The following is a 57,499-nucleotide window of genomic DNA, read 5'->3' as shown; positions in this document are numbered from 1 at the left end:
GCTTCCTGCTGAAGAACGCGGAGGCGGCGGAGCTGATCGAGGCGGTACGGACGGTCGCGCGCGGGGAGGGCCTGATCTCCCCGGCGGTGACCCGGCGGCTGATCGCCGAGTTCGCGGCGCCCCGGGCCGTTAAGGCACCCGCGCCGCCGGCACTGGCCACCCTGACCCGGCGGGAGCGGGAGGTTCTCGGCTGCCTGGGCAAGGGGTTGTCGAACGCGGAGATCGCGGCGCGCCTGGAGATGGCGGAGGCGACGGTGAAGACGCACGTCAGCAGGCTGCTGGGGAAGCTGGAGCTGCGCAGCCGGGTCCAAGCGGCGGTACTGGCCCAGGAGTTGGGCCTGTAGAGCCCGCCTTGAACCGCCCCCGCCCATAAGGTCTGGACCTCTTGACGGTTGGTCCAGACCTTTCTACTCTCACCGCAACACTGTGGTGAGCGTGCCATGACAAAGCGTGCTCACGGGCGGCGCAGGTCCCACCCCCATGTCGCCGTCGTCCCCGCGACGGCGACGGACCGGAGGAGCACCCTTGAGCACAGCACCCCCGCAACGCGTCCGACTGTTCAGAAGGGTGGCCGCGACGCTGGCCGCCTTCGCCCTGCCGGTCGCCGGCATGGTGGCCCTCGCCGGCCCCGCCGAGGCCGCCACCTCAGCGACGGCGACCTACGCCAAGGTCTCCGACTGGGGCACCGGCTTCGAGGGCAAGTGGACGGTGAAGAACACCGGCACCACCACCATCAGCAGCTGGGCCGTGGAGTGGGACTACCCGTCCGGCACCCAGGTCACCTCGGCCTGGGACGCCACCGTCACCAACTCGGGCAACCACTGGACCGGCAAGAACGTCGGCTGGAACGGCACCCTGTCCCCCGGCGCCACCATCAGCTTCGGCTTCAACGGCTCGGGCCCCGGCGCCCCCAGCGGCTGCAAGATCAACGGCGCCTCCTGCGACGGCGGAACCCAGCCCGGCGACAACCCGCCCTCCGCCCCCGGCACCCCCACCGCGAGCAACGTCACCGAGACCGCGCTGACCGTGAGCTGGTCCGCGGCCACCGATGACAAGGGCATCAAGAACTACGACGTCTACCGCGGCGGCGCCAAGATCGCCACGGTCACCGGCACCAGCTACGCGGACTCCGGCCTGACCAAGGGCACGACGTACGGCTACACCGTCACCGCCCGCGACACCGTCGACCAGACCGGCCCCTCCTCCGGCTCCCTCTCGGTGACCACCCCCGGCGGCACCACCCCGCCGGACCCGGGTGGCAAGGTCAAGCTCGGCTACTTCACCGACTGGGGCGTCTACCAGCGCAACTACCACGTGAAGAACCTGGTCACCTCCGGCTCCGCCGCGAAGATCACCCACATCAACTACGCCTTCGGCAACGTCCAGGGCGGCAAGTGCACCGTCGGTGACGCCTACGCGGACTACGACAAGGCCTACACCGCCGACCAGAGCGTCGACGGCGTCGCCGACACCTGGGACCAGCCGCTGCGCGGCAGCTTCAACCAGCTGCGCAAGCTGAAGAAGCAGTACCCGAACATCAAGGTCCTCTGGTCCTTCGGCGGCTGGACCTGGTCCGGCGGCTTCGGCCAGGCCGCCGCGAACCCGGCCGCCTTCGCCGACTCCTGCTACAGCCTGGTCGAGGACCCGCGCTGGGCGGACGTCTTCGACGGCATCGACATCGACTGGGAGTACCCGAACGCCTGCGGCCTGTCCTGCGACACCAGCGGGGCCGCCTCCCTGAAGAACGTGCTGTCCGCGCTGCGCGCCAAGTTCGGCAGCGGCAACCTGGTCACCGCCGCCATCTCCGCCGACGGCTCCAACGGCGGCAAGCTCGACGCGGCCGACTACGCGGGCGCGGCCCAGTACGTCGACTTCTACAACGTCATGACGTACGACTTCTTCGGTGCCTGGGCGGCGCAGGGCCCGACGGCCCCGCACTCCCCGCTCACCTCCTACGCCGGCATCCCGCAGGCCGGGTTCAACAGCGAGGCCGCCATCACCAAGCTCAAGGGCAAGGGCATCGCCGGTTCGAAGCTGAACCTCGGCATCGGCTTCTACGGCCGCGGCTGGACCGGCGTCACCCAGGCGGCCCCCGGCGGCACGGCCACCGGACCGGCGCCGGGTACGTACGAGCAGGGCATCGAGGACTACAAGGTGCTCAAGACCAGCTGCCCCAGCACCGGCACCATCGCCGGTACGGCCTACGCCAAGTGCGGCAGCAACTGGTGGAGCTACGACACCCCCGCCACGGTCGCCGGAAAGATGGCCTGGACGAAGCAGCAGGGCCTGCGCGGCGCCTTCTTCTGGGAGTTCAGCGGAGACACGAGCAACGGCGAGCTGGCCAACGCGATCCACACCGGCCTTCAGTAGGTCCGGCCGGTCCGGCCACGCACTGAACCCGGTGAACGACGAAGCCGGGGAGACGGGTCCGCCCCCGTCTCCCCGGCTTCTTCACGTCTGAGGGGCCGGCGCTCGCAGGCGTCAGGCCACATTCACTCTCTGCCCTGGAGGCGCCGCCTCCAGCCATGCCAGGAACCCGGTCAGCGCGTCCTCGCTCATCGCCAGCTCCAGGCGGGTCCCCCGGTGGAGACAGCCGAGCACGACGGAGTCGGACAGCAGCGCCAGCTCCTCCTCACCCTCGGGGGCGCGGCGGGCGATCACCTCGATGGAGGAGCGCTCCAGCAGCCGGCGCGGCCGGGGGGAGTACGAGAAAACGCGGAACCAGTCGATCTGGTCGCCGCTGTAGCGGGCGACCCCATACACCCAGCCCTTGCCGGAGACGTCGGGTTCCTCGGACACGCCCCAGCGCATGCTGCAGTCGAAGGTCCCGCCGGACCGCTGGATGAGCCTCCGGCGCAGGCCGAAGACAAAAAGCCCGATCACCACCAGGGCTACGACCAGGCCACTCACAAGCAGAGCGAGGAGCATCTTCACCGACCTCCTCGCTCATCGAATACGGCACACGAAAAACGACCTGCATCGCCTCAGCCGCGACCCGGTCTGGAAAATTCCAGAACGGACCGCGGCTGAGGACGCACACTATTCGGTACGGGGCTCAGTGCCCCGTTACCGCGCGCAGCCGGACATCGGCGCGACGCTCGGCGGCCGCATCGGCCTCCGACTTCGCGCGCTCCAGTGCCCGCTCCGCCCGCTGGACGTCAATCTCGTCCGCGAGCTCGGCGATCTCGGCCAGCAGGGACAGCTTGTTGTCCGCGAACGAGATGAATCCGCCGTGCACCGCTGCGACGACAGTGTTGCCCTCGCTGGTACGGATGGTCACCGGGCCCGATTCCAGCACACCGAGAAGCGGCTGGTGACCGGGCATGACGCCGATGTCGCCGGTCGTGGTGCGGGCGACAACAAGGGTGGCCTCGCCGGACCAGATATTGCGGTCCGCCGCGACCAGCTCGACGTGCAGCTCAGCAGCCAAGGTGGCTCCTCGGGTCACCACCCGGCGGGTCAGCCGGGTGTTGGGTCAAATTCTAATGGGCGTGGGGAGAGGGACGGGACGCACCCGCCCCTCTCCGTCAATCAGCTCTGCTCACGAGGAGCGGGGCTTCAGGAGACGCCCAGCTCCTTGGCGTTGGCCTTCAGGTCCTCGATGCCACCGCACAGGAAGAACGCCTGCTCGGGGAAGTGGTCGTAGTCACCGTCGCAGATCGCGTTGAACGCGGTGATCGACTCGTCGAGCGGAACGTCCGAACCGTCCACGCCGGTGAACTGCTTGGCGACGTGGGTGTTCTGCGACAGGAAGCGCTCGACGCGACGGGCACGGTGGACAACGAGCTTGTCCTCCTCGCCCAGCTCGTCGATACCGAGGATCGCGATGATGTCCTGGAGGTCCTTGTACTTCTGCAGGATCCCCTTGACGCGCATCGCGGTGGCGTAGTGGTCCGCCGCGATGTACCGCGGGTCGAGGATGCGGGACGTCGAGTCCAGCGGGTCCACGGCCGGGTAGATGCCCTTCTCGGAGATCGGACGGGAAAGAACCGTCGTCGCGTCGAGGTGGGCGAAGGTGGTGGCCGGCGCCGGGTCGGTCAGGTCGTCCGCGGGGACGTAGATCGCCTGCATCGAGGTGATCGAGTGACCGCGGGTCGACGTGATGCGCTCCTGCAGCAGACCCATCTCGTCAGCCAGGTTCGGCTGGTAACCCACTGCGGACGGCATACGGCCGAGCAGCGTGGAGACCTCGGAACCGGCCTGGGTGTAACGGAAGATGTTGTCGATGAAGAAGAGCACGTCCTGCTTCTGCACATCGCGGAAGTACTCCGCCATGGTCAGACCGGCGAGCGCGACACGAAGACGGGTGCCCGGGGGCTCGTCCATCTGGCCGAAGACAAGCGCCGTCTTGTCGATGACGCCCGAGTCGGCCATCTCCTCGATGAGGTCGTTGCCCTCACGGGTACGCTCACCGACGCCCGCGAAGACCGACACACCGTCGTGGTTGTTGGCGACGCGGTAGATCATTTCCTGGATCAGAACGGTCTTGCCGACACCGGCACCACCGAACAGACCGATCTTTCCACCCTTGACGTACGGGGTGAGAAGGTCGATGACCTTGACGCCGGTCTCGAACATCTCGGTCTTCGACTCGAGCTCGTCGAAGCGAGGCGCCTTGCGGTGGATCGGCCACCGCTCGGTGATCTCGGCGTTCGCCTCCGGGTAGTTCAGCACCTCACCGAGGGTGTTGAACACCTTGCCCTTGGTGAAGTCGCCGACGGGGACGGTGATGCCCTCGCCGGTGTTGGTCACCGCGGCCTGGCGGACCAGACCGTCGGTCGGCTGCATCGAGATGGTGCGGACGATGCCGTCACCCAGGTGCTGCGCGACCTCGAGGGTCAGGGTCTTGAGCTTGCCGTCCTCGGCCGGGTCGGCGACCTGGACCTTCAGCGCGTTGTAGATCTCGGGCATGGCGTCGACGGGGAACTCCACGTCGACGACCGGGCCGATGACCCGGGCGACGCGGCCCGTGGCGGCGGCCGTCTCAACAGTGGTCGTCATTACTTGTCACTCCCCGCGGTCGCGTCTGCCATGGCGCTGGCGCCACCGACGATCTCGCTGATTTCCTGGGTGATTTCGGCCTGGCGGGCCGCGTTGGCAAGCCGGGAGAGGCTCTTGATGAGATCCCCGGCGTTGTCGGTCGCCGACTTCATCGCGCGGCGGCGGGCGGCGTGCTCGGAAGCGGCCGACTGCAGCAGTGCGTTGTAGATACGGCTCTCGACGTAGCGCGGCAGCAGGGCGTCGAGGACGTCCTCCGCCGACGGCTCGAAGTCGAACAGCGGAAGGATCTCGCCCTTCGCGCCCGTCTCCTCCGCAGCCTGGTCGAGGCTGAGCGGCAGCATCCGGCCGTCCACCGCGTTCTGCGTCATCATCGACACGAATTCCGTGTAGACGATGTGCAACTCGTCGACACCGCCGCCGTTGCCCTCGGCCGTGTCCAGCTGGATGGCCTCGATCAGCGGCGCCGCGACGCGCTTGGCGTCGGCGTAGGCCGGGCTGTCGGTGAAGCCGGTCCACGACTCCGCGACCTTGCGCTCGCGGAAGCCGAAGTAGGCCACACCCTTACGGCCGACGATGTACGTGTCGACCTCCTTGCCCTCGCCGCGCAGCCGCTCGGTGAGCCGCTCCGCCTGCTTGATGGCGTTCGAGGAGTAGCCGCCGGCCAGACCGCGGTCGCTCGTGATGAGCAGGATCGCGGCGCGCACCGGCGCCTCGACCTCGGTGGTCAGGGCGTGCTTGGTGTTCGAGCCGGTCGCCACCGCGGTCACCGCACGGGTGAGCTCGGTCGCGTACGGCATCGATGCCGCCACCTTGCGCTGCGCCTTGACGATGCGCGAGGCGGCGATCATCTCCATCGCCTTGGTGATCTTCTTGGTCGCCGTGACGGCACGGATGCGACGCTTGTAGACCCGGAGCTGCGCTCCCATGAGTCAGGTCCCTTCCGTCGTCACTTGGAGACGTTGACGGCCGGCGCGTCCTCGCCCAGGAGCTTGCCGTCCGAGGTCTCGAACTGCCGCTTGAAGTTGGCGATGGCGTCAGCGATCGACGTCAGGGTGTCGTCCGACATCTTGCCGCCGTCGGAGATGGAGGTCAGGAGGTCCTTGCGCTCGCGGCGCAGGTGCTCCAGCAGCTCCGACTCGAAGCGACGGATGTCGTTGACCGGGACGTCGTCCATCTTGCCGGTGGTACCGGCCCAGACGGAGACGACCTGCTCCTCGACGGGCATCGGCTGGTACTGGCCCTGCTTCAGCAGCTCGACCAGGCGCTTACCGCGCTCCAGCGAGGCCTTCGACGCGGCGTCCAGGTCGGAACCGAAGGCGGCGAACGCCTCCAGCTCGCGGTACTGGGCCAGGTCCAGGCGCAGACGGCCGGAAACCTGCTTCATGGCCTTGTGCTGGGCGGAGCCACCGACGCGGGAGACCGAGATACCGACGTTCAGCGCCGGGCGCTGGCCCGCGTTGAACAGGTCGGACTCCAGGAAGCACTGGCCGTCGGTGATGGAGATGACGTTGGTCGGGATGAACGCCGACACGTCGTTCGCCTTGGTCTCGACGATCGGCAGACCGGTCATCGAACCGGCGCCCATGTCGTCGGAGAGCTTCGCGCAGCGCTCCAGCAGACGGGAGTGCAAGTAGAAGACGTCACCCGGGTAGGCCTCACGGCCCGGCGGGCGGCGCAGCAGCAGCGACACGGCGCGGTAGGCGTCGGCCTGCTTCGACAGGTCGTCGAAGATGATCAGGACGTGCTTGCCGGCGTACATCCAGTGCTGGCCGATGGCGGACCCGGTGTACGGCGCCAGGTACTTGAAGCCGGCCGGGTCGGACGCCGGGGCGGCGACGATCGTCGTGTACTCGAGCGCGCCGGCGTCTTCCAGGGCGCCGCGAACGGACGCGATGGTCGAGCCCTTCTGGCCGATGGCGACGTAGATGCAGCGAACCTGCTTGTTCACGTCGCCCGAGCGCCAGTTGTCGCGCTGGTTGATGATCGTGTCGACGGCCAGAGCGGTCTTACCCGTCTGACGGTCACCGATGATCAGCTGACGCTGGCCACGGCCGATCGGCACCATCGCGTCGATGGCCTTGTAGCCGGTCTGCATCGGCTCGTGGACCGACTTGCGGACCATGACGCCGGGGGCCTGCAGCTCAAGGGCGCGGCGGCCCTCGGTCGCAATCTCGCCGAGGCCGTCGATCGGGTTGCCGAGCGGGTCGACGACGCGGCCGAGGTAACCCTCGCCGACACCTACGGAGAGAACCTCACCGGTGCGCTGCACCGGCTGGCCCTCCTCGATACCGCTGAACTCGCCGAGGACGACCGCACCGATCTCGCGCTCCTCGAGGTTGAGGGCGAGACCGAGGGTGCCGTCCTCGAACTTCAGCAGCTCGTTCGCCATGGCGGAGGGCAGGCCCTCCACCTTCGCGATGCCGTCGCCGGCAACGCTGACCGTTCCGACCTCCTCGCGCGAGGCCGCGTCCGGCTGGTACGACTGGACAAAGTTCTCCAGTGCGTCCCGGATCTCCTCCGGCCGGATCGTGAGCTCCGCCATCTGGGTTCCCTGCTCTCCTTGTTGGGCCTGAAGCTTCTTAGGGGTCTGGGGGCGACCCCCAGGAATCTTCTGCAAGTTCTGCACGGCCCAACCGGGCCGCTAGGAATGCTTTGTTCTATTGGTGGCTGGTCAGCCGGCCATGCGGCGGGACGCCTCGGCGAGGCGGTCCGCGATGGTGCCGTCGATGACCTCGTCGCCGACCCGCACCGAGATCCCGCCGAGGACCGTGGGGTCCACGTCGAGGTTCAGGTGCATCTGGCGGCCGTACAGCTTGGCCAGCACCGCGCCGAGACGCTGTCGCTGCACGTCGCTGAGCGGAACCGCGGTGGTCACGGTGGCGACCATGCGGTTGCGGCGCTCGGCGGCGAGCGTGGAAAGGGACTGGAGTCCCGCTTCCAGGCTACGTCCACGCGGGTGCGTGACGAGACGCGTGATCAGGCGCTCGGTGACGGCGTTCACCTTGCCGCCGAGCAGGCTGCGCAGCAGCCCGCTCTTGGCGGAGGCGGTGGCCGCCCGGTCGGTCAGCGCGGCACGCAGCTCGGTGCTCGAGGAGACGATCCGGCCGAACCGGAACACCTCGTCCTCGACGCCGTCGAGCGCGCCGGCCTGCTGGGCCGCCGTGAGGTCGGCGTTGGCCGCCAGCTCCTCCAACGAGTCCACCAGGTCGCGGGACTGCGACCAGCGGGACCGGGCCATGCCGGACACCAGGTCGAGGGTTTCCCCGCCCACCTGGTTCGCCAGCAGTCGGCCGACCAGCTCGGCCTTGGCCTCGCCGGACTGCGCCGGGTCCGTGATGACCCGACGCAGCGAGACCTCACGGTCGAGCAGCGCGGTGACGGCTGCCAGCTCACCGGCGAGCTTCGCCGCGTCGACGGACGTGTTGTCCATCAGCGCGTCGAGGCGCTCACGCGCGGAGGCCAGCGCCTCGCGGCTCGATCCGTTCATCGGGCCGCCTCGGCCTTCTCCTCGAGCTCGCTGAGGAAACGGTCGATGGTGCGGCTCTGCCGGGCGTGGTCCTCAAGGGACTCGCCGACGAGCTTGCCGGCCAGGTCGGTGGCGAGCTTGCCCACGTCCTGGCGCAGCGCCTGAGAGGCGGCCTTGCGGTCGGCCTCGATCTGGGCGTGGCCGGCAGCGATGATCTCCTCACGCTGCCGCTGGCCCTCTGCGCGCAGTTCTTCCTTGAGCGCAGTGCCCTGCTCCAGCGCGTCCTGGCGCAGGCGAGCGGCCTCGTGCCGGGCTTCGGCGAGCTGGGCCTTGTACTGCTCCAGCACGCTCTGGGCCTCGATCTGAGCAGCCTGAGCCTTCTCGATACCGCCCTCGATCGCCGCGTGGCGCTCGTCCAGAACCTTGTTGATGTTCGGGAGGAGCTTCTTCGCGAGGAAACCGAAGACGATGACGAAGGCGATCAGACCGATGACGAGCTCGGGGATCGGCGGGATGAGGGGGTTTTCGGCCTCCTCAGCCGCGAGAACCAGGAGGTTCACATCAGTGCCTTTCGTCTAATCGGACTAGTGGTCGCGGCTCGTCTTAGTAGACGAACGGCATGACCAGACCGATGAGGGCGAGCGCCTCACAGAAGGCGAAGCCGAGGATCTGGTTGGCGCGGATCAGACCGGCAGCCTCGGGCTGACGGGCGAGAGCCTGCGTGCCGTTACCGAAGATGATGCCGACGCCGACGCCCGGGCCGATGGCCGCGAGACCGTAACCGACGGAGCTGAGGGAACCGGTGACGCCTTCGGCGGCAGCAAGGATCTGGGACATGCCAGTTCTTCCTTCTCTTTCACGGACCGGTGGGGGTTGGCCACCGGACGACAGGGGGTTTGGGGGTGGGCCGGGCTCAGTGGTGCTCGGCGAGCGCGCCCTGGATGAAGCTGCAGGCCAGGAGGACGAAGACGTACGCCTGGACAGCCTGGATGAAGAGCTCGAAGGCGGTCATCACGATCACCATGACGAACGAGACACCCGCGTAGGCGATGCCGATTCCGTTCAGCAGGTACCAGCTGGCGATGGTGAACAGCAGCAGCAGGGTGTGACCGGCGAACATGTTCGCGAAGAGTCGGACCGCGTGGGTGAACGGGCGCACCAGGACGTTCGAGAAGAACTCGATGACCATGACGAGCGGCAGGACCGCGCCGAGCGACTTGTCGTAGCCGGTGAGGTTCTTGAGACCGCCGACGAAGCCGTGGCGCTTGAACGTCACCGACATCCAGATGAAGTACACGATCGCCGCGAGAATCGCCGGGTACGCAATGATCGAAGTCACCGGGAACTGCGCCACGGGAACGATCGACCAGACGTTCAGGATCCAGACGAAGAAGAACAGCGAGACCATGAAGGGGACGTACTTCTCGCCCTCCTTCTTGCCCAGCGTCTCGTACACGATGCCGCGGCGCACGAAGTCATATCCGGACTCGGCGACCATCTGGAGCTTGCCCGGGACGACCTTCGGCTTGCCGAAGGCGGCCCAGAAGAAAGCAACGATGATCACGGAGCCCAGGAGGGCCAGCAGCATCGGCTTGTTGAAGTACGCACTGGTGGTGCCGGCTTCGCCCCACAGCGGCTCGAAGAGGAACGAGTGCAGGCCCGGGCCGGGGAAGCCACATCCATCAAAGATGTGACAGTCGGTCTCGAAAGCGAGGACCTGCGTCGGGTCAGCACTCACCGCGGGCTCCTTCAGCGTGGCGCATAGGTACGGCAACCTCGTTGTGTCGGCGCGGCGCGCAGCCGCGGTTCGGCACTGGACTGGTGTAACGGATGTGGGGGCGGCAGTCAGGCATCGAGCCTCGCGATGGAACAGGCGTCAGCTCAGATGCCCGCGCCCGCAGTGCCGCAGTTGGAACCGGACGATAGCAGGATCTCGAACGCGCCCTTATCCCGGCCCTACCCCTCACGACTTCGATCCCGGATTTTCGGGCTTTTCGCCCTTCGTCGAGTCGGGCTTCGTCGAGTCGGGTTCGACGTAGAGAATCTTGGCTTTCATGTGAGCACGCGTCTGCGCGCCGATCCACACCAAGGTGGTGGCGACGAGCGTGATCGCGAACGCTCGAGGGTGGAACAACGTCGTGTTCTTGAACACGGCGAGAAAAACGAAGAGCAGAAGGATCTGTGCCGCGTAGAGCATGAGCCCCATGGCCTGGAACAGGTGCGGCAGGGATTTCGCCGTGCGCTGCAGGACCACGAATCCGAGACCCATGAAGAGAATCACGACCACGGTCGCGACAACGGCTCCCACCGCCCCCTTGCCGCCGACCACGAACGCGCTGATGACGGCGGCGATTGCGCCGGCAGCAGCTGTGGGTACAGCAGCCTTCAGGAGGGATCGGACGTCATCTGACCGCATGGCGGTTTGCTCCGCGTGGTGGTGGGGGCACGGACTCGTACGGAACTCGTACGGGACGAGCGTAAGCCCGGTCCGAGTACGAACCTCGGGCCAATGGACCGTCGCACTACGGTCCTTCGGCTCTGTCGCCGGGTTTAGTGAACGGTATCACAAACTATTTGATGAGAGCTTTACCTGGCAGGTGTGCTGACTGTCACACATGAGAGGTAACCCGCCCGTGTGTGCACGACAGGCGGCCACCTTATGTGGTAAAGGGGGTTCATGTCCGACATGCGCCCAGCCCGTCAGCGGGCCGATTCGGCCTTACGTCGGTCGGGGAAGCGCGAACGGGGGCCTACGGCGGTCGCTCCGTTGACGCCGGACACACCCACCGCGACCGGACGGGCCGGCATCGGCTCGGTGCCCGTGGCATCCTGCGCGGCCGCCTCGGCGGCGGCCTCCGCGGCCCGCGCCGCGTGCCGGTAGCGCGGCGGAACGAGGCCTTCGGCCCAGCGCGGTGCGCGCGGGGTGAAGCGCGGCAGGAGCAGCAGGATCAGGCCCACCGCACTGAGCGCGGCGATCGCGAGCACGATCCACATCGAGGTGGAATGCACCGAATAGCCGACCGTCCCGAACGCGATCAGCCCCGACCAGAAGTACATGATCAGCACCGCGCGGCTGTGTGAATGACCGAGTTCCAGCAGCCGGTGGTGCAGGTGCCCGCGGTCCGCCGCGAACGGGGACTGGCCCTTCCAGGTGCGCCGGACGACGGCGAGGACCAGGTCCGCCACCGGGATCGCGGTGATCGTCAGCGGCAGCAGCAGCGGGATGAAGACCGGCAGCATCGCGTGCGTCGCGTTGCGCTCGCCACCCGCGAAGAGGGCCATCGCGTCCGGGTCCACCTGCCCGGTGATGGAGATGGTGGACGCGGCGAGCACCAGGCCGATGAGCATCGAGCCGGAGTCGCCCATGAAAATCCGGGCGGGATGCATGTTGTGCGGCAGGAAGCCGAGGCACATGCCCATCAGGATCGCGGCGAAGAGGGTCGCCGGCGCGGCCGACTCGATCCCGTAGCCGAACCAGATGCGGTACCCGTAGAGGAAGAACGCGCCGGCGGCGATGCAGACCATGCCGGCGGCCAGGCCGTCGAGGCCGTCCACGAAGTTCACCGCGTTGATGGTGATCACGACGAGGGCCACTGTGAGCAGGTTGCCCTGCCACTGGGTGAGCGCGACCGTCCCGATGAACGGGACCGGGATCCACAGGATGGTCAGGCCCTGGATGACCATCACACCGGCGGCGATCATCTGCGCGCCGAGCTTGATCAGGGCGTCGATCTCGAACTTGTCGTCGAGCACGCCGACCAGCCAGATCAGCGCCGCCCCGGAGAGCAGCGCCCGCGGTTCGTTCGACAGCTCGAAGACCCCGTTGAGGTTCTGCAGGTGGTCGGCGACCAGCAGTCCCGCGCACAGCCCGCCGAACATGGCGATGCCGCCGAGCCGCGGTGTCGGCTCGCGGTGCACGTCGCGGGCGCGGATCGCGGGCATCGCACCGGCCGCGATCGCGAACTTCCGCACGGGCCCGGTCAGCAGGTAGGTCACCGCGACCGTGACGCAAAGCGTCAGCAGGTATTCACGCACTGGCTGCCCCAGATGTATCGCCGGCCATCTCAGCCCCACACATTAGCTGCGTTGTCCCCGCTGCCGAGGACGCGAGGGGCCGTTATCCCGGTTGCACTACGTCCTGTTTGCCCCTATTACGCCCCGTACGGGGGATATTCGAGCGTCAGCTCCATCACCTCGGCACGGGTTTTCGCGGGTTCCCCGTGCAGTGCGGCCGTAAACAGCCCGGCGATGCGGACCATCTCCGCCTCCCCCATCCCCTGGGTGGTCACGGCGGCCGTACCGAGGCGGATCCCCCGCTGGTCTCCGTAGGGAAGGGCACAGGTGTCGAGGACGATCCCGGCGGCGGCGAGCCGGCCGCGGGCGGTGGGCCCGTCGAGGCCGAGGGGCGCCGGATCCGCGCTGATGAGGTGGGTGTCGGTGCCGCCGGTCGTCAGGATGAACCCGTGCGCCTCCAGCTCGTCGGCCAGCACCCGCGCATTGGCGACGACCCGGTGGGCGTACGTGGTGAACGCGGGCCGGGCGGCCTCCCCGAAGGCGACGGCCTTGGCGGCGATGGTGTGCATCTGGGCGCCGCCCTGAGTGAAGGGGAACACGGCCCGGTCGATGCGCTCGGCGAACTCGGAGCCGCACAGGATCATCCCGCCGCGGGGGCCGCGCAGCACCTTGTGCGTGGTCGCGCACACGATGTCGGCGTACGGGACGGGGCTGGGGGCCGCCCCGCCGGCGACCAGCCCGATCGGATGCGCGGCATCGGCGATCAGGTAGGCCCCGACTTCGTCCGCGATCTCCCGGAAGACCGAGTACTCGGGGTGGCGGGGGTAGCAGATCGAGCCGCAGACGATGGCCTTCGGCCGGTGCGCCCGGGCGAGGTCCTGCACCTGCTGGTAGTCGATCAGCCCCGTCTCGGCGTCGACGCCGTACCCCACGAAGTCGAACCAGCGCCCGGAGAAGTTGGCGGGCGACCCGTGGGTGAGGTGGCCGCCGTACGGAAGCCCCATCGCCAGCACGGTGTCCCCGGGCCGCAGCAGCGCGGCGTACGCGGCCAGCACGGCGGAGGACCCGGAATGCGGCTGCACATTGGCGTGCTCGACCCCGAACAGCGCGCGGGCCCGCTCGACGGCGATCTGCTCGGCCAGGTCGGCGTACTCGCAGCCGCCGTGGTGGCGGGCGCCGGGGTATCCCTCGGCGTACTTGTTGGCGAGCGCGGAGCCGAGCGCGGTGAGCACGGCGGGCGAGGTGAAGTTCTCGGCGGCGATCAGCTGCAAGGTGTCGGCCTGCCGGCGCGCCTCCCCCGCGAGCACGTCGGCCATCTGCGGATCCTGCCGCCGCAGCAGATCCGTCGGCTGGGTGATGACGCTCATGGCGCGACTCCAGGGTGTACCGGGTTATCGCCACTGTAGGCCTGCCGGCCCGCTCCCGCCCTACGAGACCCGCCGCGGGGGTCAGTGGGGGGTGACGCCCGTCAGGGCTGTGACCACGGGGTCCAGGGCCTGGTTGAGCCCCTCCTCGACGCGGCACTCGCGCCGCTCGGCCCAGGGGCCTCGGCGCCGCGCTTCGCACCGCTGCGCCGGCCTCCGGCCGGACGGACGCTCAGCGGGAGGCGGTGACGCCCGTCAGGGCCGTGACCACCGGGTCCAGGGCCTGGTTGATCTCGTCGCCGATCGAGCGGAAGAACGTGATCGGCGCCCCGTACGGGTCGTACACCTCGTCCGCGTCCGGCGAAGGGGCCAGGAGCCACCCACGAAGGGCCGCAGCGGCCCGCACCAGCGCGCGGGCCCGCTCCGCCATCCCGTCGTCCAGCGGCGGCAGCGTCGCCGGGTCTATGGCCCGCACCAGCCGCGTGAACTCCTTCAGTGTGAAGGTCCGCAGCCCCGCCGAATGCCCCATCGAGATGACCTGCGCCCGGTGGTCCCGCGTAGCGGTCAGCACCAGGTCCGCCCGTATGACGTGCTCGTCCAGCAGCTCCCGGCCGGTGAACCCGGACGCATCCGCCCCGAAGTCCGCCAGCACGGCCGCCGCGTTCGCCTCCATCGGCGCACCCTCGTGGCCCCACGTGCCGGCGCTCTCCACGATCAGGCCGCTCGCCGGGATGCCCCCCAGCCGGTGCGCCAGCGCATGCCGGGTCAGCCGCTCGGTGATGGGCGAGCGGCACACGTTGCCGGTGCTGACGTGGAGGATGCGGAAGGTCTGGCTCGCTATGCCACGCCCCTCAGGGCTCACGGGGCCACCTCGAGGTCGGGTACGACCTCCCGCAGCTGGTCCGCGGTCAGTGCGCCCTCGCGCAGCAGGACGGGAACCTTCCCGGTGACATCGACGATCGACGACGGCTGGATACCGGGCGTCGGCCCGCCGTCCAGGTACACGGACACCGAATCGCCCAGCATCTCGCGCGCCGCGTCGCAGTCCTCCGGCGCCGGGTGCCCGGTCAGGTTCGCCGAGGACACCGCCATCGGGCCGACCTCGGTCAGCAGCTCGATCGCGACGGGGTGCAGGGGCATCCGTACGGCCACGGTCCCGCGGGTCTCCCCCAGGTCCCACGCCAGCGACGGCTGGTGCTTGGCGACCAGCGTCAGCGCGCCCGGCCAGAAGGCGTCGACGAGCTCCCACGCCTGCTCGGAGAAGTCCGTGACCAGGCCGTGGAGGGTGTTCGGGGAGCCGATGAGCACAGGGGTGGGCATGTTGCGGCCGCGCCCCTTGGCGGCGAGCAGATCGCCGACCGCCTCCGCGCTGAAGGCGTCCGCGCCGATCCCGTACAGGGTGTCGGTGGGCAGCACGACGAGCTCGCCGCGGCGCACGGCGGATGCGGCTTCACGCAGACCCGTCTTGCGGTCCGTCGCGTCGTTGCAGTCGTATCGCCGGGCCATCAGCGGGACTCCTCGTGCAGCAGGGGGGTGACGGTGTGACTGGGGGAAGTCGCGCGGATCACGGCAGGGCCTTACGGGCCGTCGCGAAGCGCGGGCGGTTGTTCAGGTCGGGGTGGTCGGCGGCGTCGGCCCAGCCCCGCTCCTCGGCGAAGATCCACGGAACCTGGCCGCCCTGGGTGTCGGCGTGCTCGATGACGACGATGCCGCCGGGCCGCAGCAGCCGGTGCGCGGTGCGCTCGAGGCCGCGGATGGTGTCGAGGCCGTCCTCGCCGGAGAACAGCGCCATCTCGGGGTCGTGGTCGCGGGCCTCGGGTGCGACGTACTCCCACTCGGTGAGCGGGATGTACGGCGGGTTGGAGATCACCAGGTCGACCTGGCCGTCCAGCTCGGGCAGCGCGCTGAGCGCGTCGCCCTGGTGGACGGTGACGCGGGAGCCCTCGGCGTTCTTACGGGTCCACCGCAGGGCGTCCTCGGACAGCTCGACCGCGTGCACGCGCGAGCGCGGCACCTCCTGCGCCATGGCCAGCGCGATGGCACCGGAACCGGCGCACAGGTCCACGATCAGCGGTTCGACGACGTCCATCGCCCGGACGGCGTGTATGGCCCAGTCCACGACCGACTCGGTCTCGGGCCGGGGTACGAACACCCCGGGCCCGACCTGGAGCTCCAGGTAGCGGAAGAAGGCGCGGCCGGTGATGTGCTGGAGCGGCTCGCGCGCCTCGCGGCGGGCGACGGCCTCCCAGTAGCGGGCGTCGAAATCCGCGTCCTTGACGTGGTGCAGTTCCCCCCGCTTGACGCCGTGCACGAAGGCCGCGAGCTCCTCCGCGTCGAAGCGCGGTGAGGGCACGCCGGCGGCGGCCAGCCGCTGGGTGGCCTGGGCCACCTCGGCAAGCAGCAAGTTCACGCTGGTCCTCCGGGCTGCTGTCGTACGGGGGGGGTGAAGCGGGGGTCAGTGCGCGGCCGCGAGCTTCGCGGCGGAGTCGGTGTCGACGCAGGCCTGGATGACCGCGTCGAGGTCTCCGTCGAGCACCTGGTCCAAGTTGTACGCCTTGAACCCGGTCCGGTGGTCCGAGATCCGGTTTTCCGGGTAGTTGTACGTGCGGATCTTCTCGGACCGGTCCACGCTGCGCACCTGGCTGCGGCGCACGTCGGAGGCCTCCTGCTCGGCGGCTTCCTGGGCGGCGGCCAGCAGACGCGAGCGCAGGATGCGCATGGCCTGCTCCTTGTTCTGGAGCTGGCTCTTCTCGTTCTGGCAGGAGGCGACCACACCGGTCGGGAGGTGCGTGATGCGCACGGCCGAGTCGGTGGTGTTGACGGACTGGCCGCCGGGGCCCGACGAGCGGTACACGTCGATGCGCAGGTCGTTCATGTTGATCTCGACCTCGACCTCCTCGGCCTCCGGGGTGACGAGCACGCCGGCGGCGGAGGTGTGGATGCGGCCCTGGGACTCGGTGGCCGGAACGCGCTGGACGCGGTGCACGCCGCCCTCGTACTTCAGGCGGGCCCACACGCCCTTGCCGGGCTCGGTGGCGCCGTTGCCGCCCTTGGTGCGGACGGAGACCTGGACGTCCTTGTAGCCGCCGAGCTCGGACTCGGTGGCGTCGATGATCTCGGTCTTCCAGCCCACGCGCTCGGCGTAGCGCAGGTACATGCGCAGCAGGTCGCCCGCGAACAGGGCGGACTCGTCGCCGCCCGCGCCGGCCTTGACCTCGAGGAGCACGTCCTTGTCGTCGCTGGGGTCGCGGGGGACGAGCAGCAGGCGGAGCTTCTCGGTGAGCTCTTCGCGCTGTGCGCTCAGTTCCTTGACCTCGGCCACGAAGTCCGGGTCATCGGCCGCGAACTCCTTCGCCGTCTCGATGTCGTCGGCCGACTGCTTCCACGCACGGTACGTCGCGATGATCGGGGTCAGCTCCGCGTAGCGCTTGTTGAGCTTGCGCGCGTTGGCCTGATCGGAGTGGACCGACGGGTCGGCGAGCTTCTTCTCAAGGTCGGCGTGCTCGCCGACCAGTTCCTCGACCGCCTCGAACATCGGGGTCTCCTGTGGTGAAAGTAAGAAAGGGCTGCGGGACGACAAAGGCGCCGGTCCGGCTGCCCCCGTGTGGACAGGGTGCAGCCGGCGTCCGGCGCCGGGGGCTCGCTACTTCGAGCCGGCAGCCTTGCCGAAGCGGGCCTCGAAGCGGGCGACGCGGCCACCGGTGTCGAGGATCTTCTGCTTGCCCGTGTAGAACGGGTGGCACTCGGAGCAGACCTCGGCACGGATGGTGCCCTCGGTCAGGGTGCTACGGGTGGTGAACGACGCGCCACAGGTGCAGCTGACCTGGGTCTCGACGTACTGGGGGTGGATCTCGCTCTTCAAGGTGTCTCCTAGATTCGGGAGGGCGCCGGGTCGCAGGAGCCGAATTGCGCGCTGCGTGAACCGGGGCCGACAGACCAGTCTGCCAGGACCGGGCCGCCTGTCAAAATTCTGAGGACGCCTCCCTCAACGAGGTGGGTCCGGCATCTATTCCTAGCGCACGATCTCGCCGGCCTTGCCCTTGTCGCCCATCGAATTCGCCGTGGCCTCCGCGGGGATCGACTGCTCGGCCAGGAGGGCGTCCCAGACCATCTTGGACTCCTTGGTGAGCGGGACCACGCGGTCGGGGTCACGGACGTCCGCCCCCACCGGCAGGGTAATCATCTGCATGTTCTGGGCGTCGATGCCCTGCAGGCTCTGGGCGAACCCTGCCAGGGCCTTCACGTTGCCCAGCTGGGTGTCGGTAGTGAGCGCCTTGGTGGAGGTGTCGGCGAGATCGACGAGCCGCTTGGGGTTGTCGAAGATGCCGATGCTCTTGACCTGCTTGATCAGCGCCTTGATGAACGCCTGCTGGAGCTGTATTCGGCCGAGGTCGCTGCCGTCGCCGACGCTCTTGCGGGTCCGTACGAGGCCCAGGGCCTGCTCGCCGTTGAGGTGGTTGGTGCCCGACGCGAGGTCCAGGTGGCTGGCGCCGTCCTTGATGGGCTTGGTCGTGGTCACCTCGACGCCGCCGAGGTTGTCGATGATCTTCTTGAAGCCCGTGAAGTCGACCTCCATGTAGTGGTCCATGCGGATCCCCGACATCTTCTCGACGGTCTTCACCGCGCAGGCCGCCCCACCGATGGTGAACGACTCGTTGAACATGTGGCGCGGGCCGCCGGGGTCGGTCTTCTTCGAGCCGGTGACGGCGCAGGAGGGGCGCGTGACCAGGGCGTCGCGCGGGATCGATACGACGCTGGCCTTCTTGTGGCCGTCGTAGAGGTGGACGATCATCGCCGTGTCGGAGCGGGCGGAGCCGCCGTCGTCCTGGCCGTACTCGCCGTTGGCCCCGCCGCGGGAGTCGGAGCCGAGGACCAGGATGTCCATCGAGCCGTTGTCCGCGTTCTGCGGGCGGTCGGTGCCGAGTGCCTGGTTGATGTCGACGGTCTTCAGGTTGCCGTTGAGCTTGAAGTAGAAGTAGCCGAGACTCCCGCCGCCGAGGAGGACCACGCCCGCGGCGCTCCACGCGGCGATGGTGAGGGCCTTGCGGCGCACCGGCTGTTTCCGTCGGCGCCGGCCCGCGGCACGATGGCCTCCGCCCCTGGTGTCCTGGCTCATGCTCTCCTCAGTCCTGAGTCCGGTTCCCGGCCGCTGCCGGCCCGGATTCCTCCCCCGCTGTCCCAGACAGAGACGGCCGAAGCCCTTCCAGGGTTCCACGGGGTACGGGGTGCGCCCGGCCGGGCACAAGAGCTGCGGGTACCGGCACGAACCCCGTGTACCGCGGCGCCTACCTGCGGTTTAGCGGTGATGCGCGCGGCGGCGTACAGCGGTCCGGGCGGGGCCGGACTGTGGTGAAGGTCGCACCGGGCGCGGGAGGCTGCGCGGGGCCCGTACACGCGAGACCGCCCCCGCCGCGGGTGCGGTGGGGGCGGTCTCGGCAGTGCGGGGCGGGGCTGCGACGGCGACGTCAGTCGTCGTTCTTGCCCGCCGGGGTCGTCTTGGCGATCTGCATCAGGAACTCGGCGTTCGACTTCGTCTGCTTCATCTTGTCGAGCAGCAGCTCGATCGCCTGCTGCGAGTCGAGCGCGTGCAGCACCCGGCGGAGCTTCCAGGTGATGGAGAGCTCCTCGCTGTTGAGCAGGATCTCCTCCTTGCGGGTGCCGGACGCGTCGACGTCGACAGCCGGGAAGATGCGCTTGTCGGCGAGCTTCCGGTCGAGCTTGAGCTCCATGTTGCCGGTGCCCTTGAACTCCTCGAAGATCACCTCGTCCATGCGCGAGCCGGTGTCGACGAGCGCGGTGGCCAGGATGGTCAGCGAGCCGCCGTCCTCGATGTTGCGCGCGGCACCGAAGAAGCGCTTCGGCGGGTACAGCGCGGTCGAGTCGACACCACCGGACAGGATGCGGCCGGAGGCGGGCGCCGCGAGGTTGTACGCGCGGCCCAGACGGGTGATGGAGTCCAGCAGGACGACCACGTCGTGACCCAGCTCCACCAGGCGCTTGGCGCGCTCGATGGCCAGCTCGGCGACGGTGGTGTGATCCTCGGCCGGGCGGTCGAAGGTCGAGGAGATGACCTCGCCCTTGACCGACCGCTGCATGTCGGTGACCTCTTCCGGACGCTCGTCGACCAGGACGACCATCAGGTGGCACTCGGGGTTGTTGACGGTGATCGCGTTGGCGATCGACTGCATGATCATCGTCTTGCCGGCCTTCGGAGGCGAGACGATCAGACCACGCTGGCCCTTGCCGATCGGTGCGACCAGGTCGATGATCCGGCCGGTCAGCACGCCCGGGTCGGTCTCCAAGCGGAGCCGGTCCTGCGGGTAGAGCGGGGTCAGCTTCTGGAACTCCGGTCGGCCACGCCCGGATTCGGGCGCCATGCCGTTCACCGAGTCCAGCCGCACAAGGGCGTTGAACTTCTCGCGGCGCTCGCCGTCCTTGGGCTGGCGCACGGCACCGGTGGTGTGGTCGCCCTTGCGCAGGCCCGCCTTGCGGACCTGGGCGAGGGAGACGTACACGTCATTGGGGCCGGGCAGGTAGCCGGAGGTCCGGATGAACGCGTAGTTGTCGAGGATGTCGAGGATGCCCGCGACGGGGATCAGGACGTCGTCGTCGGCGACCGGCTGCTCGCTCGGGGCGAACTCGTCGCGTCCGCGACGGCCACGGCGGTCGCGGTAGCGTCCGCGACGGCCGCGACGGCCGTCCTCACCGTCGAAGTCGTCCTGCGGGCCGTTGTCCTGGCGGTCCTGACGACCCAGCTGGCCCTGCTGCTGACGGTCCTGACGGCCGCCCTGCTGCTGGCGGTCGCCCTGCTGCTGGCGGTCGCCGCGGTCCTGACGGCCGCCGCCCTGGCCACCCTGCGGGGCCTGGCCGCCCTGGCCCTGACCCTGGCCGCCCTGGCCCTGGTCGTCGGCCTTGGCGCCACGGTCCCGGCGGCCCTGCTGGCGGTCGCCGCGCTCGGCGCGGTCACCGCGGTCGCGGCGGTCGCGGCGGCCGCGGCCCTCGCCGGCCTCCTGGCCCTGGGGCGCGGAGACGGCGGTCGCGGCCTCGGCCTTGATCTCGGTCTGCGCGGCGGGCGCGGTCTCGGTCTTCTCCTCGACCTTGACGGCGGCGGCGACGGGGGCCGCGGTCTCCGGGCTGCCGGAGGGGGCCGTCGCACGACGGCGGCGGCGCTCGCCGACCGGGGCGTCGTCGCTGGCCGGCTGGCCGGGGATGTCGATCTGGGCCTGCGTGGCAGGCTTCTCGGCGGGCGCCTCGGCGGCGGCCTCGCCCGTGCGGGCCTTGCTGGTGGCACGGCGCTTCGGCTTGGCCTCGGCGGTGTCCACGGCGGAGGCAGCGGTCTTGGGGGCACTGCCGCCGCCCGCTTGCGCCTCCTTGATGACCTCGATCAGCTGGCTCTTGCGCATCCGCGCGGTGCCCCTGATACCGAGGCCCGACGCGACCTGCTGCAGCTCGGCCAGGACCATGCCCTCGAGGCCGGTGCCGGAGCGGCGACGCTTGGTTGCGGCGCCCGCGGCGGGGGCACTGGTGTCGACGTTGGTGTCGGCAGCGCCCATCAGATCGGTGGTGTCGCTCACGAAGGGTCCTTCCCTGGAGCGGACGTCGGCCTGTCTGGCTCGGCGACCGGTTGTGCTGTCCGACAACAGTCCTAGGTGTGTGGACTGTGCCGGGGCGGTGGTCCGCCGGTAGAGATACGGCGGAGAGAAACGTGCATGGGTGGTTCCGGCGAGAAGCCCCCGAGCTGGAAGCGTGGGAATGTCACGCCGATTCCGGAGCGTGCTCGAAACTGCTGGCAGCGATCAAAGCAGTCGGGGAGGCTCCCGGAAGAAAGGTGGTCCCGAATGGGGACACTGAGCACCGAGCCATGGCGGCTTCGGATGCACACTTGAGACTAACACTACCGGATCCATCAGGTATTCCCCCTCTCAATGCCCGGCAATCGCGCCCTTCCGCGCGGGCGGCCTGCCCTGACCGCCCGCCCCTGGCGGGTGTGCCCGGACGGCTTAGCCGCCCTGGGTGCCCAGCGGAAGTACGCTCGCGCCCGCGGCGTCGAGTGCCAGCCGGTTGGCCGCCCATCCCTCGCCCGCGAGCTGCGCGACCTTGTCGGCCGCACCGTTGTCGGCCAGTGCGAGGACTGTGGGGCCCGCACCGGAGATGACCGCGGGGATGCCGTCCGCCCGCAGCCGGTTGACGAGTGCCACGCTCTCGGGCATCGCCGGGGACCGGTACTCCTGGTGGAGCCGGTCTTCTGTGGCGGGGAGCAGCAGCTCGGGGCGCCGGGTCAGGGCTTCCACGAGCAGGGCCGCGCGACCCGCGTTGGCGGCCGCGTCCACGTGCGGGACGGTGCGCGGCAGCAGGCCGCGCGCGGTCTCGGTGAGAACCGGCTTGGAGGGTACGAAGACCACCGGAACGATGGAATCCGAAGGCTCCATCCTGATGGCCTTGGCGCTGCCCCCGTCCATCCACGCCAGGGTGAAGCCGCCGAGCAGACAGGCGGCGACGTTGTCGGGGTGGCCCTCGATCTCGGTGGCGAGCTCCAGCAGCGCCGCGTCGTCGAGCTTGGCCTCTCCGCCTATGGTCACGGCGCGGGCGGCGACGATTCCGGCGCAGATGGCGGCGGAGGAGGAGCCGAGGCCGCGGCCGTGCGGGATGCGGTTGGCGCAGACGACCTCGAGGCCGCGCGGCTGCCCGCCCAGCAGGTCGAAGGCGGTGCGCATGGAACGTACGAGGAGGTGGCTCTCGTCCCGCGGCAGGGTGTCGGCGCCCTCGCCGGCGATGTCGATGTTCAGGCCGGAGTCGGCCACCCGGACGACCACGTCGTCGTAGAGCCCCAGCGCCAGGCCGAGGGCATCGAAGCCGGGGCCGAGGTTGGCGCTGCTGGCGGGGACGCGCACTCGTACTGCGGCGGCGCGGAACGCTGGACCTGCCATCGGTAGATGACACTCCTTGTGACTGTGCGAGATCGGGTGACTGGCGGGATCTTCGCTGCGAATGTACTGGAGAACGTACGACACCCGAAGGCCCTCGGGGCAGCACCGCGGTCATATGCACGGTGGTGGATGTAAGTACAGCCTATCGAAGGAAGGTTCTCTCGCGACATAGGGCGCACAGGAGGCGCACGATGCGTGTCGCGGACTTCCGCTGGATTCAGTGGACTTTTGGTGCCGTACGCGGCGAGTTGCCGGATTCCGGGGGCTTGCGGAGGCGTGTCCGAGCCTTCCGGAATCCGGCGACCGTGTGGTGTGTCAGACCAGGCCGAGACGGATGGCCGCGGCCTCGGCGTCGACCGGGACGGTGACCGGCTGCGGAGCACCGGCGACCGCCCAGTCGGGGTCCTTCAGGCCGTTGCCGGTGACGGTGCATACGATCTTCTGGCCCGGGTCGACCAGACCGAGCTCGGCGGCCTTCAGCAGGCCGGCCACGGACGCGGCCGAGGCGGGCTCGACGAAGACGCCCTCCTGGGCGGCCAACAGCCGGTAGGCGGACAGGATCTGACGGTCCGTCACCTCGTCGATGAAGCCGCCCGACTCGTCGCGCGCGGCGAGCGCGTAGTCCCACGAGGCCGGGTTGCCGATACGGATCGCCGTGGCGATGGTGTGCGGCTCCTTGACGACCTCGCCGCGCACGATGGGCGCGGAACCGGAGGCCTGGAAACCCCACACACGGGGCGTACGGGAGGCCAGGCCATCGGCCTTGTACTCCTTGAAGCCCTTCCAGTACGCGGTGATGTTGCCGGCGTTGCCGACGGGCAGCACATGGATGTCGGGCGCGTCGCCGAGCGCGTCGACGATCTCGAACGCGGCCGTCTTCTGGCCCTCGATGCGTACCGGGTTGACGGAATTGACCAGCGCCACCGGGTAGTTGTCGGACAGCGCGCGGGCCAGGTCCAGGCAGTCGTCGAAGTTGCCGTCCACCTGAAGGATCTTGGCGCCGTGGATCAGGGCCTGACCCATCTTGCCGAGCGCGATCTTGCCCTGCGGCACGAGCACCGCGCAGACCATCCCGGCGCGCACCGCGTACGCGGCGGCGGAGGCCGACGTGTTGCCCGTGGAGGCGCAGATGACGGCCTTCGCGCCGTCCTCCTTGGCCTTGGTGATCGCCATGGTCATGCCGCGGTCCTTGAAGGACCCGGTGGGGTTCGCGCCCTCGACCTTCAGGTGGACCTCACAGCCCGTGCGCTCGGAGAGCACCTGAGCCGGGACGAGGGGAGTGCCGCCCTCACGAAGCGTGACCACCGGAGTCGCGTCCGTCACCGGCAGGCGGTCCCGGTACTCCTCGATGATGCCGCGCCACTGGTGGGTGCGATTGCTGCTCATGGGTCCTTACTCCCCTTCAACACGCATGATGCTGGCGACACCGCGGACGGTGTCCAGCTTCCGCAGTGCCTCGACGGTCCCGGAGAGGGCGGCGTCGGGCGCGCGGTGAGTGACGACGACGAGGGAGGCCTCGCCGTCCTTGCCCTGCTGGCGGACGGTGTCGATCGAGACACCGTGCTCCGCGAACGTCGTCGCCACCTGGGCGAGGACGCCCGGCTTGTCGGCCACATCGAGGCTGATGTGGTACCGGGTGACGACATCGCCCATGGGGCTGACCGGCAGCTGGGTGTACGCGGACTCGCCGGGCCCCGTTGCCTCGGCGAGCTTGTTGCGGCAGACGGCGACGAGGTCGCCGAGGACCGCGGAGGCGGTCGGCGCACCACCGGCGCCGGGCCCGTAGAACATGAGCCGCCCGGCGGCCTCCGCCTCGACGAAGACCGCGTTGTACGCCTCGCGGACGGAGGCGAGCGGGTGGCTGAGCGGGATCATCGCCGGGTGGACGCGGGCGGTGACGGACTGGCCGTCGGCGGCGCGCTCCAGGATGGCGAGGAGCTTGATGGTGCAGCCCATCCGCTTGGCGGAGGCGAAGTCGGCGGCGCTGACCTCGGTCATGCCCTCGCGGTAGACGTCGTCGAGGCGGACCCGGGTGTGGAAGGCGATGCCGGCCAGGATCGCGGCCTTGGCGGCGGCGTCGTAGCCCTCGACGTCGGCGGTGGGGTCGGCCTCGGCGTACCCGAGGGCGGTGGCCTCGTCGAGCGCCTCCTGGTAGCCGGCGCCGGTCGAGTCCATCTTGTCGAGGATGAAGTTCGTCGTGCCGTTGACGATGCCCATCACCCGGTTGATCTTGTCGCCCGCGAGGGACTCGCGCATGGGGCGGACCAGCGGAATGGCGCCCGCGACGGCGGCCTCGTAGTAGAGGTCCAGCCCGTTCGCCTCGGCGGCTGCGTGCAGCGCGGCGCCGTCCTGCGCGAGCAGCGCCTTGTTCGCCGAGACGACGGAGATGCCGTTCTCGAACGCGGTGGTGATCAGGGTGCGGGCGGGCTCGATGCCGCCGATGACCTCGATGGCGATGTCGATGTCGCCGCGTTTGAGGAGGGCGGTCGCGTCGGTGGTGACGAGGGCCGGGTCGATGCCCTCGCGGACCTTGGAGGGACGGCGCACGGCCACGCCTGCGAGCTCGACGGGCGCACCGATCCTGGCCGTCAGGTCGTCGGCGTGCGTCGTCATGATGCGAGCCACCTCTGAGCCGACCACTCCACAGCCCAGCAGCGCCACCTTCAGCGGACGCGTACGCATCATTCGACCTACGCCTTTCGATCTTCCATCACCACCCGGCGCGCGGGTTGCGCGCCAGGTCTCATCCAGTCTCACTCAATGGACAGCACTTTCCATCCTCGGTCCATTGAGTGAGACACCTATCGGCACCTATTTTGGGGGTCTGGGGGCTTCCCCCGGAAATATGCGGTTCATCCGAGGTCGAGACGCAGGAGATCTTCCTCCGTCTCGCGCCGGACGATCACTCGGGCCTCCCCGTCGCGCACGGCCACGACGGGCGGTCGCAGCGCGTGGTTGTAGTTGCTGGCCATGGAGCGGCAGTACGCCCCGGTGGCGGGTACGGCGAGGAGGTCCCCCGGGGCCAGATCGGCCGGCAGGAAGGCGTCCTTCACCACGATGTCACCGCTCTCGCAGTGCTTGCCGACGACGCGGACGAGCATCGGCTCGGCGTCCGAGACGCGGGAGACGAGGGTGACCGCGTACTCGGCGTCGTAGAGGGCGGTGCGGATGTTGTCGGACATGCCGCCGTCGACGGAGACGTACGTACGCAGCCCCTCGAGCGGCTTGATCGTGCCGACCTCGTACAGCGTGAAGGCGGTGGGCCCGACGATGGCCCGGCCGGGCTCGACGGAGATGCGGGGCGCGCGCAGCCCGGCGGACTCGCACTCGCGGGCGACGATCTCGTGCAGGGCCTTGGCGATCTCGTGGGGCTCGCGCGGGTCGTCGGAGGACGTGTACGCGATGCCGAGGCCGCCGCCGAGGTCGATCTCGGGCAGCTCGACGCCGTGCTCGTCGCGTACGGCGGCCAGCAGCCGGACCACCCGCTTGGCGGAGACCTCGAAGCCGGCCATGTCGAAGATCTGCGAGCCGATGTGGGAGTGGACGCCGAGCAGCTCGAGGCTGTCGTGCCCGAGCGCGCGCCGGACGGCCTCCGCCGCGGAACCGTCGGCGACGGCGATGCCGAACTTCTGGTCCTCGTGCGCGGTCGCGATGAACTCGTGCGTGTGCGCCTCGACGCCGACGGTCACGCGGATCTGGACGGGCTGGCGTACGCCGAGCTCACGGGCGATGTGCGCGACTCGAGCGATCTCCTGGAAGGAGTCGAGCACGATGCGACCGACTCCGGCCTCGACGGCCCGGGTGATCTCCGCGACGGACTTGTTGTTGCCGTGGAAGGCGATCCGCTCGGCGGGCATCCCGGCGGCGAGCGCGGTGGCCAGCTCCCCGCCGGAACACACGTCGAGGTTCAGCCCCTCTTCCTGAAGCCACTTCACGACGGCCTTGGAGAGGAACGCCTTCCCTGCGTAGAAGACGTCGGCGTCCGGCCCGAAGGCGTGCGCCCAGGCCCGGCACCGGGCCCGGAAGTCCTCCTCGTCGAGGAAGTAGGCCGGCGTCCCGAACTCCTGGGCGAGGGTGGTGACGGGGATGCCGCCCACCGTCACGACACCGTCGGGGTTCCGTCGTACGGTCCGGGCCCAGACCTTCTCGTCGAGCGCGTTGAGGTCGGCGGGCGGCGGGGCGTAGTGCCCCTCGGGCAGGACGTCGGCGTGGCGGGGCCCGGCGGGGTGCGCGGAACGGCTCATCGGTATCTCTCTTCGCAGATCACAGGCAGTCAGGTGCGTCTATGCCGAGCAGGGCCAGGCCACCGGCCAGCACCGTCCCGGCGGCTTCGGCAAGAGCCAGCCGGGCACGGTGGGCGGCCGAGGGTTTCTCGTCCCCCTTGGGCAGGACGCAGTGCTGGAAATCGAGCAGCTCGTCGGCCAGCTCGACGAGGTGCCGGGTGAGACGCTCGGGCGCGCGGTGGTGCGCGGCGGCCTCCAGGACGAGGTCGTGGTCGGCGAGGAGGCGCAGCAGGGCGGGCACGTCGACGTCGCCCGGCTCCGGGTGGAAGCCCAGCTGATCGGCGTTCCGTACGAGGGCCCGGCTGCGCGCGTGGGCGTACCGCACGCGGAAGAACTCGCTGGCCTCGCCCTGAACGAGCAAAGCGTCGGAGACGGCCGGGGTCTCCCGGGCGGGCACGGCGAGCATCGCCCAGTGGGCGGCGTCGCGGCCGTAACGGGCGACGACGTCGCCGTCCCGCTTGGCAAGGGGCGCGACGGGCAGGTCCTCTGGCAGGTCGCACCCGGTGCCGCCCTGGGCGCACACGAGCCGCAGGACACTGCGCCGCACGACGCACTCGCGCAGCCCGGTCCCGGTCTCGTCGGCAGGGGCGGGGGCGGCGAACATGGCCCCGCCCCGTACGTCCCGGATCACGATGTCGCGGACGATGGCGTCCCGGACGACGGAGGGGGCGGAGGGGGACGGCAGCACGAAGTTGAGGAACCCGGCTCCGGTGACCTCGACATGCTCGATGCCGGGCTCCGCGCCGAGCCGGCGGGCCAGTACGTCCGCCACGCCCCGGGGCGGGCATCCGGCGGCCTTGGCGACCTGAAAGGCCACGGGGGTCGCGTAGTCCCCCACCCCGCCGGGGCGGGTCCGCTCGACGACGACCCGCTCGGGCACACCCGCCTCGGCGGGCAGCTCCCCCTCCTCGACGGCGCAGCGCACGGCGCGTACGACGGTACGGGAGAGGTCGGCGGGGGTCACGGGACCAGCCTAGGCGAGAAGCCCACCCATCCCGCGAACGGTTTCGCCATGTGAACAGCCGTCGGCCGCTACACCTTCCCGCGCCCTGCGGGGGCTCCCTTCCGCTCCCGCCGGTCCTTGCGCTCGATGAGCCGGCGTACGACCTGCACGAGCTCGGCGGGCTCGAAGGGCTTGGCGAGGAACGCATCCACCCCGGCCTCGATCCCGGCCTCCACCTCATGCTGCGTACAGGCGCTCACGATGGCGACGGGCACGTGCCGCGTCCGCGGATCGGCGCGCAGCTGGGCGGCCGTCCCGAACCCGTCCAGCCGGGGCATGACCACATCGAGGGTGATCACGTCGGGGCACACGCGGTGCACGACGTCCAGACACTCGGCACCATCGTTCGCGGTCACTACCTCGAAGCCCTCCAGCTCGAGATTGACCTTGATCAGCTGCCGGATGACCTTGTTGTCGTCGACAACAAGCACCCGGCCCGAGGCGCCTGACACAACTCGAGAGTAGGTCCGCCTAAGCCCCCGCGTCCGGGTTTTTGCCACTTCCACCCCCTCCGGGCGACCCACCTCCCCCTCCCCCGGAACTCGTTTCTGATCACCCGGGGGAAGCTGGTAGTGTTCAACTCGTCGCCGCAACGCGAACGACGCGCCCCCGTAGCTCAGGGGATAGAGCAACGGCCTCCGGAGCCGTGTGCGCAGGTTCGAATCCTGCCGGGGGCACTTCGCAGGAAGTGCTAGAGAGACCCTCCAAACAGTGCCAGTACTGTTCGGAGGGTCTTCTTGTGTTTCGCACCGTGGATACCCGCAGACCAGATTTTTCGGGGGGACAACACCGTGGACGACAGGCTTCGCGATTTCGCGAAGGGATCACCGAACTTCGGGGTCCTCTACCAGCACCAGCCTCTGCTCTCTCTGTACGGCGCCTCGGCTGAGGCCACGGTGTTCACCCACCCCAACTCATCTCTGGTGCAGGCAGGACAGTTCGGCGAGGTCCTCGCGGAGGAGCTGATCACCCGCATCGGCATGCGGATCGAGGGCGACCGCCAGATCGACCGGCTGACGGCGCTGACGCGTGCCGGGGTCCTCGTCCCCGAGATCCGTGATGACTTCGACCGCGTGCGCCGTGACCGGAACAAGGCCGCGCACAGCCACCTCTTCGACACCGCGCGAGCTCTCGCCGCCGTACGCGTCTGCTACAAGCTGGGCCTCTGGTTCCACGACGCCATCGAGGGCCGGCGTACGGTCGCGCAGTTCGTGCCGCCCACGGACCCCGGTGATACCGCACAGGTCACGGACCCAGCAGAGTTGGCGGAGCTGCGCGAGGCGCTCGACGGCCACCGTCAGGAGCTGACCCAGGCCCGTACCCGGCTCGCCGAATCCAGCGATGCCCTCGAAGCGGAGCGCAAGGCGCGCGCCGAGGCCGAGCACCTGATCGCCAGCGCGGACGCGAACAAGAGTGAGCTGCTGTCTCGCGTCGAACAGCTCACCACGCAGATCGACGAGCTCCGCAGTACCCAGCAGGTGAAGTACGAGGCCGCCCGCCGGCAGCCGCGGCAGGTGGACGCCCAGCGCCGCGAGGCGATCATCCACCGGGCACAGCGTCCCGCCCCGCTCAACGAGGTACAGGCACGCGAGGCCATCGACGAGATGCTGCACGCGTGCGGCTGGATCGTGCAGGACCGCGACCAGGTCAACCCCGAGGCGGGTCAGGGCGTGGCGGTCCGGGAGTTCACCCTCGCCACCGGTCGGGCGGATTACGTCCTGTACGTCGACGGGCACATCGTCGGCGTCGTGGAGGCCAAGCGCGAGGGCGACCACCTCTCCAGCGCCGTCGAGCAGAACGACCGCTATGCGTCCGGGGTGCTCAAGGAGCACCGCCTCGCCGTCTGGCGCGAGGCCGAGCCCTTCGCCTTCCGGTACGCGACGACCGGCACCGAGACCTACTTCATCAACCGTCTCGACCCCGACGCCCGCTCCCGCGAGGTCTTCTCGTTCCATCGGCCCGAGACGGTCGCCGGGTGGATGCGGCGCGCGGAGGAGAACCCGGACGCCCTCACGTTCCGCGCCGCGCTGCGCCGGCTGCCCGTACTGGAGCCCAACGGCCTGCGTCTCGCCCAGATCGACGCGATCACCGGCCTGGAGAAATCGCTGGGCGAGGACCGCGCGCGGGCGCTGATCCAGATGGCGACCGGTGCGGGCAAGACGTTCACCGCCGTGTCGCAGACGTACCGTCTGCTCAAGCACGCCAAGGCGCGCCGGGTCCTGTTCCTCGTGGACCGCAACAACCTGGGCAGGCAGGCGTACGACGAGTTCCGGAAGTTCACGACGCCCGACGACGGCCGCAAACTCTCAGACATCTACAACGTCGACCGTCTGGGCGCTGCCGGACTCCAGGACACCTCCTCGGTCACCATCTGCACGATCCAGAAGATGTACTCCCTCCTGCGCGGCGAGGCCCTCGCCGAGGACGAGCAGGCGGACGAGGTCGCGGACAGCGAGGCGTACGAGGACACGTACGCGACCGACCTGCCGATCGACGTCTCCTACAACCCCGACGTGCCGATCGAGTCCTTCGACCTGATCATCGTGGACGAGTGCCACCGGTCGATCTACGGGCTGTGGCGCGGGGTCCTGGAGTACTTCGACGCGCATCTGGTTGGTCTGACCGCCACGCCCACGCTCCAGACCCTCGGCTTCTTCGGACGCAACCTGGTCTCCGAGTACACGTATCCGCAGGCGGTGGCGGACGGCGTGAACGTCGACTTCGACGTCGTACGGATGCGGACCGACCTGCGGGAGAACGGCGGCGCGAAGATCGAGTCGGGTACGACGGTACGGATCAAGGACCGCAAGACCCGGCGGCAGCGCTATCAGGAGCTGGACGACGACTTCTCGTACACGACCGGGCAGATCGGCCGGTCGGTGGTGACGGTGGACGAGATCAGGGCGGTGCTGACGGCCTACCGGGACAACTGGCAGCGCTGGTTCCCCGGCCGGAGCGAGCTGCCGAAGACCCTGATCTTCGCGGTCGGTGAGGACCACGCCGAGGATGTCCTGGCCCAGGTCAAGGAGGTCTTCGGGCGCGGGGACGACTTCGCGAAAAAGATCACGTACAAGAGCCGCCAGGCGGGCGAGGACCCGGACGAGCTGATCCGCGCCCTGCGGACCTCGCCCCGCATGCGGGTCGCCGTCACCGTCGACATGATCGCGACGGGCACGGACGTGAAGGCCCTGGAGTGCGTCATCTTCCTGCGGGAGGTGCGCAGCGCGGTCCTCTTCGAGCAGATGAAGGGACGCGGCGCCCGGACCATCGACGCGACCGAGCTCCAAGAGGTCACGCCGGATGCGGACGCGTCGGTGCGCAAGGACCGCTTCGTGCTGGTCGACGCGGTCGGCGTGACCGACTCGCCGTTGGTGGACGCCCGGCCGCTGGTGCCGGCGGGTGAGCGTCAGGTGTCGCTGGCCAAGCTGCTCGACAAGGCCGGTACGAAGTCCATCAGTGCGAGCGAGGCCGAGATCCTGGCGGGACGGCTGGCCCGGCTCAACCAGCAGCTGACGACTGAGGAGCGCGAGCAGCTGACGCGGGCTGCGGGCGGACAGACGCTGTCCGAGATCGCGGGCGCCATCGTCAAGGCGGTCGACCCGGACCGGCAGGAGCGGGCGGTGGACGAGGGCGGCCAGGCGGCGGCCCGTCGTCTGATCGAGAACGCGATCGCGCCGTTGACGGAGCGGCCCGAGCTGCGGCGGCACATCATCGAGATCCGCCGGGACAAGGACTACGTCTTCGACGAGTTCACGGCCGTCGAGGTGACGGATGTAAACGAGATCCCGCGCGAGCAGCGCGCGAAGGAGCAGGTGGACCGCTGGAGCCGGCTCCTGAAGGAGGAGCGCGACCGCATCACTGCAGTCAGCATCGCCCTGACGAGCCCGCGGTCGGTCTCCCCGGCGGAGACGTACGCGGCGCTCCAGGAACTGGCGCTGGAGATCCGCCGCCCGCACTTCGCGTGGACCCCGAAGGTTCTCTGGACGTACTACGAGGACCTGGGAGTGGCGGCCCACTCCCCCGGCCGTGAGGCGGGCGTCCCGGATCTGATCTCCCTGATCCGGTACGAGCTGGGCGTGGACGAGGAGCTGCGGCCGTACCGGGAGACGGTGGAGGAGCGCTTCGAGGCGTGGCTGCTGAAGCAGAGCCAGGCCGGGGCGGTGTTCTCGGAGGAGCAGCTGTGGTGGCTGCGGTCCATACGGGACGTGGTGGCGAGCGACGTCGGCATCGGTACGAAGGAATTCAACGCGGAGCCCTTCAAGGGGAAGGGCGGCGGCCGCGGTTTCCAGCACGCGTTCCCGGGGCGGAATGTGCGGTCTCTGTTGAGTGAGCTGAATCGAGAATTGGCTTGAGTGACGTGGAACTTCCGGCGGGATGGGCCTGGTCCAGGCTGGAGGAAGTTGCCGAAGTGCGACTTGGTCGGCAACGTTCCCCAAAGAACCATTCCGGCGACCAAATGCGCCCATACCTGAGAGCCGCCAACGTAGACTGGAACGGCCTCAAACTTGGCGACGTGAAGGAGATGAACTTCACCGACGCCGAGCTGGAGACGTATCGCCTGATTCCCGGAGACATCGTTCTAAGCGAGGCATCCGGAAGCGCAGGTGAGGTTGGCAAACCAGCCATCTGGAACGATCAGATCGCTGACTGCTGCTTCCAAAACACCCTGATTCGAGTGCGCGCCACGACCAACATTGAGCCACATTACCTCCTGCACCTATTGCGGCATGAAGCCACGCGAGGGGCTTTCGCAAAGGGGGCGCGGGGGGTCGGGATCCACCATCTCGGAGCTGCTAAACTGGCCGCTTGGCGGATCCCCGTGCCGCCTCTAGCTGAGCAGCGCCGCATCGTCGAATCCCTCGAAAGCCATCTCTCCCGCCTCGACGCAGGCAGTGCTTACTTGACCGTGGTTCAGGCGAAGTCCCGACGACTCAGGTCACTTCTCTACGGCCGTGCGATGTCTGGAGGCTTCAGCCGCCCAGTAAATGCGGACGAGACACCAACCGAAAGCGCTCTCCACCTAGCTAGCAGATCCCTGGCCACCCGCCGGTGGCAGCCCATCACTCCCGTCAGTATTCCTGGATACACCCTGCCGGATAATTGGACGAATATCAGCCTAGGTACCTTGTCGCACTCGTCTGGATACGGCACTTCGACCAAGTGTGGCTACGATGCCCTGGGTTATCCAGTCCTGCGCATTCCCAATGTTCAGGGCGGATCAATCGATCTATCAGACGTCAAGAACGCGGTTGACCCGGAACTCGACCTGACGAAATTCTCCCTCGATCCTGGAGACCTACTGTTCGTACGCACTAATGGCAGCCCGAGTCTCATCGGTCGAGTAGGCGTAGTGGAGAAACCTCTCGCCTATGCCTTCGCGTCCTACCTCATCAGGTTCCGACTCACTCCCGGTTTTGTGGAACCTCGCTGGATCCAATTGGTCACGCAGAGCCCACTTTGGCGGCGAGCGATCGAACGGTACGCAGCCTCGTCAGCTGGCCAGTACAACCTCAGCGCCGAAACGCTCTCGCGGCTTCCGATCCCTGTCCCGCCCTTGGAAGTCCAGCGTGAAACGCTCGCCGCAGTAGACACCGCAGTTGTCGGGGCTGTCCGTCTGGTCTCCGCCACCGATGCGGCCATCCGGCGGTCGAGGCACCTGCGAATTTCAGTAGCGAACCGCGCGTTCAGCGGGCAGCTGGTCCCCCAAGACCCCGCCGACGAGCCCGCCTCCCTGCTACTGGAACGGATCCGGGCCGAGCGCGAAGCGCAGGGCGGCAAGGCCATGCGGGGCACCCGTAGGCCCCGTAAGACGGACGAAGCGGCGCCGCCTCCGCCCCCCGCCTCAACCCCGTCACCCGCCACCGCCGTTCAGCAGGAGCTTCCGCTGTGACCCCCGCATCCCCCGCCCTGGCGCACGCCCAAACCAGCACCCTGGTCGCGAAGCTCTGGAACTACTGCAACGTCCTCCGGGACAACGGCCTGTCCACCATCGAGTACGTCGAGCAGCTCTCGTACCTGCTCTTCCTCAAGATGGCCGACGAGATCGCCTCCGACCCCTTCACCGAGGCTGAGGCACGGACCGTCGTACCCGCCAAGTACGACTGGCAGTCGCTCGCCTCCAAGAAGGGGATCGAGCTCGAAGTCCACTACCGGGAGATCCTGGCCGAGCTCGGCAAGAGCCCCGGCACCACTCTCGGCAGGATCTTCGCCAAGGCTCAGAACCGCATCACCGAGCCCGCCCTCCTCGAAAAGCTGGTCGTCGAGCTTATCGGCAAAGAGGACTGGACGATCCAGGGCACGGACCTCAAGGGCGACGCCTACGAGGGTCTGCTCGCCAAGGGCGCCGAGGACACAAAGACGGGTGCCGGCCAGTACTTCACGCCCCGCGCGCTCATCGACGCCATGGTCGACGTGATGCAGCCGGGGCCGAAGGACACCATCACCGACCCCGCCTGCGGAACCGCCGGCTTCCTCATCGCCGCACACGCCTACATCCGCAAGCACCACATGCAGAACCTCTCCCGCGAGGAGCGGCTCGCCCTCGGGGACGGCAAGATCTGGGGCAACGAGCTGGTCACCGGCACGGCCCGCCTCGCCGCAATGAACATGCTGCTGCACGGCATCGGGGACGCCGACGGCAAGTCACTCATCACCGAGGGGGACGCGCTCGCCGAACAGCCCAAGCAGCACGCTTCCCTGGTCCTCGCCAACCCGCCCTTCGGCAAGAAGTCCGCGATCACCATCGTCGGCACGGACGGCAAGGCCGACAAGCAGGACATCTCCTACGACCGTGCCGACTTCCGCGCCACCACCACCAACAAGCAGCTGAACTTCCTCCAGCACATCATGTCGCTGATGGAGATGAACGGCCGCGCGGCGGTGGTTCTTCCCGACAACGTGCTCTTCGAGGGCGGCGCCGGCGAGAAGATCCGACGTCGCCTGCTCGAAGACTTCGACCTGCACACGATCCTTCGGCTGCCCACGGGCATCTTCTACGCGGGCGGCGTCAAGGCGAACGTCCTGTTCTTCGAGAAGAAGCCCCCGCGCAGCGGAGGCGCGCACAACACCTCAAAGCTCTGGGTCTACGACTTCCGCACCGCCAAGCACTTCACCCTCAAGCAGCACCCGCTCACCCGCGCTGCTCTGGAGGACTTCGTCGAGGTGTACCTGCCGGGCAAGGACCGCAGCGAGCGCGTCGAAACCGAGCGCTTCAAGTGCTTCGAGTACGACGAACTCATCGCCCGCGACAAGGTGAACCTCGACATCACCTGGATGAAGGACCCGGCGCTAGACGACGCCGACAGCCTGCTGCCTCCCGAGGTGATCGCGCAGGAGATCGTGGAGGACTTGCAGGCCGCGCTCAGCGAGTTCGCCGCGATCGCGGAGGCGCTCGGTGGCGAGATCTCGGCCGACACTGACGAGATCCAGCCAGGGGAAGGCGCTTAATCCGCAAGTGAGTTGACCCGCCCCTGTCCCGCCGGAAGTCTTGATCTCGATCAATCAGCGAGACGGGGGCATTCCATGGCAGTTCCACAGCCGCAGACGCGCGAGTTCCAGGCGTTCAAGACCAATATCGAGTACGCCCGGAAGATGGTCCTCGCCGGCCAGAGCCTGGCGGCCTTCCAGTCCCCCGTCTTCGACATCGGCGACTTCTACCGCGCCGCCTGGGTGCAGGCGGTCAGCGCCATCGACCACTGGTTCCACGAGGAGCTGTACCGGCGGGTGGCCGACCTCGCAGCCGAAGACAGTCCCGGCATGCCCTACCAGCTGACCAAGTTCGAGCTGCCGCTGGAGAAGGTCGAGGAGGTCCGGCGGGGTACCACCACGCTCGCCGACGCCGTATCAGAGCACGTCAAGACGAAGTGGGCGAATGCCTCCCTCCAGAACCCGCGCAAGATCAGCGAGGCGCTGAAGCTGGTCACGGAGGAGAACATCTGGGGCAAGGCCGCGGTCCAGCTCAACGAGTGGAACCACGGCCGCACGGGGATGACCGACCAGACCCTCAAGAAGCAGTACATCTCGATCACCGACCGTCGCAACAAGATCGCCCATGACGCCGACTTGCTGGACGGCGACCTGAAGCGGCGACGGCCGATCTCTGACGCGGACGTCACCGACGCGATCGACTGGATCGAGCGGATCGCTCTCGCGATCGCCAAGGTTCTCGGTTGAATCTCCGGGCGCTGCGGGCTGTTGTCCGTAGTGCCCTGAGCTTCTCAAGAGCCCGGCGACCTGCCGTACACAGGGAGACCGGAGGTGGGCAGGTCTCCGCCGAGGTCGGCGGGGAGAGGGATGGGCTCGCCGTACTTTCCGTGGACGACGCCCTTGTACTCGCCTTCTGACGGGCGGGTGAACAGGGACCACGTGCCGGTGCGGGGATCGATCTGGAGGAGGCGGGGGACGCGTGCCGCCGCGTACCACGCGGTCTTCTCGTTGATCCCCCTCAGCCGCTCGTTCGGCGAGATGACCTCTACCGCGAGGGCGATCTCGTCCGCGTCCAGCAGCCAGTCGTCGTCCTCCTTGAAGGCGCGCGGTCCGATGGTCAGATCCGGAGTCGCGTAGTCGTCCGGATCGTCGGGCATCGGGACAGACACGTTCTCGTACGCCTCATATGCGGTGGCGAGACTGGGCCGGATCGCGTCGCGGAGGTCGATGACCGTCCCGGCGTGCTTGCCGCTCGGGCTCGGGGACATCATGAGAGTGCCCCCGATGATCTCCACACGCAGTCCGGTGGCCTGCTCGATCCGCTCAGCGGCGTCCCGCAGGTGGCCACGGCGCACGGGGATGGGGTGGTGGGCGGGGTCCGCCACGGTGTCGCCTCCTTGCCTGCGGAAAGTGAGTGCGAGGCCCAGGTGTACGGGGGCCTCGGCACGCGCACGGCGCGTTTCACCTTACGGCAGCCCCCGTACCGCCACTGGCTCCGCCGGTGGGAGGTGGAGGGGTGGGCCCTCGGTCAGGGCGAGGACGACTGACAGGCCGCCGGTGGCGTGGTGTGCCGTTCGCACACTGCGGACCGCGCGCCAAGTACCCCAGATGCGGATGTGCTGGCCGGGGCGGACCGCGATCGCCGCGATCTCCCTCGTTGAGGGGGTGGGGACGAGGTCTGCGGCCTTCAGCTCGGACCAGACGGTCTTGCCGATGCCGCCAGCGCGGTCGCTGACGCCCCAGCGGTGGCTGAGCGCGTCCACCACTGCCAGCCCACGGCCGTGCTCGTCGTCCGCTTCCGGGCGCCCGACCTCGGGTCGGCCGGACCCCGCGTCGCTGACCTCCAGGCGCAGCAGCCCTTCCGCCGACGAGTGTGCGATGCGGACGCCGACCTGGCGGTCGCTGGGCGCCGGTGCGCGCAGGGCGTTGGTCACGAGCTCGGAGAGAACGAGTTCGGCGGTGTGGAGGATGTCGTCCCCCGCACCCCAGTCCGCGAGTACGGCGTGCAGTGCCGCGCGGGCCCTCGGTGCGCTGCGCGCGTGGCGGGAGAGACGGAACGCGGCTTCGTTCAGTGCGGTCACAGCAGCCCCTTGAGGTTGATGGCTGGCGATCAAGTCACGTCGACAGGGGCCGGGTTGGCCCCGGCCCGACGAGCGTGCCGCACTCCATGGGATTCGTGCAATATTGAATGCAGCAGAATCGCCTCATTCACTCCTACGAGCAAAGCGTCGACCCGAAGGGCGCTGCTCTGATAGGGAGTTGTCCATGCCGAACGTGAAGCCATCCACTGTCCTCGGTCGTCAACTCGGCGACGAACTCCGCCGCCTGCGCGAGGCGGCGGGTCTCACCACCGCCGCAGCGGCGAAGGCCCTCGACTGCACTGGCGGCAAGATCAGTCGGATCGAGAACGGCCATGTGCCGGTTCGGACACCTGATCTCGTCGCACTCATGGACGCGTACGGCGTGAGCGCCCCAGAAACTCGCGAGCGCCTGGGCGCCCTGGCCCGAAGGGCCAACCGCCGTCGGCGAGAGGGCTGGTGGCATCAGTACGGATCGGTTCTCGCCGACGCCTACCGCGACTACATCGAGATGGAAGACATCTGCGACAGCATCAGGACCTTCCAGGCCCAGTTGGTACCGGGGCTGCTCCAGACCGCCGAGTACGGTCGGGCCGTCACCGTCGCCTCACGCGCGTGGCACAGCGCGGAGGAGGTCGACCAGTTCGTACAGGTGCGACTGGCTCGGCAGGAACGACTCGCCGGTGAGAGGAAAGTCGAACTCTGGGCCATCCTCGCCGAAGGCGTGCTCCGCCAGCAGGTGGGCGGCCCGACCGTGATGCGTGACCAGCTGGAACACTTGGCAGACATGGCGGAACAGCCCAACATCACTGTCCAGGTGCTGCCGTTCTCGCGTGGGGCACACTCCGGTATGTTCGGGCCATACCTGCTGATGAGCTTTCCGCGGATCGCGGCGCAGAGCCTCGTACTGACGGAGACTCCGACGGGCAACATTTGGATGGAACAGGAGTCCGAGGTCGCCCGGTACCGGGAGCTCTTCGACGATGCCCGTACGTCCGCGTTGCCACCCACGGAATCGCTCGGGCTGATTCGCCGCATCGCCAAGGAGCACAGACCATGAACCAGGCCCACTCTCCCGTACCCGACCTCACCGAAGCGGCGTGGCGCAGCAGCAGTTACAGCGGCGGCCAGGGCGAGTGCGTCGAGGTCGCCGACGGCGTCCGCGGCGTAGTCCCCGTCCGCGACAGCAAGCGGCCCGCCGGGCCCGTGATCGGGTTCGGGCCCGGCGCTTGGCAGGTGTTCGTCACCCAGGTGGGCTGAGGAGCCGGGCCGCCAGGGTGCGGGCGCTGGCAGGGACGCCGCGGACGGGTTCGCCGTACAACGGGTGGGCCTGGTCGAGGGTGGGGAGGAGGCTCGGCGCGCGTTCGGTCGGGGCCCGGTCGAGGACGGTGGTGCCCGTTTCGGCTTCCTGGGTGGGGGCGTAGCCGGCCGTGCGGAGGGCTGACAGCGTCTCCTCCGGCGGGGCTGTGGAAATCAGGACGGTGGGGGCGATCCGGCGCAGGCGGAGTTTGGTCAGGCCGCGGGCCTGGGCCACCTCGGCAATCAGTCCGGTGTCGTCCGAGCGGATGCAGCAGGCGGAGCGGACGACCTTGAGTTGTCCGTGGGTACGGGCGGTGTCCTTGATCGTGTAGGCGAGCGGTTGTGGCAGCGGGGTGCCGCGCTCGCTCGCGGTGGTTAGGCGGTCGAGTAGTTCGTCTGCGCTCCAGCCGGCGTCCAGCGCCCGGCGTACGGAGGTCGCAGTGATCCGCCATACCACGGCATGCCCCTCGGACTCGATGTCGCCGACGGCGGAGAGCAGGTCTGCGAGGGCGGGCGCGGGCGCGCCGGTGACGGTGGCGGTCAGGTCGCTCTGGAACCGGGCCGTGTCGCTGGGCTCGGGCAGAGCTGCGTACAGGTCCTCGCGCAGCGCGGTCACCGCCTGCGCCAGGGCAGGGCGCAGGGACAGGTCCTCGCCCAGGCCCTCGGAGCCGCGGGCGGAGGGGTCCGTGCCCGTGCCGGGCACTGCCGGGTAGTGGTGGGCGGCTCCCGCCTCCAGCAGTCGGCACAGGGCCCGCCCGACGGGGGTGAGCGCGCCGTGAGCGACCACGCCGAGCAGGGCCGCCTCTGTCAGGGTGGCCGCCAGGCGGTCGAGCACTCCGTCCAGGCCGGTCAGCTCCCCGGCGCCGTCTGCGGCCAGGTGGCCGCGCAGGGCGGGCTGGAACCACGCGGCCAGGGAGAGCAGTTCGGTGTATCCCAGCGCGTCCCCAGTCAACCCGTGTCCGTCGGGGAGGACGGCGAGCGCTCGTAGGACCCCGGTGCGCAGGGTCACGGCGTCCTCGTCCTGCGGGCTGACGAGCGCGACCGGGGTCTCGTCGGGGTCCGGCCAGTGGCTGAGCACTGCGGGGACCACAGCCCAGGCGGCCAGCAGCGGCAGCAGCTTGCCCGCTGCGGGGGCGGCCGCCCAAGCGTCATAGCGGTCGCTCGGCAGCAGCCGGGCGGAGGGCTTGGGGCCCTTGGAGTTCCGGCGGCCGCGGGGAGCGGGGGCCGGTTCGTCGTCCTGAGGCGCGGCCAGGCCGGCGTTGACCGCGAGGTCCAGCCACAGCCGGGTGTCGGCCTCATCGGCCCCGGCCGCCTTGGCCAGCCGCCGGGTGTCCCGTACGGCGATCCCGCCCGCCTTGCGGATCGAGACCGGCTCGGCGGCCAGCGCCCGCAGGACGAGTTCGGCCCGCCAGGCGGCCGCTGCGGCGGCCGTGCCACCCTCACCCTCCCAGCCGGACGGCAGCGGCGCGGTGGCGGTGAACGGTTCCGGTTCCAGCCGGGGGCTGGGTGCCGCGCCCCCGTCACGGAGCGCACGGGCGACCTCGTACGGAAGCTCCACCAGGTCGAGACCGACGGGGACCAGCAGTCCGCGCTCCGCCAGCCAGTCGGTGCCCTCGTCGCCGCTGCCGCCCTCCCGGAAGACGTACTTGGCGTCCGGGCCCGCGTACTGTGCCCCATACCGGCCGACGAAGCAGTGGGTGCGCAGCAGCGGCGGGCCGGGTACCAGGTGGTCCAGCAGCTCCAGCGCCCGGACCGGGGCGTCCGCCACCAGTGCCCGCACCCGGGCGGGATCGGCGAGCAGAGCGATGATCAGCTCCTGGGCCTGGTCGCGGGTACGGGCCGCGCCCTCGCCGAAGAGGTTTGCGGCGATCCGCTTGACCTCGGGGGCGTTGTAGGCGTAGGTCAGCAGCCGGTTGGCGGTGCGCCCGTAACCGTCGAACCCCGTGGCCCGGACATGCAACAGCGGCGGCAGCGCCAGTTTCCCCTTGGGCGCGGGGAGCAACAGCGCGCGCTCCCGCAGTCGGGCGAGCGTGTGCTCCGCCCGCCGCCGCTTCTCCCCCGGCTCGAACCAGGCCAGTACGTCCCGCTCGGGCACCAGTCGGTCCGCGGGCTCCACCGCGGCAACGGGCTTCCGCTGTTGCCAGGGATACCGGGGCCCGTCCTCGGCCTCGCCACCGGCTACGGGGCCGTGCCGCTCCAGGGCGACGGCGGCAATGGAAGCGAGCAATTCCAGTTCTCCGGCGGTGCCCGCCATCAGGCCCTGGCCCACCGACTCGTCGGTGAGCAGGTGTTCGGCGAGCTCGAGCAGGGTGGTGATCCGTCGGTACTCGGCGGCGAGCGGCAGATCCCGCTCCTCCAGCAAGGCGGTCAGCCGCTCGGGATCCAGGGTGCCCAGCCATTTCGCGAGGGCGGTACGCGCATTCACCCGGCCAGGCTAGCGTCGACCGGTCATCCCCCGGGGGTGAACCGGCCGCGTCCGTCCTCTCAGACCGCCGCGCTCAGTGCCGGCGCAGGTACCTCACCATGCCTACCTCTGGCGGTTTCCCTGACTACTGCCAAGCACGAACAAGGTCTTCCGGACCCCAGTGCGCCGCAAGAGGCAGACCGGCCTCGACACCAGAACGGGACACCGCCACGAGCGCTGTGCCCGGCTCGGCACCGGGCACGGCGAGCATGTCCCGCACCAGGGCGTCGTACTCACGCCGGCCGAACGGCTGCGACTCCAGCCACTTCACCGAGCCGATGAAGTGGACCTGCCCTGCGACGGGTTCGCGGTCGGCTCCGATCAAGTCGATCTCAGGGTTGTTCTGCCGGTTCCACCAACCCCCGACCGCCTCCGTCTGCGGCCACCTCTCATCGGGTAGCAGCCGCAGCAGCGACTCGCGGACGACCGGCTCGACGGCCCGGCCCCGCCAGGTCGTCCACGACCGCTCGATGCGCTCCAGCGCCAGGTCGCCGCGACCGCGCTCGATGAGCGGGATCCCGCGCTGCAGGAAAGCCAGCCAGAACCGGAGATACGGATCGGCGATGCGATAGCGCTTGTTCTTGCTGTCCGCCTTGACCGACAGCGGCAGGTCAGCGGTCAGGACCCGCTTGGCCAGCAGCGTGTTCAACAGCGGCGACAGCGTGCCCGAGGGCAGCGCGCCCGCACCACCGGCCTGTGCGGCAATGGTGGAGAAGGTCCGCTCGCCACTGCCGACCGCTTCCAGGATTGCCCGCGAGTGGGACGCCTCGGGAAACTCCCCCAGCAGCGACAGCTCGCCCGCCACCAACAGCGGCGCAAGCGGGTTGGCCACAGCCTCGCGCAGGAAGTCTCTGCGGCCCATCCCCGGCCGCCAGGACTGAACGATCTCCGGGAACCCTCCGGTGATCAGCAGCGCGTCCACCGCTTCCGCCGCGTCAAGACCGGTCATCGCCTGCACATCGGCCAGATGGAGCGGCTGTACGGTCATCTTGGCCGCCCGGCCGAAGAACGGGCGGCCATAGGACTGCAGCGCCTCCATCACCGACATGTCACTGCCGACCAGGATCAACAGGACCGGCTTGGCGGACAGGTGCCGGTCCCAGACCGTCTGCAGCGCCCCCTCGAACTCCCCGTCCTGTTCCACCAGCCACGGCACCTCGTCGACCACCGCAATGCTCGGGGTATCGTCCGGAACCGCGACCGCCAGGGAACGCAGTGCCTGGTTCCAGTCGGCGGCCTGCAGCCCGGCCACCAGCTCGGCGCCGGGCAGAGCGGAATGCGCCAGCGTCGCGGCGAAGTCCGCCCGCTCGGCCACGGCGTTGCGTCCCCGGGTCGCCTGGAAGACCACGTACGGAAGCCCGGAACGGTCGCAGAACTCCTGGACCAGACGAGACTTGCCCACCCGGCGCCGCCCCGTCACGATCACAGCCTGACCACGGGTGGCGCCCGTACCATCGGCTACCAGGCCCAGCTGTCGACCCAGCTGATCCAAGTCAGCAAACCTGCCCTTGAACTCCATCAGCGTCACATCCCCAGCACTCATGAAACATAGATTCGATATTACGTAGATTGAATCTTACTTAGATGCTAGCTGGCTTCTGACGTCCACGTCGGCGGCGCCGAGACGACAGGGAAGGCATCGCGCGCCGATGCCTCAGCCCCACGAAGATCCGACACTTCGCATTGCAGGGCATCTGAGACATTTCCAAGTCATGGGACATGTGTGGGACGGCAAGCCTGACAACTCATCAGCTACGCGTCTGACCTGGGAAAATACCTGAGTACTGTCCGGCCTCCGGAGCCGTGTGCGCAGGTTCGAATCCTGCCGGGGGCACTTCGCAGGAAGTGCCCAAAGACCCCGCCATCAGCGAGTTCGCTGAGACGGGGTCTTCGCGTATGTGCAGCCAAGTGCCGTGCTGTGCAGTCGCATGTCGGCGCCTGTGGACTATTCGTGGACGGATCTTGGGCTCATCGGCCCAGGTCAGCCGCAGAAACGCCGAAGGCCCCCGGACAGCTCCAGGGGCCTCGCAGCGTATCGCCACTCACTCGCGATCACTCGTACTCGCGCAGCAGATCTTCGATCCGACGGTTGGCCACCTCCTGCCGACCGTCGAGGCACTTCGCATACCGAATGAGCAGCACCTCCACGCTGTTGCCCGCACGCTCGGCGACCTCGGTGGGGTCGACGCCGGCGTTGAGCCACGTGGACAGCGCCGAGTGCCTCAAGTCGTACGGCCGGTGGGCGAGCGGCGAGGCAGCCGCGGCCGGCGGCAGAGCCAGGACCCGGGCTTCCTGCCACGCCCGGTAGTAGGTGGAGGAGGAGACCACTCCCCCACCCTCACTGAAGAACAGCCGTCCGTCCTCGGCGGTGCCGAACGTGTCGAGGTGCTCACGCAAGATCGCCACAAGCTGCGGAGGGATCGGCACCCGCCGCACGTCCTCAGTGGCCGGTTCTTCAGCCCGCGGTCGTCGTGGCTCTCCCCGGAGTCGGTCCACTGCTTGCCGACGCTCGGCCGGGTCCGGTGGAGCAACGCAGTCCCCCACCCAGAGTCCGGAAGCGTCAGATCACTCTCACTGAGCCCGACCGCTTCGGCCGGCCGGAAACCCCCGAAGTACATCCCGGCGAAGAGCGCCACCAGCCGCCGCCCACGGGCCCGGCGATAGCCGCCCACGTACGAGACCGCATGCAGAAGCGAGCGGGCCTGTTCGGGGTTCGCTGCCACCCGGGGATCGACCTCATTCGACACCTTGGGCTTCTGCCAGCGCACGGCCGCCAGCGGATTCTCTCGGAATTCCCCGAGATCCACCGCGTAGTGCGGGGCATTGACCAGCGTGCGCCGCTTGCACCGTACCGTCTCGGCAGCAGCAGCCGTCCCATCCAGTTTGATCTTCAGTGAGTCGAGAACCGCCCGCCCAAGCGCAGGGTCAGTGAGATCGGATAACGGCCGAGAGGCTTTGGCGACCCAATGCAGGGCATTGCCGATCTCCGGGGGAAGCTTCAGCGCGAAGGCGTACCAGCTCAGGGTGGCCTTCTGCTCGACCATGGACCCGGGAAGGCCGGACCCCGTGTCGAACTCCTCACCGTCACGTGTCGCCCGCATCAGCTTGGAGCGGAAGTTGTCCGCGAGCCCTTTCGTCCTGAAGGACTCAGAAAAGACCTGTCCGGCCACCGACCAGCGAACATCATAGGAAGGCCGCTTCGTGTCCCGCTTTCGGACACTCCAGATCTTGACGTCGAGCGACTTCACGCGGCAGCACCTTCCCGACTCCGCAGCCAGGCAAGAAAGTCACTCCGCCACACACGCAGTTCACCGTTCGGCAGCTTGAAAGCCTCAGACGCATGACCGAGCTCGCGCCAGCGATAGAAGGTGCGCCGCGAGATCCCTTTCAGCTCGGAAAGGACCTCCGGGGCGTCTGCCGTCGACCCAGGCAAGCCATAGCAGACCAGGCTTCTGGGGCCCCCTACTTGCCGTCATGTGGCGGTGTGAGATCTCGGGAGTAACCACATCACCATCTCGGGCTGCCGTAGCATCCCCGCATGTGCGCTTTGAGGCGTGATGTGCCCGCCAGCAGCCAGTCCAGAACTGCACGAGTACCGCCAGCGACTCCCTAAAATGCGGCTATTCCTCAGCGATATCGAAGACGTCAAGAGATTGCTGGAACGAAATTCTGAAGGCGTGGCAATTCAAGCTGGCGACGCAACGGCAGAAACAGTCGACGATCTCAGGGATGCCAATAGAAGAGAGCTCCGGACGCTTCGGCTCATCACAAGCAGGCCCGAAGTGGTAGTAGCGTTTGGAGACTCGCCGGTGGTCCGCACCACTGAACGAGATCAAGCAGCTATTGATCTCGTTGACGCTGTCAGCGAGATGCTCAAGCCGCGGATGTCCTTTGGGGCTCGGAATCGCAAACTGGTACAGATTACTTCGGGGGCGATAACCATCGGCGGACTGGTCGGGACCATCGCACTTGTTGACGCCTCCAATAACTTGGCCTTTGTCATTCTCCCATACGTGATCCTCTTGACCACAGTCGCCCTCATGGGCAGGCTGGTCGACGGGCGCGCAACGGTGGTCCCCTATTCCCTAGAGAACAGAGAGAAGAGGGCGTGAAGCGGGGACACCTTGCCATCGCGGGAGCACTTAGCTTTATGGGAGGCCTCGTGGTCGCGGCCTTGACTTTCTACCTTGGCTGGAACGCTGAATAGGCGCCACTAATGTGCCCATGTCGCCACATCAGCAGCGTTGGTCTCGGATCCCATTTAAACACAGCCATCGCCAGTTACCGGATAAGGCGATACGTCTAGCGGCCCTCCCATATACCCGCAGTGCGGTCAGGCGATGAAGACCCGCAGTCTCGCCCCTTACAGCGGGAGCAAGACGGTCGGCGGGTCTGCCGGGCACTGTGGCAGTGCCCTGAGAAGCAAATCTGGTGGCACTGGGCCAATCGGCCGAACGAGCCCATGGAATTGGGTCCGATCCCGCAGCTCTTCAGCGGGTGACCGTGCTGCCACCTGGCGGTGGCGTGTCCCTCACGCGCCCGGTTGGGCGGCTGTGGGCGAGTCGCGGGGAGCAGCGGTGCTGCGGCTGGAGACGCCCAGGTCAGCGGCATGGCTGGTCAGAAGAGACGGCGGTACGCGATCTTCCAAACTGGTGATGTACAGCAGCGAGGTGCAGCAACCACCGCGCCCGCAGCGGATCGCTACCAGCCTCGACAGGCCGACGATGCCCCCGCAGACCACAACGGTTTCGGCCTATATCGCCCAGGTTTCAAAAAGGCCTGACTCCCTCCCGATGAAGAGCGCTGCCGAAGTAGGAACCAGCAAGCAAATGCCGATGCCGCCAAGCACATATGGTATCGCTAACGTCGCCTTCGGGAAGTGGCCATCGGCTCGACGCTTGCGCGCAATAGCGAAGCGCCGGATAAACAGAGCGGCACTCAACATAAGCAGGAACGCGCCGACAATCTGCAACGCCATCAAGACGCATTCAATAAGGAAAAGGAACAGGTACGAGAGCAGCACCCCCACGACTACCCTCACTTACTCAGATTTCGGCATTAATCAGAATCCGCTCGGCTTTCATCGCCGTCGGCTGCAACCACGCGCAAGCGGACAATAGGATCATGGCCTGGACCGCGTCAACCCGTGCAGCTGAACGCGTGCCCGATGCGTGCCCGACCGGTTGGTAAGGCACGGCCATCTACGGGCTCCCCCGCCCTGGACCAGCAACCGCGACAAGCACCACCACAGCAGATCAAGGGCACTTACCCCACTGGTGGCTCTGGTGATGATGAGGCGCACGCCCCTCCGTACAGCAGTGAAGTACAGCAGCGACAGCAACCGACAGCACCCGTTGCCGACAGCGATCAGTGGCCAGCGCATCCCAAGGTATTCGAGCGCGAAGGCGTACCAGCTCAGGGTCGTTGCGCGTCTGCGGGGCGAGCCATGCGTTCCACTCAAAGGGGCCTGTTCCTCGCCGCCGAGTTCCCGGAGTGCTGCGATCAGAGCGGAGCCCACATAGTCAGCCAGTGACGGGGCGTCCACCGCTCCAGGTGCATGCAGGGTCATGCCAAGCGGCCGCGCGGTCACAGCCGTCCCGTTGCGGTACCTCTTCGGAACGCCATGCATCTGACGTGGCGCATTTCTCATGACGTCCACCACCCTTCTGAGCAGGTGAACGCGTCGAGCTCTCGCGACTATGTCACAGCGCCTCGGGAACCCAGATAGCACTGTGTGCGGTCTCCTATTCACCCAGGCGAGCGGGGAGGATGAGGAGTAGGATGGGTAGCATGAGCGAGCCTACCGGCAAGTACTCGATCACCATGCCGCGCGACATCGCAGAGGCGGCCCGTGCCCGCAGCGGCCCCTCCGGCCTGTCTGCTTATGTCGCCGCCGCCGTCGCCCGCCAGATCGAACGCGACAACCTCACCGAGATCATCCACGTCGCCGAAGCCGAACACGGGCCCATCACCGACGAAGAACTCCAGGCCCTGCGTGACCAGCTCCACCAGGCCCGGCATCAGCAGACTCACAGCGGGGCGGATGCGGCGTGACACGCTCCCCCACCATCCCCGGCGGCACCCTCGTCCTCGACAGCGAGGGGCTGGCCAAGGCCGTCCTGCGCGACCGCACCGTCACCGCCTGGCTAGCACTCGCCCGGGCCGATGACCTACGAGTCATCACATCCGCGGCCACCCTTGTGGAAGTGGTGCACCCCAGAATCAACCGTCCGGCCCTGGAGTGGACCCTCTCCCGCCTCGTCGTCGAACCGGTCACCGAGCCGATCGCCCGCCACGCCGCGGCCCTCCTCGCCGACGCCGGCCTTCACGGCCACAAGTACGCCATCGACGCCATGCTCAGCGCTACCGCCCTCGACTCACCCGGCCCCGTCACCGTGCTCACCTCCGACCCGGAAGACCTCACCGCGCTGTGCGGCGGTCGGGTCACCGTCATCAAGATCTGACACTTCGTATTCCAGGACATCCAGCACATTTCCAAGTTGGTGGGACATGCGCGGGACGGCCAGCCTGACAACTCATCAGCTATGCGTCTGACCTGCGCTGCGCAAATACCTGGGTACTGTCCGGCCTCCGGAGCCGTGTGCGCAGGTTCGAATCCTGCCGGGGGCACTTACTGTGTAAGTGTCACAAGACCCCGCCACCAGCGGTAACGCTGGGAAGGGGGTCTTCGCGTATGTGCAGCCAACTGCCGTGCTGCGCAGGCGTATGCCAGGCCCTACGGCCTATTCGCGGCCTGGACCGCACAGGAACTGTGCAGGTCAGCCCGGACAAGTACGGGGAACGGCAGCGAGGGCCCCCGGGAGGCGCAGGTCAGCGTGTTGGCTGGTCAAGGGGTCTGTGGGTACGCGATCTTCCAAGCTGGGGTCTTCTCCCGAGCGACCTCAACGGCATCACGTGGCCGACGGCCGGGGCTGTTCCGGCGGGACCGAACCCTCGGCGACCGCCATCCAATGGTCGAGGTCGGCCTGCGTGAACTCTGACCACGCAGGAATCTCAGGAAGCTGGCGGAGAAGGTCGAACGCCTCCGCGATCCGTGGCCCACGAAGCACCGGCGAGTGGCAGCCTGCGATGACCTCGGCGCCAAGCCCCTGGATGTCGTCCACCACCGCCCGGAACTTTTGGCCGTCCAGCAAGGTGACCCAGGGCGAGACCAGGCGCCCGCCGAAGAATTGGCCGTCCCGAAATTCGTCGGCGGACAGGTCTGCGATTTCGGGGATGGGATTAGTAGCAGCCGAAATGACGCTCATTGACCGGCCTGGCTAGAGCTGTACGGATCAGGTGCTGTCACTGGCACTCAGCTCAGCCGTCCGTCGGCGTGCGTACCCTTCGAGGTCTTGCTTGATGGCCATGACTTCCTCGACTGGGATGCGGATGGGCCCACAGTGCTGGGCGTCGCACGAGCGAGGGAAACTGCCGTCGATGAGCGAGACCCCGCTGAGCACCACCCAACCGTCATCGTCGATCTCCGTGCAGAGGACTGGGTGGAAGAAGCAGTCCTCGTAGATGTCCCCCACGCGGATGCCCGCCGGGTTGCGTGGATCTTTGGCCGAGTTCATAGCGCCAACCTGCCATGCAGAACCCCTGAGTGCTGCCTAGATTCCACTCCGTGATGGACGTAGAACGAACGGCGGGCATCGCCGGCATGGCGGTGGCTGCGCGGCCCGTGTGCGCAGGTTCGGATCCTGTCGGGGGGAGTTCGTAGGGAGTGTCGACAAGGCGCCGTGGTCGGCGAGTTCGCTGAGTGCGGGGTTTGTGGTTTGCCTGGGTGAGGGGGCTAGGCGGGGCGGGGTAGGTGGGTGGTGAACCAGGTGGCGGCGAGGGTCGAGACCTCGTCCAGGGCGCCCGGTTCCTCGAAGAGGTGGGTGGCTCCCTCGATGATCTCCAGGCGGTTTTCGCAGCGAAGTGAGGACTGGGCCTGGTGGTTGAGGTCGAGGACCAGGGTGTCGTCGCCGCCGACGATGAGGAGGGTGGGGGCGCGTACGGCGGTGAGGTGGGGGCCGGCCAGGTCGGGGCGGCCGCCGCGGGAGACCACCGCGAAGGTGTCCGCCTCGGGGGACGCGGCCGCGGTGAGTGCCGCCGCGGCGCCGGTGCTCGCGCCGAAGTAGCCGACCGGCACGGAGGTGCGGGTGCGGAGCCAGGTCGTGGCCCGGCTCAGCCGGTCGGCCAGGGTCTCGATGTCGAACACCCTCGCCCGGTCGGCCTCCTCGGCCGGGGTGAGGAGGTCGAACAGGAGGGTGCCCAGGCCCGCCCGGTTCAGGGCCGATGCCACCGAGCGGTTGCGGGGGCTGTGGCGGCTGCTGCCCGAGCCGTGGGCGAACATCACCACCGCCCGGGCGCCCGGGGGGAGGATGAGGTCGCCGGCGAGGGGGAGTCCTGCCGCGTCGACCACGACCTCCTCGGTCACGGCGGCCGGCTGCCGGGCCGCTTGGCCCAGCAGGGCGACGACCTCCTCGTCCGAGGTCTGGGAGAAGTCCTCGTACCACCGGCCGACGGAGGAGAACCCGCGCGGCGTGGAGAGGCACACCACCTCGTCCGCCGTCGCGGAGAGCAACTCGACCGCTTCCGGCGGGGCGACCGGGACGGCCATCACCACCCGGGCCGCGCCCTGAGCCCGTACGACCTCGCACGCGGCCTCCGCCGTGGCGCCGGTCGCGATCCCGTCGTCCACCACGATCGCCGTCCGGCCCGAGAGGTCCAGGCGCGGGCGGTCCGCGCGGAACCGGCGCGCCAGTCGTTCGAGATCCGCCTCCGCCGCGCGCTCGACGGATCTGACGTCCTCCGGCCTGACCCGGCCGCGCTGGACGATGTCCTCGCTGATCACCCGTATCCCTCCTTCGCCGATGGCACCGAACGCCAGCTCGGGCTGGTACGGGACGCCGAGCTTGCGGACGATGATCACGTCGAGGGGGGCGCCGAGCGCCTGTGCCACATGGAAGGCCACCGGGACTCCGCCGCGGGGCAGGCCCAGGACGACGGGATGCTCGTCCCCGTACCTTTCGAGGGCCACGGCGAGCCGTCGGCCCGCGTCATCACGATCGGTGAACAGCACGTTGGCTCACCCAGCTCGAAGTCGGTTACCCCGGATTACCCCGGGCCACTCCCTCTCACTTATGACGCAACCCGATGGGCGGGTGTCGCGCAACTCGGGGACGTCCGGTCCTTCCGGTGGGTCCGTACGAAGGAGGTGGGGCCGGGTCTGTGGGATTTGGGGGGTTGGGAGGGGTAGGGGGCGTGCATAGGTTGGGGGGAGCCCACGGCGTGCCGTTGACCAGGTGCTTTGTGGGGGCTGTGACGACGAGGATGGGGCAGCGCGATGCGTGAGCTGGTGGAGACGGCGCGGCAGTGGGTGGCCGAGGGGCGGGCCGGGTATCTGGCGCGACCCGTGACCGAGCAGGGGTTCGGGCCGCGGGATCCGGCCGGGGCCGTGCTGGTGGATGCGCGCGGGGAGTGCGTCGGGGCCCTGTACCGGGGGGTTTTCGACGCCGAGCTCGCGGCGGAGGCGGCGGCGATGGGGGCCGGGGAGACCGCGCGGGTGTGCGAGGTGTCCGTCGGGGCGGGCGAGGCCGTCGAGGCGCGGCTGACGTGTGGCGGGCAGGCCGAGGTGTTGGTGCAGCCGCTCTCGGCGATTCCCGGTGAGTGGTGGGAGCTGCTGGGCCAGGGGGTCGGGGTCGCGCTCGTGACTCAGCTGAACGAGGGCGCCGACCAGGCCGTCAGCGTGGTCGTACGGGCTGCCGTGGCGCCCGCCTCCGATGCCGAGCGGCGGGCCGGCGAGCTGCTGGCCACGCGACGGCCCGGGCGGGACGCGCTGTACGGGGAGAGCGGGCTCGTGCCGGTGGAGGCGTACCCGTCCGCGCCGTACGTGGTGATCGGCGGGAGCGGGGAGCTCGCCGACGTCATCGAGGCTCAGGCCCAGCTGCTCGGGTGGGGCGTGAGCAAGGTGTCCGACGTCGCGGAGGCCGGGAAGGTACTGGAGGCGCGGCAGGACGCCGCTTGCCTGGCGATGCTCAGCCATGACCCGGAGTTCGACGTTCCGACGCTGCGGAACGCGCTCGCGCTCGGGATTCCGTACATCGGGGCGCTCGGGTCCCGCAAGACGACCGCGCGGCGGCGGGACGGGCTGATCGCGGCCGGGGTGAGCGAGGCCGACCTGGCCAGGGTGCACGGTCCGATCGGGCTGGACCTCGGGGCCCAGACGCCCGCGGAGACGGCGCTGGCCATCTGCGCCGAGGTGCTGGCGGTGCTCGGGGGGCGGGACGCCCGGGGGGTACGGGACGCCGACGGGCCGCTGCGGGGATGAGGCTGCGGCAATGAGGCCGCTGCGGCGATGAATCCCTATGCCGCGTAGCGCCGGGCGGTAACGCGAGCTGCAGGGGGCGGCGCCGGGAGCGCGGGCCGCCCCCGGTCTTCCCTTCAGTCGCCGAGCGCTCGTTTGAGCCGCGCCTTGTTCGTGTCCGAACGGCCTTGGATGTTGCGCCGCTTGGCCTCGGCGTAGAGCTGGTCCTACGTCGGGCCCTGCGTGCCGGAGTGGGAGCGCGGGCCGCCGCGCCGGGGCTGCGGTCGCCCTCGCGCGTACCCCGATTGGGTCAAGGTATCCGCTCTGGAGATGCGTAAATACGACCTAAACAGGGGAAAATGGACTGTATGGACATGATCCTCAGCGTGGACGAGACCCTCGGCCACATCGCGTGGTTCTTCGTCATCGGGCTGGTCATCGTCGGCTTCCTGCTCGCCGGCTTCAAGCTGGGCCAGCGCGTCCGGGCCAAGGAGCCCCCGCCGCCCGACCCCGAGAGCCAGCCCCATCTGCCGAACGGCGGCGCGGTCCACGAGGTCCGCGAGGAGCGGGATCCGGTGGAGATCCCAGACGGCGGCCTGCGTCCGCACGAGATGCAGGGCTACGGAAACTTCGGCTCCACCACTTCCAGCCATCCCGACGAGGTCCGCGCTGAACGTGAGGCGGCCCACCAGCACGTGAAGGGCCCCTACCCGCACCCGCAGCCCGGCGCTCCCCCCGACGCGGGGCACGGCGCGCACGCATGAGTTGAGCCGCCGACTCCGCGCTCCCCTGACATGTCTCTGGCCCGCGCGAAGGCGCGGGCCAGAGACATGTCAGGGGCAGGGGCAGGACCTCAGAGGCAGGGGCAGGGGCCAGGGGCCAGGGGCAGCTGTCACACGTCCGTCCGCAGCCGCAGTACCTCAGGCGGCGGGTGCCGCGCCGAGGTGTGCCGGACCTCCGCCGTCAGGGGCGGGTCGAGCGGACGGTACGGGACCTCGCCGAGCCCGACCGCGGTGGCCGTCGCCCCCGCGGCCGTTCCCGCCGTCGCCCCCGCGGCCGAGCCCTCAGCCGAGCCCCGGGCCGCCACGACCGCCGCCAGCTCCGCCCGTAGCCCCGCTGACAGCGGGCTCGACACCAGCGGTGTCTCGTCGCCCACCGGCAGCACGAGGACCAGTGCCAGCGGCCGGCTCGGCGGCCCGGTGTACCCGACCACCGCCGCGTCCCGCACGTTCGTGTGGCGGAGTTTCTGCCAGCCGCGCCGCCCGGCCGGGTAGGCCTGGTCCAGCCGTTTGACGACCAGGCCCTCGATGCCGCTGTCCGGCAGCGTCTCGTACCAGGTGGCGGCCAGCTCGGGGTCCGTGGTCATCGGCACCGGCTGGAGCGGGGGGCCCAGGGGCAGCAGCAGGTCCACCAGCAGCGCCCTCCGCCGCTCGTACGGGCGCCCGCGCACGTCGAGCCCGGCCAGCTCCAGCACGTCGAAGGCCGCATACGAGGCCGGCAGGCTCTGCGCGAGGACCGCGGCCCGCACGGGTGTGGCCGCCGCCCGGCGCTGGACCAGCGCGAAATCGGTACGGCCCTCGTGCCAGACGACCACCTCCCCGTCCAGGACGGTTCCGGCGGGCAACTGCTGTGCGGCCGCGGCCAGATCGGGGAAGGCCGCGGTCACGATGCGGCCGGAGCGCGCCTGGAGCACCACGTCCTGCTCCGTGCGGACCACGACCATCCGGTGGCCGTCGAACTTCGGCTCGTACGCCAGACCGGGCGCGCGCGGGAGGGTGGTGACGGCGGCGGCCAGCGCGACGGTGATCACGGCCGGGCCCCCTGGCGCCCGCGCCCCGGGAGCCTGCCGGCCTGGCCGGGATCGGTCAGCGGGGCGAAGAGGTCGCCGTCGCGGGCCAGCCGGGCGGGGATGTCGTCGGCGAGGAAGACCAGGTCGGAGGCGGTACGACAGGACTCGGCCTCCTCCCACGACACGGGGGCCGACACCGTGGGCCGGGCTCGCGCGCGCAGTGTGTAGGGCGCGGCGGTGGTCTTGGCCGCGGCGTTCTGGCTGTGGTCGACGAACACCTTGCCGGGGCGCAGGGCCTTGGCCATCCGGTGCACGACGAGGTCGGCGAGGTCGCGCTCGGCCTCCTGGGCGAGCTGCTTCGCGTACGCGGACACCCGGTCGGACGGGGCCGGCTCCAGGGGAACGGCCAGGTGGAGGCCCTTGGAGCCGGAGGTCTTGGCGTAGGCGTGCAGGCCGTCGGCGGCGAGCCGGTCGCGCAGCCAGAGCGCGGCGGCGCAGCATTCGACGACGGTGGCCGGCGGGCCGGGGTCGAGGTCGAGGATGAGCCGGTCGGCGACGCCGGGGCTGCCGGCGGTCCACTGGGGGGTGTGGAACTCGACGACGAGGTTCGCCGCCCACATCAGGGAGGGCAGGTCGGCGATGACCACCTGCTCGGCCGAGGGGTCGTCGCTGCGGGGAACCGGGGTGGTCTCCACCCAGGCGGGGGTGCCGGGCGGCGGGTTCTTGGTGAAGAAGCGCTGGCCGTCCGGGCCGTCGGGATAGCGCAGGAACGACACCGGCCGGTTGTGGACGTGGGCCAGCAGCGATTCCGCGACTGTGGCGTAGTAGTGCAGCACCTCGCCCTTGGTGAAGCCGGTCTCGGGGTACAGGACCTTGTCGAGATTGCTGAGCGGGATGCGACGCCCCTCCACCATCGTGATCGGCGCCATAGGACGAGACTGCCACGAAACGGGAGGAACCGGGCTATCGAGGTCAGGCGCTGGTCTATTGAGGTCAGGCGGATGCGCGCTTCGCCGTCTTCTTCGCGGTGGCCGCCTTGGAGGCGGTTGTTTTGCCCGTGGCCGTCTTGGAGGCGGTCGCCCTGGAGGTGGCCGACTTCGTCGCCGTCTTCGCCGCGGACTTCTTGGCGGCCGTGCTCTTCTTGGCGGCCGTGCTCTTCTTACCGCCGGTTTCCTTGGGCGAGGCGGCGGTCTTCGCGGCCGCGGAGCCGGTCGCCTTCCTGGCCGGCGCGGCGGTCCTCGACGCCGCCTTCGTGGCCGCCCTGGAGGCGGTCTCGCTCTTGGCGGCGGTCTTCTTCGCGGTTTTGCGGGCGGGCAGCGTCCGGATCTCGGCCTCCGTCTCCTCGGCCGCGGCGGGGCGCTCCCCCCGGGATTCCCTGGCCGCGCGGACGCTGTTCTCCAGGGCGGCCATCAGGTCGATGACCTTGCCGCCCGTCGGAGCGGCTGCCTCCTCCTCGCGCGGCGGCTCGATGCCCTGCAGCCGGGCCTCGATGACCTGCTGGAGTGCGTCCTGGTACTCGTCGTGGAGCGCGGAGAGGTCGAAGTCCTGGGACAGCATGTCCATGAGCGACTGGGCCATCTGGAGTTCCTGGGGCCGGATCGTCACATCGGCCTCGGGGGTGATGCCGACGGCGGGGCGGACCTCGTCGGGCCACAGGCAGGTCTGGAGCACCAGGGTGTCCTCGTGCACGCGCAGCACGGCGAGCGACTCCCTGGACCGGATGGCGATCTTCGTGACGGCGATCTGCCCGGATTCGGCCAGGGCTTGCCTGAGCAGGGAGTACGGCTTGTCCGCGGCGCGGTCGGAGGTGCCGACGTAGTACGCCTTGGAGAACATCAGCGGATCGATGCTGCCGGCGTCGACGAAGGCAAGCACGTCGATGAGCTTCTTGCTGGGGAGGGGGAGATCGGCGAGGTCCTCGTCGGACAGCATGATCATGCTGCCGTCCGGAGTCTCGTAGCCCTTGGTGATCTCCTGGTACGGGATCTCCACGTCCTCGGCCTCGCAGACGCGGCGCAGCCGCACCCTGGAGCCGTCCTTCACGTGCACCTGGCGGAGCGGAATGTCGTGCTCCTCCGTGGCCGTGAAGAGCTGGACGGGGATCGTGACCAGGCCGAACGAAATGGCCCCCTTCCAGGTCGCTCTCATGCCGCGCTCCTTCCCTGGGGATCCTCAGGCTATGCCGAGGGCGCAGACCGCGACACTCGACGCGGGGCGTCCGTGGCAGGTCCCGGATCCAGGGCCGGCGTCGCACCCGACCTCGGCCCCGACCTCGGCCCCGACCTCGGCCCCGACCTCGGCCCCGACCTCGGCCCCGACCTCGGCCCCGACCTCGGACTCGGGCGGACGTGCAGCCGGCGCGGCCGGCGCCGCCGCCCGGGTCTACCACCACACGCGACGGTCACGGGCCAGGCCGAACAGGGCCTCGATGTCAGGGCGTTTGAGGGTGGTGGCCGCCTCGGCGAGGTACGGGACGGCCGTGTGCGGCTGAAGGACGCGGATGTCGCGGACGGTGGGGGCCACCTCGACGCGGGAGGCGTCGACCACCGCCAGGACGGGGGTGACCGGGGCCGTCAGGGCCCGGCTCGCGCGGGCCGCGGCGTGGCGGATCCAGCGGGGGTCCGGGCGGGGTTCGGCACGGCCGACCGTGAGCAACAGGTCGCCGACCTTGGCGCGCTGCCGGCGGCCCGGGACGGTGCGGATACAGAAGACCCCGGGCGGGCCGATGAGGAGGTGGTCGAGCACTCCGGCGCCGGGGAGGGGAAGGGCGTGCAGCACACGCCAGTCCGCCGATTCCAGGGCGTCCAGTTCCCCTCCCATGCGCTGCTGGGCCAGGAGCTCCTGGCGGAGCCGGTGCCGGGCTCTGGCGCCCGCCGAGCCGTGGGTCAGCTCGCCCAGCAGAGCCTCGCCCGGGCGGTTCGGGGCCAGGTCCTCGTCCGGCGGGAGGGCCAGCCGGCGCAGGTCCGCCGCGGTGGGGACCGGGGGCGGGCCGACGGTGTGGCCCCGGTCCAGATAGGGGCGCAGCACGGCGAGGACCGCCTCGCGGTGCTCGTCCACGAGCACGCTGACCCGGTTGGTCTCCCGGTCGTACCAGGCCACCGCGTGGCCGTCGGGCAGGTTCACATACAGCCGGCCGCGGCCGGGCCGGCCGGTCGGCAGCACCTTGAGTCCCCGCATCGCCCTCACCCCCGCCGTCCATGGGAGCAGTCCGGACGCCGCGCGGCAATCCCCCGGCGGAGTACGCGGCTGTGTAACAACTCCGACGGGACGCTGCGGCCTCGCTGTTACACGGTCAGCGCCCTGCCGCAACGGCGGCGTCCTACGTTGTTCCCACCTTGACCCGCCCTTGACCCCGCCTGGACCCGCCAGGACCGGCCAGGCTGCCCGACCAGTAGCGAAGGACTCCCGTGAGCACCGTCAGCCGCCGCACTCTCGTACGCGCCGCCGCCGTGACCACATGCGCCGGAAGCCTGCTGGTGCTGCCCGCCGCGGCGGCTCTCGCCGAGGGGGTTCCGGCCCGGATCCTGGTCAAGAACCTCTCCCTCGCGGACGGTGCGTCCACCGCGCAGATCTACTGGCTCGCCCAGGGTGCGTACCAGGCCGAGATCCTGCACGACGGCGCCACGGTCACCACCCTGACCAGCCGCGACGGCGCGCCCGGCGCCAGCGCCGCCGGCGAACTGCACGCCGCGTTGCAGCCCGACGGGCACCTCTCCTCCTGGGTCGGCGACACCCGCCCGGCGGGGGGCACGCACGCCGTCGGCGGCGAGGGACACAAGACCGGGACCCGGCACGGGCCCGCGTCAACGCAGCCCCAGGGCGGCGGCACAGTCGCCGCGGCCGCCGACGGCCCCGCCGCGGCGCTACGCCTGAACACCCTGGCCGACGCTCCGGGCGACGGCATGCTGCTGCTCGCCGCAGGCAGCGGAATCGCGGCCGTCGGCGCCGCCGGCCTCGGCTTCGCGATGCTGCGCCGGGGCCGTACGAACGGCTGACGGCCGGTGTCGGGCCCGGGGGCGCCCACCAGAAGCCGGGCACTAAGCCAACCGACCACCGGCCCGGTGACGGGGCCCGGGGCACCCACCAGAAGCC

52 protein-coding genes, 1 tRNA gene and 2 pseudogenes (1 of these 55 cut by a window edge) are annotated in these 57,499 nt (G+C 69.3%); 15 read left to right on the top strand and 40 right to left on the bottom strand.

Annotated features, from left to right (window positions below):
• Window positions 1-344: the 3' portion of a response regulator transcription factor gene (locus J7I97_RS34245; protein ID WP_214943272.1), read on the top strand. The gene continues 298 nt to the left of window position 1, outside the view; only the last 344 of its 642 coding nucleotides appear in the window; the start codon falls outside the window, past its left edge; the stop codon is at window positions 342-344.
• 265 nt (window positions 345-609) lie between these two features.
• Complete coding sequence (locus J7I97_RS34240; protein WP_251051418.1) at window positions 610-2,370, top strand: glycoside hydrolase family 18 chitinase; 1,761 nt, start codon at window positions 610-612, stop codon at window positions 2,368-2,370.
• A gap of 111 nt (window positions 2,371-2,481) precedes the next feature.
• Here J7I97_RS34240 and J7I97_RS34235 read toward each other — a convergent pair whose 3' ends face one another.
• The 25 genes from J7I97_RS34235 to J7I97_RS34115 all read right to left on the bottom strand — a co-directional run bounded on the left by J7I97_RS34235 (window position 2,482) and on the right by J7I97_RS34115 (window position 28,510).
• Entirely contained in the window at window positions 2,482-2,928 is a 447-nt protein-coding gene (locus tag J7I97_RS34235; RefSeq protein WP_214943268.1) for a DUF2550 domain-containing protein, read from the bottom strand.
• Between the two features lie 127 nt (window positions 2,929-3,055).
• Window positions 3,056-3,430 carry a F0F1 ATP synthase subunit epsilon gene (locus J7I97_RS34230; protein ID WP_214943265.1) on the bottom strand — a complete coding sequence of 125 codons (375 nt, stop codon included), beginning with the start codon at window positions 3,428-3,430 and terminating at the stop codon, window positions 3,056-3,058.
• 128 nt (window positions 3,431-3,558) lie between these two features.
• Window positions 3,559-5,001 carry a F0F1 ATP synthase subunit beta gene (atpD, locus tag J7I97_RS34225; protein ID WP_214943263.1) on the bottom strand — a complete coding sequence of 481 codons (1,443 nt, stop codon included), beginning with the start codon at window positions 4,999-5,001 and terminating at the stop codon, window positions 3,559-3,561.
• Window positions 5,001-5,927 carry a F0F1 ATP synthase subunit gamma gene (locus tag J7I97_RS34220; RefSeq protein ID WP_214943261.1) on the bottom strand — a complete coding sequence of 309 codons (927 nt, stop codon included), beginning with the start codon at window positions 5,925-5,927 and terminating at the stop codon, window positions 5,001-5,003. The genes atpD and J7I97_RS34220 overlap by 1 nt, the downstream gene beginning before the upstream one ends.
• A 20-nt stretch (window positions 5,928-5,947) precedes the next feature.
• Window positions 5,948-7,543: a F0F1 ATP synthase subunit alpha gene (gene atpA, locus J7I97_RS34215; protein ID WP_214943258.1), complete on the bottom strand. Its 1,596-nt coding sequence runs from the start codon at window positions 7,541-7,543 to the stop codon at window positions 5,948-5,950.
• Between the two features lie 129 nt (window positions 7,544-7,672).
• Window positions 7,673-8,488: a F0F1 ATP synthase subunit delta gene (locus J7I97_RS34210; RefSeq protein ID WP_214943256.1), complete on the bottom strand. Its 816-nt coding sequence runs from the start codon at window positions 8,486-8,488 to the stop codon at window positions 7,673-7,675.
• Complete coding sequence (locus tag J7I97_RS34205; protein WP_214943253.1) at window positions 8,485-9,027, bottom strand: F0F1 ATP synthase subunit B; 543 nt, start codon at window positions 9,025-9,027, stop codon at window positions 8,485-8,487. The genes J7I97_RS34210 and J7I97_RS34205 overlap by 4 nt, the downstream gene beginning before the upstream one ends.
• Before the next feature lie 43 nt (window positions 9,028-9,070).
• Window positions 9,071-9,304, bottom strand: a complete 234-nt coding sequence (atpE, locus tag J7I97_RS34200; protein ID WP_030857147.1) for an ATP synthase F0 subunit C — start codon at window positions 9,302-9,304, stop codon at window positions 9,071-9,073.
• Window positions 9,305-9,380: 76 nt separating this feature from the next.
• Entirely contained in the window at window positions 9,381-10,205 is an 825-nt protein-coding gene (gene atpB / locus J7I97_RS34195; protein ID WP_214943251.1) for a F0F1 ATP synthase subunit A, read from the bottom strand.
• Window positions 10,206-10,430: 225 nt separating this feature from the next.
• Window positions 10,431-10,883, bottom strand: coding sequence for a hypothetical protein (locus J7I97_RS34190; RefSeq protein WP_214943248.1), 453 nt, complete (start codon window positions 10,881-10,883; stop codon window positions 10,431-10,433).
• A gap of 284 nt (window positions 10,884-11,167) precedes the next feature.
• Entirely contained in the window at window positions 11,168-12,502 is a 1,335-nt protein-coding gene (locus J7I97_RS34185) for an MraY family glycosyltransferase (protein WP_308369210.1), read from the bottom strand.
• Window positions 12,503-12,618: 116 nt separating this feature from the next.
• Entirely contained in the window at window positions 12,619-13,848 is a 1,230-nt protein-coding gene (gene glyA / locus J7I97_RS34180; protein WP_214943246.1) for a serine hydroxymethyltransferase, read from the bottom strand.
• A gap of 229 nt (window positions 13,849-14,077) precedes the next feature.
• Complete coding sequence (locus J7I97_RS34175; protein ID WP_214943244.1) at window positions 14,078-14,707, bottom strand: protein-tyrosine-phosphatase; 630 nt, start codon at window positions 14,705-14,707, stop codon at window positions 14,078-14,080.
• Window positions 14,704-15,351: an L-threonylcarbamoyladenylate synthase gene (locus J7I97_RS34170; RefSeq protein WP_053677425.1), complete on the bottom strand. Its 648-nt coding sequence runs from the start codon at window positions 15,349-15,351 to the stop codon at window positions 14,704-14,706. The genes J7I97_RS34175 and J7I97_RS34170 overlap by 4 nt, the downstream gene beginning before the upstream one ends.
• Before the next feature lie 58 nt (window positions 15,352-15,409).
• Complete coding sequence (prmC, locus tag J7I97_RS34165) at window positions 15,410-16,255, bottom strand: peptide chain release factor N(5)-glutamine methyltransferase (protein ID WP_214943241.1); 846 nt, start codon at window positions 16,253-16,255, stop codon at window positions 15,410-15,412.
• Between the two features lie 45 nt (window positions 16,256-16,300).
• A complete protein-coding gene (gene prfA / locus J7I97_RS34160) occupies window positions 16,301-17,380 on the bottom strand; it encodes a peptide chain release factor 1 (RefSeq protein ID WP_214943238.1) in 1,080 nt (359 codons plus the stop codon).
• Window positions 17,381-17,488: 108 nt separating this feature from the next.
• Window positions 17,489-17,707 (bottom strand): 50S ribosomal protein L31, encoded by a 219-nt coding sequence (gene rpmE, locus J7I97_RS34155; protein ID WP_214943235.1) that lies wholly within the window; start codon window positions 17,705-17,707, stop codon window positions 17,489-17,491.
• Window positions 17,708-17,857: 150 nt separating this feature from the next.
• Complete coding sequence (locus J7I97_RS34150; protein WP_214943232.1) at window positions 17,858-18,961, bottom strand: LCP family protein; 1,104 nt, start codon at window positions 18,959-18,961, stop codon at window positions 17,858-17,860.
• A 349-nt stretch (window positions 18,962-19,310) separates the two neighbouring features.
• The gene (gene rho / locus J7I97_RS34145) at window positions 19,311-21,419 is read right to left on the bottom strand and encodes a transcription termination factor Rho (RefSeq protein ID WP_214943229.1); all 2,109 of its coding nucleotides are present in this window, start codon (window positions 21,417-21,419) and stop codon (window positions 19,311-19,313) included.
• 426 nt (window positions 21,420-21,845) lie between these two features.
• The gene (thrB, locus tag J7I97_RS34140; protein ID WP_214943225.1) at window positions 21,846-22,772 is read right to left on the bottom strand and encodes a homoserine kinase; all 927 of its coding nucleotides are present in this window, start codon (window positions 22,770-22,772) and stop codon (window positions 21,846-21,848) included.
• A gap of 315 nt (window positions 22,773-23,087) precedes the next feature.
• Window positions 23,088-24,158, bottom strand: a complete 1,071-nt coding sequence (gene thrC, locus J7I97_RS34135; RefSeq protein ID WP_214943222.1) for a threonine synthase — start codon at window positions 24,156-24,158, stop codon at window positions 23,088-23,090.
• A gap of 6 nt (window positions 24,159-24,164) precedes the next feature.
• Window positions 24,165-25,454, bottom strand: a complete 1,290-nt coding sequence (locus tag J7I97_RS34130; protein WP_214943385.1) for a homoserine dehydrogenase — start codon at window positions 25,452-25,454, stop codon at window positions 24,165-24,167.
• Between the two features lie 170 nt (window positions 25,455-25,624).
• Window positions 25,625-27,016 carry a diaminopimelate decarboxylase gene (lysA, locus tag J7I97_RS34125; RefSeq protein WP_214943219.1) on the bottom strand — a complete coding sequence of 464 codons (1,392 nt, stop codon included), beginning with the start codon at window positions 27,014-27,016 and terminating at the stop codon, window positions 25,625-25,627.
• Window positions 27,017-27,035: 19 nt separating this feature from the next.
• Window positions 27,036-28,019 carry an ArgS-related anticodon-binding protein NrtL gene (gene nrtL, locus J7I97_RS34120; RefSeq protein WP_214943216.1) on the bottom strand — a complete coding sequence of 328 codons (984 nt, stop codon included), beginning with the start codon at window positions 28,017-28,019 and terminating at the stop codon, window positions 27,036-27,038.
• Between the two features lie 68 nt (window positions 28,020-28,087).
• A complete protein-coding gene (locus J7I97_RS34115) occupies window positions 28,088-28,510 on the bottom strand; it encodes a response regulator (RefSeq protein WP_374103587.1) in 423 nt (140 codons plus the stop codon).
• Window positions 28,511-28,663: 153 nt separating this feature from the next.
• Between J7I97_RS34115 and J7I97_RS34110 the strand changes: the two genes are divergently transcribed.
• The 5 genes from J7I97_RS34110 to J7I97_RS34090 all read left to right on the top strand — a co-directional run bounded on the left by J7I97_RS34110 (window position 28,664) and on the right by J7I97_RS34090 (window position 36,230).
• Window positions 28,664-28,735: transfer RNA gene (locus J7I97_RS34110), tRNA-Arg, on the top strand.
• A 114-nt stretch (window positions 28,736-28,849) separates the two neighbouring features.
• On the top strand, window positions 28,850-32,410 hold the full coding sequence (locus J7I97_RS34105) for a DEAD/DEAH box helicase family protein (protein WP_214943210.1): 3,561 nt from the start codon (window positions 28,850-28,852) through the stop codon (window positions 32,408-32,410).
• A gap of 5 nt (window positions 32,411-32,415) precedes the next feature.
• Complete coding sequence (locus tag J7I97_RS34100) at window positions 32,416-33,948, top strand: restriction endonuclease subunit S (protein WP_308369211.1); 1,533 nt, start codon at window positions 32,416-32,418, stop codon at window positions 33,946-33,948.
• Window positions 33,945-35,504 (top strand): class I SAM-dependent DNA methyltransferase, encoded by a 1,560-nt coding sequence (locus tag J7I97_RS34095; protein ID WP_214943204.1) that lies wholly within the window; start codon window positions 33,945-33,947, stop codon window positions 35,502-35,504. Before J7I97_RS34100 ends, J7I97_RS34095 begins: the two co-directional genes overlap by 4 nt.
• 75 nt (window positions 35,505-35,579) lie before the next feature.
• On the top strand, window positions 35,580-36,230 hold the full coding sequence (locus J7I97_RS34090) for a hypothetical protein (protein WP_214943201.1): 651 nt from the start codon (window positions 35,580-35,582) through the stop codon (window positions 36,228-36,230).
• A gap of 44 nt (window positions 36,231-36,274) precedes the next feature.
• Here the strand turns inward: J7I97_RS34090 and J7I97_RS34085 are convergent, their stop codons facing one another.
• Window positions 36,275-36,868: a Uma2 family endonuclease gene (locus J7I97_RS34085; RefSeq protein WP_214943197.1), complete on the bottom strand. Its 594-nt coding sequence runs from the start codon at window positions 36,866-36,868 to the stop codon at window positions 36,275-36,277.
• An 81-nt stretch (window positions 36,869-36,949) separates the two neighbouring features.
• Window positions 36,950-37,564 carry an ATP-binding protein gene (locus tag J7I97_RS34080; RefSeq protein WP_214943195.1) on the bottom strand — a complete coding sequence of 205 codons (615 nt, stop codon included), beginning with the start codon at window positions 37,562-37,564 and terminating at the stop codon, window positions 36,950-36,952.
• 184 nt (window positions 37,565-37,748) lie between these two features.
• Between J7I97_RS34080 and J7I97_RS34075 the strand changes: the two genes are divergently transcribed.
• Together J7I97_RS34075 and J7I97_RS34070 are read left to right on the top strand one after the other, a co-directional pair.
• Window positions 37,749-38,621, top strand: a complete 873-nt coding sequence (locus J7I97_RS34075) for a helix-turn-helix transcriptional regulator (protein WP_214943192.1) — start codon at window positions 37,749-37,751, stop codon at window positions 38,619-38,621.
• Window positions 38,618-38,821, top strand: a complete 204-nt coding sequence (locus tag J7I97_RS34070) for a DUF397 domain-containing protein (RefSeq protein ID WP_214943189.1) — start codon at window positions 38,618-38,620, stop codon at window positions 38,819-38,821. Before J7I97_RS34075 ends, J7I97_RS34070 begins: the two co-directional genes overlap by 4 nt.
• Here the strand turns inward: J7I97_RS34070 and J7I97_RS34065 are convergent.
• The 4 genes and pseudogenes from J7I97_RS34065 to J7I97_RS39295 form a co-directional block, all read right to left on the bottom strand.
• Window positions 38,805-41,285 (bottom strand): helicase-associated domain-containing protein, encoded by a 2,481-nt coding sequence (locus J7I97_RS34065; RefSeq protein WP_214943186.1) that lies wholly within the window; start codon window positions 41,283-41,285, stop codon window positions 38,805-38,807. The genes J7I97_RS34070 and J7I97_RS34065 overlap by 17 nt on opposite strands.
• A 124-nt stretch (window positions 41,286-41,409) precedes the next feature.
• Window positions 41,410-42,843: a DUF234 domain-containing protein gene (locus J7I97_RS34060; protein ID WP_214943382.1), complete on the bottom strand. Its 1,434-nt coding sequence runs from the start codon at window positions 42,841-42,843 to the stop codon at window positions 41,410-41,412.
• A gap of 533 nt (window positions 42,844-43,376) precedes the next feature.
• A pseudogene (locus J7I97_RS34055) lies at window positions 43,377-44,572 on the bottom strand (tyrosine-type recombinase/integrase).
• Complete coding sequence (locus tag J7I97_RS39295) at window positions 44,569-44,757, bottom strand: AlpA family transcriptional regulator (protein WP_251059434.1); 189 nt, start codon at window positions 44,755-44,757, stop codon at window positions 44,569-44,571. Before J7I97_RS39295 ends, J7I97_RS34055 begins: the two are co-directional and overlap by 4 nt.
• 181 nt (window positions 44,758-44,938) lie before the next feature.
• On the opposite strand from J7I97_RS39295, the gene J7I97_RS34050 reads away from it, so the two are divergent.
• Window positions 44,939-45,436 carry a hypothetical protein gene (locus J7I97_RS34050; RefSeq protein WP_214943183.1) on the top strand — a complete coding sequence of 166 codons (498 nt, stop codon included), beginning with the start codon at window positions 44,939-44,941 and terminating at the stop codon, window positions 45,434-45,436.
• 641 nt (window positions 45,437-46,077) lie between these two features.
• On the opposite strand, the gene J7I97_RS34045 is transcribed toward J7I97_RS34050, so the two are convergent.
• Window positions 46,078-46,353: a hypothetical protein gene (locus tag J7I97_RS34045; protein ID WP_214943181.1), complete on the bottom strand. Its 276-nt coding sequence runs from the start codon at window positions 46,351-46,353 to the stop codon at window positions 46,078-46,080.
• Between the two features lie 761 nt (window positions 46,354-47,114).
• Here J7I97_RS34045 and J7I97_RS34040 point away from each other — a divergent pair.
• Complete coding sequence (locus J7I97_RS34040; RefSeq protein WP_214943178.1) at window positions 47,115-47,378, top strand: CopG family transcriptional regulator; 264 nt, start codon at window positions 47,115-47,117, stop codon at window positions 47,376-47,378.
• On the top strand, window positions 47,375-47,788 hold the full coding sequence (locus J7I97_RS34035; protein ID WP_214943176.1) for a PIN domain-containing protein: 414 nt from the start codon (window positions 47,375-47,377) through the stop codon (window positions 47,786-47,788). The genes J7I97_RS34040 and J7I97_RS34035 overlap by 4 nt, the downstream gene beginning before the upstream one ends.
• Before the next feature lie 447 nt (window positions 47,789-48,235).
• Here the strand turns inward: J7I97_RS34035 and J7I97_RS34030 are convergent, their stop codons facing one another.
• The 3 genes from J7I97_RS34030 to J7I97_RS34020 form a co-directional block, all read right to left on the bottom strand.
• Window positions 48,236-48,592, bottom strand: coding sequence for a hypothetical protein (locus J7I97_RS34030; protein ID WP_251049345.1), 357 nt, complete (start codon window positions 48,590-48,592; stop codon window positions 48,236-48,238).
• A 27-nt stretch (window positions 48,593-48,619) separates the two neighbouring features.
• Window positions 48,620-48,901 carry a hypothetical protein gene (locus J7I97_RS34025; RefSeq protein WP_214943173.1) on the bottom strand — a complete coding sequence of 94 codons (282 nt, stop codon included), beginning with the start codon at window positions 48,899-48,901 and terminating at the stop codon, window positions 48,620-48,622.
• 218 nt (window positions 48,902-49,119) lie between these two features.
• Window positions 49,120-50,394, bottom strand: a complete 1,275-nt coding sequence (locus tag J7I97_RS34020; RefSeq protein WP_214943170.1) for an alpha/beta family hydrolase — start codon at window positions 50,392-50,394, stop codon at window positions 49,120-49,122.
• Between the two features lie 264 nt (window positions 50,395-50,658).
• On the opposite strand from J7I97_RS34020, the gene J7I97_RS34015 reads away from it, so the two are divergent.
• A complete protein-coding gene (locus tag J7I97_RS34015; protein WP_214943167.1) occupies window positions 50,659-51,642 on the top strand; it encodes an XdhC family protein in 984 nt (327 codons plus the stop codon).
• 113 nt (window positions 51,643-51,755) lie between these two features.
• Here J7I97_RS34015 and J7I97_RS39290 read toward each other — a convergent pair.
• Window positions 51,756-51,893 (bottom strand): annotated as a pseudogene (locus tag J7I97_RS39290) (plasmid stabilization protein); the annotation flags it as partial.
• 93 nt (window positions 51,894-51,986) lie between these two features.
• Here J7I97_RS39290 and J7I97_RS34010 point away from each other — a divergent pair.
• Window positions 51,987-52,382 (top strand): DUF6479 family protein, encoded by a 396-nt coding sequence (locus tag J7I97_RS34010; RefSeq protein ID WP_214943164.1) that lies wholly within the window; start codon window positions 51,987-51,989, stop codon window positions 52,380-52,382.
• A 128-nt stretch (window positions 52,383-52,510) separates the two neighbouring features.
• Here the strand turns inward: J7I97_RS34010 and J7I97_RS34005 are convergent, their stop codons facing one another.
• The 4 genes from J7I97_RS34005 to J7I97_RS33990 form a co-directional block, all read right to left on the bottom strand.
• Window positions 52,511-53,425 (bottom strand): ATP-dependent DNA ligase, encoded by a 915-nt coding sequence (locus J7I97_RS34005; RefSeq protein WP_214943379.1) that lies wholly within the window; start codon window positions 53,423-53,425, stop codon window positions 52,511-52,513.
• Entirely contained in the window at window positions 53,425-54,336 is a 912-nt protein-coding gene (ligD, locus tag J7I97_RS34000; RefSeq protein ID WP_214943161.1) for a non-homologous end-joining DNA ligase, read from the bottom strand. Before ligD ends, J7I97_RS34005 begins: the two co-directional genes overlap by 1 nt.
• A 64-nt stretch (window positions 54,337-54,400) precedes the next feature.
• Window positions 54,401-55,555 carry a Ku protein gene (locus J7I97_RS33995; protein ID WP_214943158.1) on the bottom strand — a complete coding sequence of 385 codons (1,155 nt, stop codon included), beginning with the start codon at window positions 55,553-55,555 and terminating at the stop codon, window positions 54,401-54,403.
• A gap of 234 nt (window positions 55,556-55,789) precedes the next feature.
• Window positions 55,790-56,584 (bottom strand): nuclease-related domain-containing protein, encoded by a 795-nt coding sequence (locus J7I97_RS33990; RefSeq protein ID WP_214943156.1) that lies wholly within the window; start codon window positions 56,582-56,584, stop codon window positions 55,790-55,792.
• A gap of 230 nt (window positions 56,585-56,814) precedes the next feature.
• On the opposite strand from J7I97_RS33990, the gene J7I97_RS33985 reads away from it, so the two are divergent.
• Complete coding sequence (locus J7I97_RS33985; protein WP_214943154.1) at window positions 56,815-57,402, top strand: hypothetical protein; 588 nt, start codon at window positions 56,815-56,817, stop codon at window positions 57,400-57,402.
• The last annotated feature ends 97 nt before the right edge of the window (window positions 57,403-57,499 follow it).

This window comes from Streptomyces sp. ISL-87, assembly GCF_018614095.1.
In the GTDB taxonomy this organism is placed as follows: domain Bacteria; phylum Actinomycetota; class Actinomycetes; order Streptomycetales; family Streptomycetaceae; genus Streptomyces.
Note: the sequence above shows the minus strand (reverse complement) of the source record. Positions and strands in the feature narration are given on the sequence as shown.

Coding starts and splice junctions, on each gene's coding strand:
- J7I97_RS34240 (WP_251051418.1), top strand. CDS start 610: ATGGTGGCCCTCGCCGGCCCCGCCGAGGCCGCCACCTCAGCGACGGCG.
- J7I97_RS34235 (WP_214943268.1), bottom strand. CDS start 2,928: ATGCTCCTCGCTCTGCTTGTGAGTGGCCTGGTCGTAGCCCTGGTGGTG.
- atpD (WP_214943263.1), bottom strand. CDS start 5,001: ATGACGACCACTGTTGAGACGGCCGCCGCCACGGGCCGCGTCGCCCGG.
- J7I97_RS34220 (WP_214943261.1), bottom strand. CDS start 5,927: ATGGGAGCGCAGCTCCGGGTCTACAAGCGTCGCATCCGTGCCGTCACG.
- atpA (WP_214943258.1), bottom strand. CDS start 7,543: ATGGCGGAGCTCACGATCCGGCCGGAGGAGATCCGGGACGCACTGGAG.
- J7I97_RS34210 (WP_214943256.1), bottom strand. CDS start 8,488: ATGAACGGATCGAGCCGCGAGGCGCTGGCCTCCGCGCGTGAGCGCCTC.
- atpE (WP_030857147.1), bottom strand. CDS start 9,304: ATGTCCCAGATCCTTGCTGCCGCCGAAGGCGTCACCGGTTCCCTCAGC.
- J7I97_RS34190 (WP_214943248.1), bottom strand. CDS start 10,883: ATGCGGTCAGATGACGTCCGATCCCTCCTGAAGGCTGCTGTACCCACA.
- glyA (WP_214943246.1), bottom strand. CDS start 13,848: ATGAGCGTCATCACCCAGCCGACGGATCTGCTGCGGCGGCAGGATCCG.
- J7I97_RS34170 (WP_053677425.1), bottom strand. CDS start 15,351: ATGGCCCGGCGATACGACTGCAACGACGCGACGGACCGCAAGACGGGT.
- prfA (WP_214943238.1), bottom strand. CDS start 17,380: ATGTTCGAGGCGGTCGAGGAACTGGTCGGCGAGCACGCCGACCTTGAG.
- J7I97_RS34150 (WP_214943232.1), bottom strand. CDS start 18,961: ATGAGCCAGGACACCAGGGGCGGAGGCCATCGTGCCGCGGGCCGGCGC.
- thrB (WP_214943225.1), bottom strand. CDS start 22,772: ATGGCAGGTCCAGCGTTCCGCGCCGCCGCAGTACGAGTGCGCGTCCCC.
- thrC (WP_214943222.1), bottom strand. CDS start 24,158: ATGAGCAGCAATCGCACCCACCAGTGGCGCGGCATCATCGAGGAGTAC.
- J7I97_RS34130 (WP_214943385.1), bottom strand. CDS start 25,454: ATGCGTACGCGTCCGCTGAAGGTGGCGCTGCTGGGCTGTGGAGTGGTC.
- lysA (WP_214943219.1), bottom strand. CDS start 27,016: ATGAGCCGTTCCGCGCACCCCGCCGGGCCCCGCCACGCCGACGTCCTG.
- J7I97_RS34090 (WP_214943201.1), top strand. CDS start 35,580: ATGGCAGTTCCACAGCCGCAGACGCGCGAGTTCCAGGCGTTCAAGACC.
- J7I97_RS34075 (WP_214943192.1), top strand. CDS start 37,749: ATGCCGAACGTGAAGCCATCCACTGTCCTCGGTCGTCAACTCGGCGAC.
- J7I97_RS34070 (WP_214943189.1), top strand. CDS start 38,618: ATGAACCAGGCCCACTCTCCCGTACCCGACCTCACCGAAGCGGCGTGG.
- J7I97_RS34060 (WP_214943382.1), bottom strand. CDS start 42,843: ATGGAGTTCAAGGGCAGGTTTGCTGACTTGGATCAGCTGGGTCGACAG.
- J7I97_RS34050 (WP_214943183.1), top strand. CDS start 44,939: ATGCGGCTATTCCTCAGCGATATCGAAGACGTCAAGAGATTGCTGGAA.
- J7I97_RS34040 (WP_214943178.1), top strand. CDS start 47,115: ATGAGCGAGCCTACCGGCAAGTACTCGATCACCATGCCGCGCGACATC.
- J7I97_RS34030 (WP_251049345.1), bottom strand. CDS start 48,592: ATGAGCGTCATTTCGGCTGCTACTAATCCCATCCCCGAAATCGCAGAC.
- J7I97_RS34025 (WP_214943173.1), bottom strand. CDS start 48,901: ATGAACTCGGCCAAAGATCCACGCAACCCGGCGGGCATCCGCGTGGGG.
- J7I97_RS34015 (WP_214943167.1), top strand. CDS start 50,659: ATGCGTGAGCTGGTGGAGACGGCGCGGCAGTGGGTGGCCGAGGGGCGG.
- J7I97_RS34010 (WP_214943164.1), top strand. CDS start 51,987: ATGGACATGATCCTCAGCGTGGACGAGACCCTCGGCCACATCGCGTGG.
- ligD (WP_214943161.1), bottom strand. CDS start 54,336: ATGGCGCCGATCACGATGGTGGAGGGGCGTCGCATCCCGCTCAGCAAT.
- J7I97_RS33995 (WP_214943158.1), bottom strand. CDS start 55,555: ATGAGAGCGACCTGGAAGGGGGCCATTTCGTTCGGCCTGGTCACGATC.
- J7I97_RS33990 (WP_214943156.1), bottom strand. CDS start 56,584: ATGCGGGGACTCAAGGTGCTGCCGACCGGCCGGCCCGGCCGCGGCCGG.